Origin of the sequence: Achromobacter sp. SIMBA_011 (assembly GCF_046535435.1) — a bacterium.
GTDB classification, from domain to species: domain Bacteria; phylum Pseudomonadota; class Gammaproteobacteria; order Burkholderiales; family Burkholderiaceae_B; genus Achromobacter; species Achromobacter dolens.
The window spans coordinates 456,009-510,486 of record NZ_JAWRWN010000001.1 but is presented as its reverse complement, the minus strand read 5'-3'; the positions used below and the strand labels follow the sequence as shown (position 1 = coordinate 510,486).

60 protein-coding genes (2 of these 60 only partly in view) are annotated in these 54,478 nt (G+C 65.7%); 19 read left to right on the top strand and 41 right to left on the bottom strand.

Annotated features, from left to right (window positions below; all coding sequences use genetic code 11):
- From SB816_RS02395 to SB816_RS02375, 5 genes are all read right to left on the bottom strand, one after another.
- Positions 1-1,300: the 5' portion of a StlD/DarB family beta-ketosynthase gene (locus SB816_RS02395; protein WP_054500269.1), read on the bottom strand. It extends 632 nt beyond the left edge of the window; 1,300 of the gene's 1,932 nt are visible here — the first part of the coding sequence; it begins with the start codon at positions 1,298-1,300; its stop codon lies off the left edge, out of view.
- A gap of 35 nt (positions 1,301-1,335) precedes the next feature.
- Positions 1,336-2,244, bottom strand: coding sequence for a fatty acid desaturase (locus SB816_RS02390; RefSeq protein WP_054419900.1), 909 nt, complete (start codon positions 2,242-2,244; stop codon positions 1,336-1,338).
- A complete protein-coding gene (locus SB816_RS02385; RefSeq protein WP_054500268.1) occupies positions 2,228-3,004 on the bottom strand; it encodes a sterol desaturase family protein in 777 nt (258 codons plus the stop codon). The genes SB816_RS02390 and SB816_RS02385 overlap by 17 nt, the downstream gene beginning before the upstream one ends.
- 124 nt (positions 3,005-3,128) lie before the next feature.
- Positions 3,129-4,022, bottom strand: coding sequence for a 4-hydroxy-tetrahydrodipicolinate synthase (gene dapA, locus SB816_RS02380; RefSeq protein ID WP_049077167.1), 894 nt, complete (start codon positions 4,020-4,022; stop codon positions 3,129-3,131).
- Between the two features lie 308 nt (positions 4,023-4,330).
- A complete protein-coding gene (locus tag SB816_RS02375) occupies positions 4,331-4,816 on the bottom strand; it encodes a GAF domain-containing protein (protein ID WP_049077169.1) in 486 nt (161 codons plus the stop codon).
- A 168-nt stretch (positions 4,817-4,984) separates the two neighbouring features.
- Between SB816_RS02375 and SB816_RS02370 the strand changes: the two genes are divergently transcribed.
- The 5 genes from SB816_RS02370 (at position 4,985) to SB816_RS02350 (ending at position 9,811) form a co-directional block, all read left to right on the top strand.
- Positions 4,985-6,187, top strand: coding sequence for a PLP-dependent aminotransferase family protein (locus tag SB816_RS02370; RefSeq protein WP_054500265.1), 1,203 nt, complete (start codon positions 4,985-4,987; stop codon positions 6,185-6,187).
- Positions 6,188-6,287: 100 nt separating this feature from the next.
- The gene (ubiA, locus tag SB816_RS02365; protein ID WP_054500264.1) at positions 6,288-7,214 is read left to right on the top strand and encodes a 4-hydroxybenzoate octaprenyltransferase; all 927 of its coding nucleotides are present in this window, start codon (positions 6,288-6,290) and stop codon (positions 7,212-7,214) included.
- A 71-nt stretch (positions 7,215-7,285) separates the two neighbouring features.
- Complete coding sequence (locus SB816_RS02360) at positions 7,286-7,696, top strand: DUF1090 domain-containing protein (RefSeq protein WP_410546463.1); 411 nt, start codon at positions 7,286-7,288, stop codon at positions 7,694-7,696.
- Positions 7,697-8,090: 394 nt separating this feature from the next.
- Positions 8,091-8,486 (top strand): DUF4148 domain-containing protein, encoded by a 396-nt coding sequence (locus SB816_RS02355; RefSeq protein ID WP_080977534.1) that lies wholly within the window; start codon positions 8,091-8,093, stop codon positions 8,484-8,486.
- A 206-nt stretch (positions 8,487-8,692) separates the two neighbouring features.
- Positions 8,693-9,811 carry a saccharopine dehydrogenase family protein gene (locus SB816_RS02350; protein WP_064523983.1) on the top strand — a complete coding sequence of 373 codons (1,119 nt, stop codon included), beginning with the start codon at positions 8,693-8,695 and terminating at the stop codon, positions 9,809-9,811.
- A gap of 81 nt (positions 9,812-9,892) precedes the next feature.
- Here SB816_RS02350 and glcC read toward each other — a convergent pair whose 3' ends face one another.
- A complete protein-coding gene (gene glcC, locus SB816_RS02345) occupies positions 9,893-10,651 on the bottom strand; it encodes a transcriptional regulator GlcC (protein ID WP_054430861.1) in 759 nt (252 codons plus the stop codon).
- A 237-nt stretch (positions 10,652-10,888) separates the two neighbouring features.
- On the opposite strand from glcC, the gene SB816_RS02340 reads away from it, so the two are divergent.
- From SB816_RS02340 to SB816_RS02330, 3 genes are all read left to right on the top strand, one after another.
- Positions 10,889-13,063, top strand: a complete 2,175-nt coding sequence (locus SB816_RS02340) for a malate synthase G (protein ID WP_064523982.1) — start codon at positions 10,889-10,891, stop codon at positions 13,061-13,063.
- Positions 13,064-13,188: 125 nt separating this feature from the next.
- Positions 13,189-13,806, top strand: a complete 618-nt coding sequence (locus SB816_RS02335; RefSeq protein ID WP_064523978.1) for a TetR/AcrR family transcriptional regulator — start codon at positions 13,189-13,191, stop codon at positions 13,804-13,806.
- Between the two features lie 309 nt (positions 13,807-14,115).
- Positions 14,116-14,970, top strand: a complete 855-nt coding sequence (locus SB816_RS02330) for an isochorismatase family protein (RefSeq protein ID WP_144656129.1) — start codon at positions 14,116-14,118, stop codon at positions 14,968-14,970.
- An 89-nt stretch (positions 14,971-15,059) separates the two neighbouring features.
- Here SB816_RS02330 and SB816_RS02325 read toward each other — a convergent pair whose 3' ends face one another.
- The 5 genes from SB816_RS02325 to SB816_RS02305 form a co-directional block, all read right to left on the bottom strand.
- A complete protein-coding gene (locus SB816_RS02325) occupies positions 15,060-15,650 on the bottom strand; it encodes a TetR/AcrR family transcriptional regulator (RefSeq protein ID WP_064523974.1) in 591 nt (196 codons plus the stop codon).
- 130 nt (positions 15,651-15,780) lie between these two features.
- Positions 15,781-16,086 carry a DUF4148 domain-containing protein gene (locus tag SB816_RS02320; RefSeq protein ID WP_054500257.1) on the bottom strand — a complete coding sequence of 102 codons (306 nt, stop codon included), beginning with the start codon at positions 16,084-16,086 and terminating at the stop codon, positions 15,781-15,783.
- 80 nt (positions 16,087-16,166) lie between these two features.
- Positions 16,167-16,472 carry a DUF4148 domain-containing protein gene (locus SB816_RS02315; protein ID WP_054500256.1) on the bottom strand — a complete coding sequence of 102 codons (306 nt, stop codon included), beginning with the start codon at positions 16,470-16,472 and terminating at the stop codon, positions 16,167-16,169.
- Between the two features lie 772 nt (positions 16,473-17,244).
- Positions 17,245-17,766, bottom strand: coding sequence for a single-stranded DNA-binding protein (ssb, locus tag SB816_RS02310; RefSeq protein ID WP_026382027.1), 522 nt, complete (start codon positions 17,764-17,766; stop codon positions 17,245-17,247).
- 282 nt (positions 17,767-18,048) lie between these two features.
- Positions 18,049-19,233, bottom strand: a complete 1,185-nt coding sequence (locus tag SB816_RS02305) for an MFS transporter (RefSeq protein ID WP_054500255.1) — start codon at positions 19,231-19,233, stop codon at positions 18,049-18,051.
- 134 nt (positions 19,234-19,367) lie between these two features.
- Between SB816_RS02305 and uvrA the strand changes: the two genes are divergently transcribed.
- The gene (gene uvrA, locus SB816_RS02300) at positions 19,368-22,223 is read left to right on the top strand and encodes an excinuclease ABC subunit UvrA (protein ID WP_410546462.1); all 2,856 of its coding nucleotides are present in this window, start codon (positions 19,368-19,370) and stop codon (positions 22,221-22,223) included.
- A gap of 42 nt (positions 22,224-22,265) precedes the next feature.
- Complete coding sequence (locus SB816_RS02295) at positions 22,266-22,928, top strand: glutathione S-transferase family protein (protein ID WP_049077207.1); 663 nt, start codon at positions 22,266-22,268, stop codon at positions 22,926-22,928.
- A gap of 85 nt (positions 22,929-23,013) precedes the next feature.
- Here SB816_RS02295 and SB816_RS02290 read toward each other — a convergent pair whose 3' ends face one another.
- The 3 genes from SB816_RS02290 to SB816_RS02280 are packed head-to-tail and all read right to left on the bottom strand — an operon-like array spanning position 23,014 to position 25,882.
- Entirely contained in the window at positions 23,014-24,141 is a 1,128-nt protein-coding gene (locus SB816_RS02290; protein ID WP_175167940.1) for a deoxyguanosinetriphosphate triphosphohydrolase, read from the bottom strand.
- Between the two features lie 26 nt (positions 24,142-24,167).
- On the bottom strand, positions 24,168-25,244 hold the full coding sequence (gene aroB, locus SB816_RS02285; RefSeq protein WP_054500251.1) for a 3-dehydroquinate synthase: 1,077 nt from the start codon (positions 25,242-25,244) through the stop codon (positions 24,168-24,170).
- On the bottom strand, positions 25,241-25,882 hold the full coding sequence (locus SB816_RS02280; protein WP_054500250.1) for a shikimate kinase: 642 nt from the start codon (positions 25,880-25,882) through the stop codon (positions 25,241-25,243). Before SB816_RS02280 ends, aroB begins: the two co-directional genes overlap by 4 nt.
- A 115-nt stretch (positions 25,883-25,997) precedes the next feature.
- Here SB816_RS02280 and SB816_RS02275 point away from each other — a divergent pair, with 115 nt between their 5' ends.
- Positions 25,998-28,445 (top strand): penicillin-binding protein 1A, encoded by a 2,448-nt coding sequence (locus SB816_RS02275; protein ID WP_049077212.1) that lies wholly within the window; start codon positions 25,998-26,000, stop codon positions 28,443-28,445.
- A 47-nt stretch (positions 28,446-28,492) separates the two neighbouring features.
- Here SB816_RS02275 and cyaY read toward each other — a convergent pair whose 3' ends face one another.
- Positions 28,493-28,822, bottom strand: a complete 330-nt coding sequence (cyaY, locus tag SB816_RS02270; protein ID WP_049077214.1) for an iron donor protein CyaY — start codon at positions 28,820-28,822, stop codon at positions 28,493-28,495.
- On the opposite strand from cyaY, the gene lptM reads away from it, so the two are divergent.
- Complete coding sequence (gene lptM, locus SB816_RS02265) at positions 28,773-29,045, top strand: LPS translocon maturation chaperone LptM (RefSeq protein WP_367648733.1); 273 nt, start codon at positions 28,773-28,775, stop codon at positions 29,043-29,045. The two genes, cyaY and lptM, sit on opposite strands and share 50 nt — an antisense overlap.
- Positions 29,042-30,334 carry a diaminopimelate decarboxylase gene (gene lysA / locus SB816_RS02260; RefSeq protein WP_410546461.1) on the top strand — a complete coding sequence of 431 codons (1,293 nt, stop codon included), beginning with the start codon at positions 29,042-29,044 and terminating at the stop codon, positions 30,332-30,334. The genes lptM and lysA overlap by 4 nt, the downstream gene beginning before the upstream one ends.
- A 63-nt stretch (positions 30,335-30,397) precedes the next feature.
- Here lysA and ccsB read toward each other — a convergent pair whose 3' ends face one another.
- The 3 genes from ccsB to SB816_RS02245 form a co-directional block, all read right to left on the bottom strand.
- Entirely contained in the window at positions 30,398-31,744 is a 1,347-nt protein-coding gene (gene ccsB, locus SB816_RS02255) for a c-type cytochrome biogenesis protein CcsB (protein WP_006392019.1), read from the bottom strand.
- A gap of 8 nt (positions 31,745-31,752) precedes the next feature.
- Positions 31,753-33,831 (bottom strand): cytochrome c biogenesis protein ResB, encoded by a 2,079-nt coding sequence (locus tag SB816_RS02250; protein ID WP_054500248.1) that lies wholly within the window; start codon positions 33,829-33,831, stop codon positions 31,753-31,755.
- 117 nt (positions 33,832-33,948) lie between these two features.
- The gene (locus tag SB816_RS02245) at positions 33,949-34,650 is read right to left on the bottom strand and encodes a c-type cytochrome (RefSeq protein WP_100503279.1); all 702 of its coding nucleotides are present in this window, start codon (positions 34,648-34,650) and stop codon (positions 33,949-33,951) included.
- A gap of 255 nt (positions 34,651-34,905) precedes the next feature.
- On the opposite strand from SB816_RS02245, the gene yihA reads away from it, so the two are divergent.
- Both yihA and hemB read left to right on the top strand, forming a co-directional pair.
- Positions 34,906-35,529 carry a ribosome biogenesis GTP-binding protein YihA/YsxC gene (yihA, locus tag SB816_RS02240; protein ID WP_049077223.1) on the top strand — a complete coding sequence of 208 codons (624 nt, stop codon included), beginning with the start codon at positions 34,906-34,908 and terminating at the stop codon, positions 35,527-35,529.
- Entirely contained in the window at positions 35,526-36,542 is a 1,017-nt protein-coding gene (gene hemB / locus SB816_RS02235; protein ID WP_049077224.1) for a porphobilinogen synthase, read from the top strand. The genes yihA and hemB overlap by 4 nt, the downstream gene beginning before the upstream one ends.
- A 126-nt stretch (positions 36,543-36,668) precedes the next feature.
- Here hemB and SB816_RS02230 read toward each other — a convergent pair whose 3' ends face one another.
- From SB816_RS02230 to cutA, 3 genes are all read right to left on the bottom strand, one after another.
- Positions 36,669-37,532, bottom strand: a complete 864-nt coding sequence (locus tag SB816_RS02230; protein WP_054419633.1) for a DMT family transporter — start codon at positions 37,530-37,532, stop codon at positions 36,669-36,671.
- Positions 37,533-37,663: 131 nt separating this feature from the next.
- Positions 37,664-39,505: a protein-disulfide reductase DsbD gene (gene dsbD / locus SB816_RS02225; RefSeq protein ID WP_410546460.1), complete on the bottom strand. Its 1,842-nt coding sequence runs from the start codon at positions 39,503-39,505 to the stop codon at positions 37,664-37,666.
- 32 nt (positions 39,506-39,537) lie between these two features.
- Positions 39,538-39,885: a divalent-cation tolerance protein CutA gene (gene cutA, locus SB816_RS02220; protein ID WP_054500245.1), complete on the bottom strand. Its 348-nt coding sequence runs from the start codon at positions 39,883-39,885 to the stop codon at positions 39,538-39,540.
- Positions 39,886-40,004: 119 nt separating this feature from the next.
- Here cutA and SB816_RS02215 point away from each other — a divergent pair, with 119 nt between their 5' ends.
- Complete coding sequence (locus SB816_RS02215; RefSeq protein ID WP_049077232.1) at positions 40,005-40,442, top strand: HIT family protein; 438 nt, start codon at positions 40,005-40,007, stop codon at positions 40,440-40,442.
- 101 nt (positions 40,443-40,543) lie between these two features.
- On the opposite strand, the gene rplQ is transcribed toward SB816_RS02215, so the two are convergent.
- From rplQ to SB816_RS02120, 19 genes are all read right to left on the bottom strand, one after another.
- A complete protein-coding gene (rplQ, locus tag SB816_RS02210) occupies positions 40,544-40,936 on the bottom strand; it encodes a 50S ribosomal protein L17 (protein ID WP_006389635.1) in 393 nt (130 codons plus the stop codon).
- 188 nt (positions 40,937-41,124) lie between these two features.
- On the bottom strand, positions 41,125-42,111 hold the full coding sequence (locus tag SB816_RS02205) for a DNA-directed RNA polymerase subunit alpha (RefSeq protein ID WP_006216514.1): 987 nt from the start codon (positions 42,109-42,111) through the stop codon (positions 41,125-41,127).
- A gap of 213 nt (positions 42,112-42,324) precedes the next feature.
- A complete protein-coding gene (gene rpsD / locus SB816_RS02200) occupies positions 42,325-42,948 on the bottom strand; it encodes a 30S ribosomal protein S4 (RefSeq protein WP_006389633.1) in 624 nt (207 codons plus the stop codon).
- A gap of 11 nt (positions 42,949-42,959) precedes the next feature.
- Complete coding sequence (gene rpsK, locus SB816_RS02195; protein ID WP_006216516.1) at positions 42,960-43,361, bottom strand: 30S ribosomal protein S11; 402 nt, start codon at positions 43,359-43,361, stop codon at positions 42,960-42,962.
- A gap of 15 nt (positions 43,362-43,376) precedes the next feature.
- Positions 43,377-43,742 (bottom strand): 30S ribosomal protein S13, encoded by a 366-nt coding sequence (gene rpsM / locus SB816_RS02190; RefSeq protein ID WP_006389632.1) that lies wholly within the window; start codon positions 43,740-43,742, stop codon positions 43,377-43,379.
- A 43-nt stretch (positions 43,743-43,785) separates the two neighbouring features.
- The gene (gene rpmJ, locus SB816_RS02185) at positions 43,786-43,899 is read right to left on the bottom strand and encodes a 50S ribosomal protein L36 (RefSeq protein WP_003806928.1); all 114 of its coding nucleotides are present in this window, start codon (positions 43,897-43,899) and stop codon (positions 43,786-43,788) included.
- Positions 43,900-43,933: 34 nt separating this feature from the next.
- Entirely contained in the window at positions 43,934-44,152 is a 219-nt protein-coding gene (gene infA, locus SB816_RS02180; RefSeq protein WP_003806927.1) for a translation initiation factor IF-1, read from the bottom strand.
- 7 nt (positions 44,153-44,159) lie between these two features.
- Entirely contained in the window at positions 44,160-45,485 is a 1,326-nt protein-coding gene (gene secY, locus SB816_RS02175; RefSeq protein ID WP_006389630.1) for a preprotein translocase subunit SecY, read from the bottom strand.
- Positions 45,486-45,499: 14 nt separating this feature from the next.
- Positions 45,500-45,940, bottom strand: a complete 441-nt coding sequence (gene rplO / locus SB816_RS02170) for a 50S ribosomal protein L15 (protein ID WP_020925824.1) — start codon at positions 45,938-45,940, stop codon at positions 45,500-45,502.
- A gap of 9 nt (positions 45,941-45,949) precedes the next feature.
- The gene (gene rpmD / locus SB816_RS02165; protein ID WP_006216520.1) at positions 45,950-46,135 is read right to left on the bottom strand and encodes a 50S ribosomal protein L30; all 186 of its coding nucleotides are present in this window, start codon (positions 46,133-46,135) and stop codon (positions 45,950-45,952) included.
- 3 nt (positions 46,136-46,138) lie between these two features.
- A complete protein-coding gene (gene rpsE, locus SB816_RS02160; RefSeq protein ID WP_006389628.1) occupies positions 46,139-46,660 on the bottom strand; it encodes a 30S ribosomal protein S5 in 522 nt (173 codons plus the stop codon).
- A gap of 15 nt (positions 46,661-46,675) precedes the next feature.
- Positions 46,676-47,041: a 50S ribosomal protein L18 gene (gene rplR / locus SB816_RS02155; RefSeq protein WP_006389627.1), complete on the bottom strand. Its 366-nt coding sequence runs from the start codon at positions 47,039-47,041 to the stop codon at positions 46,676-46,678.
- Between the two features lie 21 nt (positions 47,042-47,062).
- Entirely contained in the window at positions 47,063-47,596 is a 534-nt protein-coding gene (gene rplF / locus SB816_RS02150; protein WP_049077235.1) for a 50S ribosomal protein L6, read from the bottom strand.
- Positions 47,597-47,608: 12 nt separating this feature from the next.
- Positions 47,609-48,004: a 30S ribosomal protein S8 gene (rpsH, locus tag SB816_RS02145; RefSeq protein ID WP_006216525.1), complete on the bottom strand. Its 396-nt coding sequence runs from the start codon at positions 48,002-48,004 to the stop codon at positions 47,609-47,611.
- Positions 48,005-48,014: 10 nt separating this feature from the next.
- Positions 48,015-48,320, bottom strand: coding sequence for a 30S ribosomal protein S14 (rpsN, locus tag SB816_RS02140; protein WP_006227037.1), 306 nt, complete (start codon positions 48,318-48,320; stop codon positions 48,015-48,017).
- Positions 48,321-48,332: 12 nt separating this feature from the next.
- Positions 48,333-48,872 (bottom strand): 50S ribosomal protein L5, encoded by a 540-nt coding sequence (gene rplE / locus SB816_RS02135; protein WP_006389624.1) that lies wholly within the window; start codon positions 48,870-48,872, stop codon positions 48,333-48,335.
- A gap of 12 nt (positions 48,873-48,884) precedes the next feature.
- The gene (gene rplX, locus SB816_RS02130) at positions 48,885-49,205 is read right to left on the bottom strand and encodes a 50S ribosomal protein L24 (protein ID WP_410546459.1); all 321 of its coding nucleotides are present in this window, start codon (positions 49,203-49,205) and stop codon (positions 48,885-48,887) included.
- Between the two features lie 11 nt (positions 49,206-49,216).
- Positions 49,217-49,585, bottom strand: a complete 369-nt coding sequence (rplN, locus tag SB816_RS02125; RefSeq protein WP_006216531.1) for a 50S ribosomal protein L14 — start codon at positions 49,583-49,585, stop codon at positions 49,217-49,219.
- A gap of 353 nt (positions 49,586-49,938) precedes the next feature.
- A complete protein-coding gene (locus tag SB816_RS02120) occupies positions 49,939-50,703 on the bottom strand; it encodes an aspartyl/asparaginyl beta-hydroxylase domain-containing protein (RefSeq protein WP_054500244.1) in 765 nt (254 codons plus the stop codon).
- Between the two features lie 186 nt (positions 50,704-50,889).
- Here SB816_RS02120 and SB816_RS02115 point away from each other — a divergent pair, with 186 nt between their 5' ends.
- On the top strand, positions 50,890-52,317 hold the full coding sequence (locus SB816_RS02115) for an NAD-dependent succinate-semialdehyde dehydrogenase (RefSeq protein ID WP_006389621.1): 1,428 nt from the start codon (positions 50,890-50,892) through the stop codon (positions 52,315-52,317).
- A gap of 41 nt (positions 52,318-52,358) precedes the next feature.
- Here the strand turns inward: SB816_RS02115 and SB816_RS02110 are convergent, their stop codons facing one another.
- A complete protein-coding gene (locus SB816_RS02110; protein WP_054500243.1) occupies positions 52,359-53,321 on the bottom strand; it encodes a helix-turn-helix domain-containing protein in 963 nt (320 codons plus the stop codon).
- A 164-nt stretch (positions 53,322-53,485) separates the two neighbouring features.
- On the opposite strand from SB816_RS02110, the gene SB816_RS02105 reads away from it, so the two are divergent.
- Both SB816_RS02105 and SB816_RS02100 read left to right on the top strand, forming a co-directional pair.
- On the top strand, positions 53,486-54,382 hold the full coding sequence (locus tag SB816_RS02105; protein ID WP_144656140.1) for an alpha/beta fold hydrolase: 897 nt from the start codon (positions 53,486-53,488) through the stop codon (positions 54,380-54,382).
- A 16-nt stretch (positions 54,383-54,398) separates the two neighbouring features.
- On the top strand, positions 54,399-54,478 hold the 5' end (the start) of the coding sequence (locus SB816_RS02100; protein ID WP_049077246.1) for a substrate-binding domain-containing protein. 1,093 nt of this gene lie beyond the right edge of the window; 80 of the gene's 1,173 nt are visible here — the first part of the coding sequence; it begins with the start codon at positions 54,399-54,401; its stop codon lies beyond the right edge, outside the window.

Sequence of the window (54,478 nt, the reverse complement as noted above, 5' to 3'; positions counted from 1 at the left end):
AGTCGTGCCAGATCGCCGCCAGTTCGGTCAGCAACTGGCCCAGGCCCTGCGGCGCCATGTCCGGATCGTGCGGCGGCGCGATGGCGTCGGCATCGGCGCTGTGGGCGTCCTCGCGCCCGGCCGCGGCCGGCGTGGCGCCCACGGCCACCGACGGCGCGGCGTCATGCGCGGCCTCGGCCTCCAGCAGCATGTAGGCCGCCATGAACCGGCCCGACTCGGGGATGTAGCAGAAGATCTGCTCGCCCGGCTTGATCTCGCGCGTTTCCAGGAACTCGGCCAGCATGATCAGGATCGACGCCGCGCCGGTGTTGCCGCGCCAGGCCAGGTTGCTGAACCAGCGCTCGCGCGGGATCACCAGGCCGGCCTTCTCCATCAGGTCCTCGACCACCGGAATGAATTTCTCGGACGAGTAATGGCACAGGAAGTGGTCGACCTGGTCCGGATCAAGCCAGCCGTCGCGCACCAGCTTGGCGTACTCGTGGATGCCGATGTCGAACAGATGCGGCAGCAGGCGGATGTCCTGGCGCAGCGACAGCGCGCCATCGGCCTCGGCCTCGTTCCACGACGGATAGTCCAGGTGGCCCTTCTGCCGGTCGGCCGACAGGCCCAGTTGCATGCACACCGGATAGTCGCCCGAGAACGAGCGCTGGTGCACCCACTTCAGGCGCAGCCGCACGCCCTTGGACGCGCCCGGCAACGGCCGGCCGCCGCGTCCCAGCAGCAAGGCGCCGGCGCCATCGGACAGCATCCAGCGCAGGAAATGCGCGTCGAAGTCGGCGTCATAACCACGCGCGGCAAAGCGCGAGCGCTTGAACAGGCGCGACGGCAGCTCGGCCGCGACCGCCAGCGCGCTGGCATGGCCGCCCATCTCGACGCCCTGCGCCGCCACCTGGATCGCCGACACGCCCGCGGCGCAGATGCCGTGCACCGACAGCGTCTCCATCGGATGCGCGGCCAGCTCGCCCTGGATCATGTTGGCAAAGCCCGGCATCAGCGCGTCGCCCCCGGACGAGCCGCTGGTCAGCAGCGACACGTCCGCCAGGTCGCCGTCATTGCGCCGCAGGCAATCGCGGATGGCGTTGGCGGCCAGTTGCGCGTTGGTGAAGACGGTGGCGCCCTCGGCATCGATCGCGTAGTAGCGCTGCTTGATGCCGTTCTCGGCCAGGATGCGGCTCTTGATGCGGCTGGACATGCGGTTCAGCGGCGCGATGTAGCTGTCCATGGCCTCGTTGGACACGGGTTCGCCCGGCATGAAATAGCCGGCGCTTTCCAGGTAGACACGATTGAACGCGATAGGCATGGCGGGTCTCTTTTGGCAGGTATGGAGTGGCGGCGCTAGCGCACGTGCTCGGGCGCCATGCACGAGCGGCTGCGAAAGCGCGGCAGGAAGGTGCCCAGCACGAACACGCGGAACATGTACGGCGTCAGGCCGCCCTCGTTCAACGCGGGCGTCACGCGGGCCCGGTAATGGTCGCGATGCAAGCGGGTCAGCTCGGCCCAGTGCGCGCGCGGATTCTCGTGGTGCGCGGTGTGCAAGCCGATGTTGAACAGCAGCGGATTGACCAGCCCTTCGAAGTTGCGGGCGTAGTTCAACCCTGCCACCGCGCGCGGTCCGCCATCGGCGTGCGCGTGTTGCAGGTAGTTGGTGGCCAGCAGCCAGTGCAGGCCGTGCAGTTGCGGGATGATGACGAACACCAGCGCCTTGACCGGATTGATCGCCAGCAGGCCGCCCCACAGCCCCAGCCAGGCGCCGTACTGGCACATGCAGTAGCGCCACGCGCCCGGCCAGTGCCGGCGCAGCCGTCCCAGCCAGGCGAAGAACAGCGGATACAGCACCCACACCGCCTGCACCGGATGGATCAGATAGCCCCACAGGTGATTCGTATCGCCGCCAAAGCGATAGGTGCGCGCCACGTCGCGCGCGCCATGCTTGTAGCGGTGGTGGTTGGCCACGTGCGCCGGGTAGAACACGAAGGTGGGATGCCCCTGCAGCAGCGTGATCCAGAAATCGGTGGCGCGGTTGGCCCAGCGGCCATGCCACATGCGGATGTGCGTGTGGTTGTGGTGGATCACGCCGATGCCCAGCGTCAGGAACAGCATCAGCGCGTACAGCGGCCACCAGAAGCCATGCAGCCACTGCCACGCCGCCAGGGCGGGCAGCGCGGCCAGGTAGGCCAGGCTCTGCCAATCGCGCCTGTTGCGCAGCGCGGGCAGCCGGCGCGTCTTGCTAAGCCCGTCCGCCAAGCGATTCTCGCTGCCGGAAAGCTTCCAGCTGGGGCGCGGCCGCCTCGGCCTTCAGCCGGGTGCGGAACAGGCGGTCCATGAACGTGAACTGGAAACCAAAATTGCCGTTGTAGCAGGCGTGGTGCAGGTGATGCCGGCGGCTCGCCGCAAACCAGTGCGCATACGACACGTTGGGAAAGAAGTCGTAGTTGGCGTGGCCGATGCAGTTGAAGAACAGGCTGAACAGCGGCACCGACGCCAGCGACCAGAAGCTGAAATCATGCAGCACCATCGGCAGCATGATGACGTTGCCCAGCATCAGCGCTTCGATCGGATGGAAGCTGTAGGTCGAGAACGGGGTGGTCACCACCGAGCGGTGGTGCGGCAGGTGGAAACGGCGCAGCAGCTTGGTGTGCAGCAGCCGGTGGTTGATCCAGAAATGCACATCGTTCCAGGCCACCAGCGCCAGGATCTCCAGCGTGATCTTCTGCCAACTGGCGTCGGGGTCCAGGTGCGCCCAACCCAATTGCAGCAGGCCCCACGGGAAGATCATGCCGGTGCCGAACAGCAGGATCGACACGCCCGACTGCGTGAATTCACGGCGCAACTGGCCCGGCGCCAGCGGCCGCGGATCGAGCGGCCGGCCGATGCCCAGCGCCGGCAGGATGTGCTGGGTCAGCAGCCAGGTGGCCGCGCCGAACAGCAGGTAGATGCCGCCGAAGAACAGCAGGCCCGCCAGCATGACCTGCCAGGCGGACAACGCGACAAAAGCTTGGGCCATGAACGTTTTGTTTCACCCCGGAGAATGGCCGCATCATAAGCAATCCGTCAGCGGCGCGGTGAGACATTTATTACCAAATGAATCTGGACGCCACAAAGCTGCCGCTCCCGGGCCAAAGTTGCGCCTATTGGCAGGGAAACTGCCGGTTCAAGCCCGCTACCGCCGCGTCCATGCGCCGTGCCAGTGCCGCGCTCGCGGCCGGCATCGGCTCGCGCAGCTCCGCGCTCAACAGCCCCTGGCGCCCCAGTTGCGCCTTGACCGGCCCCGGATTGGGTTCGGCGAACGCCAGTTGGATCACCGGCGCCAGCGCCTGGAACAGCTTGCGGGCCAGATCCAGTTGCTGCGCCCGCACCGCCTGGTACATGGCCACGAACAGATCGGGCCGGATGTGCGCCGCCGCCGCGATCAGGCCGCTGCCGCCCAGGCACAGCAGCGACAGCGATTGCAGGTCCTCGCCCGCCAGCACGTTCATGTTGCCGTCGGCGATCAGCGCCAGGGTCTTGTCGAGCGAACCGCCGCAATCCTTGATCGCGGCGATGTTCGGATGCGCGGCCAGCGACAGCAATGTCGCGGTCTCCAGCGTTGTGCCTGTGCGATAGGGAATGTCGTACAGCACCAGGGGAAAGCGCGAGGCATCGGCCAGGCTGCGGAAATAAGCGGCCGCGCCGTCCTGGCCCGGGCGCACGTAGTACGGCGCCGGCGCCAGGATGCCGGCCAGCGGCCGGGTGCCGAACGCGGCCAGGCGCTGCAGCACGTGCCCCTGGTGATTGCCCGCCAGGCCCATCACCACCGGCATGGCGCCGGCCTCGTTCAGCACGGCGTCCAGCACAGCCAGTTGCTCGGCGTCGTCGAGCGCCGCGGCTTCGCCCGTGCTGCCGCAGACGACCAGGCCGTCGACGCCCGCGGCCTTGAAATGGCGCACCAGGCGGCGCAAGGCCCCGCCATCGACGGCGCCGCCGGAAAACGGCGTCACCAGGGGGATCCAGACGCCTTGGAACGGGGATTGATGAGTTTGCATGAACACTCCTTCGGTGTAAGCGGACCGTGGTTGGACCGTACAGAAGTGCTCGGGATACTAGGGGGTGCGCGCGAAGGCGCCGTGGCGCCGCCGTGAGGCCGCTGTTCCGTCGCCCATCTGACGGAACAGCATGCTCCGGTCAGATGAGCGGCTGTTTTTTGGATTTCAGGCCGGCGCAAACCGTATCCACGCCGAGGGCGCGGAACAGGAAAGCGGACAGGATGGCCTGAGGAATCATGAATGGAATAAAGGGTTGAAACCGGCCGCGAACGACCGATGCGCAAATCTACCGGGCAGCCGCGCCCCTGTCAACGCAGGCTGGCCAGGAAGATCGCGCACAGCGCTTCCATGCCCTGGCGATCGTCTTCGTCGAAACGGTCCGGCACCGGACTATCCACGTCCCACACGCCGATCAACTCACCCTGGTGCACCAGCGGCACCACGATCTCGGAACGCGAGGCCGCGTCGCAGGCGATGTGGCCGGGGAACGCGTGCACATCGGGCACCAATTGCGTCTGGCGCTGGCTGGCGGCCGCGCCGCACACGCCGCGATTGAGCGGAATGCGCACGCAGGCCGGCTTGCCCTGGAACGGGCCCAGCACCAGCTCGGTGCCGTCGAACAGGTAGAACCCGACCCAGTTCAGGTCGGGCAGCGCCTGGTAGGCCAGCGCGCTCAGGTTGGCGGCATTGGCGATGCGGTCGTGCTCGCCGTCAAGCAGGGCGCGGGCCTGCTTGGCCAGTTCGGCGTACAGCGCGGCCTTGGAGTCGGCGGTGATCGGGGCGGCTTCAAACATATATCTAAATGTAACTGTACAGGCGATTATCGATGCAAGTGATTTTAGGGGCTGCCCACGATAAAGGGGCCGCCTTGCCACGCTGTGGGACAATAGTTTACGCAGTAACGTCTTTACCGCCCCGTTGTCATCACCCCGTCACTCCCCTTCTTGATTAAGAAGCAAACCATGGACAAGCCTCTCGAACCGACGTTCGCCTTTTCCGAACGCGCCCAGCAACTCACCAGCTCCGCCATCCGCGAGATCCTCAAGGTCACCGAGCGGCCCGAAGTCATTTCGTTCGCAGGCGGCCTGCCGGCGCCCGGCGGCTTCCCGGTAGAAGTGGTGCGTGCGGCATTCGACAAGGTACTGTCCACCAACGGCCGCGCGGCCTTGCAATACGGCCCCACCGAAGGTTACGCGCCGCTGCGCCAATGGGTCGCCGACGACCTGAACCGCGCCGGCGCCAACGTCGCCGCCGACCAGGTCCTGATCGTGTCCGGCTCGCAGCAGGCGCTGGACCTGCTGGGCAAGGTGCTGGTCGACAAGGACAGCAAGGTGCTGGTCGAAGACCCCAGCTACCTGGGCGCCCTGCAGTCGTTCAGCCTGTACCAGCCCAAGTACGTGCCGGTGCCCACCGACGACGGCGGCCTGATTCCCGAGGCCATCACCCCCGAGCTGGCCGCCGGCGCCCGCTTCCTGTACGCGCTGCCCAACTTCCAGAACCCCACCGGCCGCACTCTCAGCCTGGAACGCCGCATCGCGCTGGTCAAGCGCGCCGCCGAGCTCGGCCTGACCATCATCGAGGACGATCCCTACGGTGAACTGCGCTACGCCGGCGAACCGCAGCCGGGCCTGATCGCGCTGGCCGCCGAGTACGGCGCCAACGTCGTGCGCCTGGGCACGTTCTCCAAGGTGCTGGCTCCCGGCCTGCGCCTGGGGTACATCGCCGCCGCCCGTCCGCTGATCCACAAGCTGGTGCAGGCCAAGCAGGCCACCGACCTGCACACGCCCACGCTGACCCAGATGGCCGTGTACGAGATCGTCAAGGACGGCTTCCTCGAAGAGCACCTGCCCAATGTGCGCGAGATCTACCGCGCCCAGGGCAGTTGCATGCTGGACGCCATCGCCCGCGAATTCCCCGCCACCGTCAGTTGGACCAAGCCCGAAGGCGGCATGTTCATCTGGGTGACGCTGCCCGAGCACATCGACAGCACCAAGCTGCTGGAAAAGGCGATCGCCCAGAACGTCGCGTTCGTGCCGGGCGCGCCGTTCTACAGCGGCGCCAGCCGCGCCAACACGCTGCGCCTGAGCTTCGCCACGGTGCCGGAAGACAAGATCCGCACCGGCATCGCCATCCTGGGCAAGCTGCTCAAGGAATACACGGCCTGAAAACCGGGTCCTGACCACGCTTGACGGTCCCACGGCCGGGCGCGATGCCCGGCCGTTGTTTTATGCTGTCGGCTTTCCTCCCTTTTCTTTCGCCGTGACAGTGAGCGCTCCGCAATCCTCTCCCGTCGACCTCAGCGACATCGTTTTCACCGACTGGGTCGAACGTTGGCTGCCCAAATCGTGGCGGCCCTACGCCCGGCTGTGCCGGCTCGATCGCCCCATCGGCACCTGGCTGACGCTGCTGCCCTGTATCGCCGCGCTGGTCCAGGCCGCTGGCGGCCTGCCCGACCTGCAACGCCTGGTGGTGTTCTCGCTGGGCGCGCTGCTGATGCGCGGCATCGGCTGCACCGTCAATGACATGTGCGATCGCAACTTCGACAAGCACGTCGAACGCACCCGCTTCCGTCCGCTGACCAGCGGGCAGCTCAGCATGCGTAATGCAGTCTGGTTTTTATTGGGCCAATTGGTGGTCTGCGGATCGCTTTTGTTCTTCCTGAATGGCATGAGCCGCTGGCTCGCCGTGGCCGTCCTGCCATTCGTTTTCATCTATCCCCTGTGCAAGCGCGTGACCTACTGGCCGCAGGTAGTGCTGGGCATCTGCTTCAACTGGGGCATGCTGATGGCGTGGTCGGATACGCAGAACCATGTGCCCCTGGCGGCCATCGCGATGTGGTTCGGCGCGGTGCTGTGGCAGGTGGGTTACGACAGCATCTATGCCTACGTCGATGTGCGCGATGACCGCAGCCTGGGCCTGCATTCCACGGCCATGCGCTTCGGCGACCAGGGCAAGTTATGGATCGGCGGCTTCTATCTTGGCACCGTGATTTTGTGGGCCTGGGGCGGCTATGCCATCGGCATGTCGTGGGCCTATTACGTCGGCATGGCGGCGATCGCCGTGCACCTGGCGTGGCAGTTGAAAGTGTTCGACATCCAGCGCCCCGACCGCAATTTCATGCTGTTCCGCGCCAACCTCTGGCTGGGCGCGATGCTGGTCGCGGCGGCGCTCGCGGGCACCCTGATCGGCTGATCCGGCGCATTGCGGATGCCCCACGCTTAAGGGATGATGCCCGCTCCGAGACGTGTTTTACGGAGACCCGCATGTCCGCTTTGACCAAAACCTTGCTGGCCGCCACCGCGGCCAGCGCGTTGTCCGGCCTGCTGCCGGCATACGCCTACGACCACGCCGAATGCTCGGCGCAACGCGGCTGCGCCGCCAAGATCTGCCACCTCGAACGCGAGCTCAGCTACGCACGCGCTCACAACAACTCGCATCGCGTCGCGGGCCTGCAGAGAGCGCTGGCAGAAACCAAAGCGCATTGCACCGACAGTCGCCTGGAGGCCGAGCGCGAGGCCGACGTACGCGACAAGCAGGCCAAGATGGCCGAGCGTGAGGACGAGCTGAAGGCCGCACGCGCCAAGGGCAAGGAGGAAAAGATCCTCAAGGCCCAGCGCAAGCTGGATGAGGCGCGCGCCGAATACGACGCCGCGCTGGCCGATTTGAACCGCTGATCCCTCGCCCCTCTGGCCCCCCTGGGCCTAGTCCCGGGGGCGCGCCCTCTTTCCCCCGGCTTGCGCCACGCGGGGGCTCTCGTTATTGCCTGTTCCAGGCACGCCTGACGCGCCCGCGAACGCCCCATTGGGCGGTCCAGGCGCGCGGCTCCACGCCGATCTCCCCCGTCGACCACTACCTATTGCGTCATCAAATGGAAATATCGCCACCTATGGTGCCATTTGGTAAGTTCCCGCCTGATTAGTATTCATTTTGGAAAGATGTTTTCAGGTAATAAGGGTTTATCCCAAGGTAATTTGAGCCGAGAATGCATCTCATCGGGACACAGCAAGCGACCCCCGGCAATCAGGCCAGAGGATCGGATCCCAAGCTCAAGACATATGGAGGTCTGCTATGAAAACCCTTGCTACCGCTTTGATGCTGTCCATGTCCGTTCTGGCCGCCGCTGGCGCCCAAGCCGCTGAAGCCGACCAAGGCCCGACGCGCGCCCAGGTCCAAGCCGAACTGCAACAAGCCAAGGTTTCCGGCCAATACACCTTCGGCGAAGAAGGCTACCCCGCCGCCATCGCCCAGAAGTCCAGCCTGACCTCGCAGCAAGTCCAGGAGCAACTGGCCCAGGCCAAGAACGCTGGTGAAGTCACCTTCGGCAACATGGACTACCCGCCCGTCGCCCACGCCGCCAGCACCACGTCGCTGAGCCGCAGCCAGGTCCAGACCGAACTGGCCCAAGCCAAGGCGGAAGGCCTGGTCACCTTCGGCAACATGGACTACCCCCCCATGGGCAGCTGATTGCACGGCCTGGCTTCCAGGCCCTGGCAATCGCCCCCCAAAAGCCCTCCGGCCTCACCCGGGGGGCTTTTCTTTTGACGTTTCGATCGGCTATTAAGTCATAACGACGTTACTGATAGCCGTTTCGACGCTTTGGCATCTACAAATCGACAGCGCCCGCGCATAGGATGAGGCCAACCCATCCCCCTCTATGCAGGAGCCGCACCATGTCCCCCTCCCCCAAGCCCATCCTCCTCCTGGGCGCCGGCAAGATCGGTTTCGCCATCGCCCTGATGCTCGAGCGCAGCGGCGACTATTCGGTCCTGGTGGCCGACCAGGATCCGGCGCGGCTGCGCGCTGTCGCGGAACTGGGTTGCGAGACGCGCCAGATCAGCGACGACGCCTCGCTGGCCCGCTGCCTCGAGGGCCGCTACGCGGTCGTCAACGCCCTGCCGTTCCATCGCGCCATCGCGGTCGCGCAACTGTGCAGTCAGGCCGGCGTGCACTATTTCGACCTGACCGAAGATGTCGCCAGCACCCATGCCATCCAGGCGCTGGCCGGCGACGCCCGCGCGGTGCTGATGCCGCAATGCGGCCTGGCGCCGGGCTTCATCGGCATCGTCGGCCATGCGCTGGCGCGGCGCTTCGACACCTTGCTGGACCTGCGCATGCGCGTGGGCGCGTTGCCGCGCTACCCGTCCAACAGTCTGCGCTACAACCTGACCTGGAGCACGGAAGGGTTGATCAATGAATACTGCAATCCGTGCGAGGCCATCGTCGACGGCCAACTCACCAGCGTGCCTGCGCTTGAAGGCTACGAGACCTTCGCGCTCGACGGGGTCGAGTACGAGGCCTTCAACACTTCGGGCGGCCTGGGCACGTTGCCCGCGACCCTGCTGGGACGCGCCCGCAACGTGGACTACAAGTCGGTGCGCTACCCCGGGCACTGCAACCTGATGAAGCTGCTGCTGAACGATCTGCGCCTGCGCGATCGCCGCGACCTGCTCAAGGATATCTTCGAGACCGCGATTCCCACCACCGAACAGGACGTCATCGTCATCCAGGCGCAGGCCTCGGGTCACCGCCACGGCCGGCTGGAAGAAGAGTCCTACCCCATACGCGTGTTCGGCGCCGACGTCGACGGCCACCGGCTCAGCGCCATCCAGTTATCGACGGCGGCAGGCATCTGCGCGGCGCTGGATCTCGTCGCCCAGGGGGTGCTGCCGCAGCGCGGCTTCGTGGGCCAGGAACAGATCTCGCTCGAGGCTCTGCTGGCCAACCGCTTTGGCCGCGTTTATGCCGGCAAGCCGCTGGCCCTGGCCGGCGCCGTGACCGAAGACCGCTGAGCCTGGCGGCACGCCGCGGCGCGCGCGGCTTCATCGCGCAGCGGGCCGGTCATAGGCCCGCGCGGGTCCGCGCCGCGGCGTTCAGGTCCACCCTTCCAGGCGCAGCGTCGCCCGCACCAGGCGTTGCTCTTCCTGTTCGATCTCGGCCAGGTTCTGCCGCACGCTGTCGACGTGATCGGCCGCGGCGCGGCGCGCCTGCTCCGGCTGGCGGCCGATCACGGCGTTGAAGAGCCGCGCGTGCTGCTTGTCGATCTGGCGCTTTTCGGGCTCGCGGTGGTAAAGGTTGTTCACACAGGCGAACACCGAACCGAGCATCAGGTCGTTGAGCGACTGCAGCGTGTGCACCAGTACCGGGTTGTGCGAGGCCTCGCAGATCGCCAGGTGAAAGGCGTGGTCCAGGTGCGCGTGCGTGGCGGTATCCGCGGCCTGCGTGTTGACCATGTCGTCGTAGCGACGGCGGATCATGATGAAGTCGGCCTCGGTGCCGCGCAACGCCGCCAGCCGCGCCGAATCCGCCTCCAGCAGCGAGCGCACTTCCAGCAGGTCATACAGGGTGCGCGGCTGCGAATTGAACAGATGCATCAGCGGCCCCGCGTCCACCTTGGAAATGCGGGCCACGAACGAGCCTTTGCCCTGCGAGGTATGGATGATCTCGCGCGCGCGCAGCAGCTTGAGCCCTTCGCGCAGCGCGGTGCGAGACACGCCCAGTTTTTCCGTCAGGCGCCGTTCCGATGGCAAGGCCTGGCCCGCTTTCAGGACGCCGTCCAGGATCAGGCGCTCGATGCGCTCGGCCACCTCGTCCGCCACCTGGCGGGGTTTCGCTTCAGTTTCCGCATGCATTGCGTTTTCCGGACCAGTGGTATGACCATGCCACAGCCATCATTGATCCGTCGCTCCCGGCTTTTGTAAGTTACTGATATAGAACCATAAAAAAACGATGTTTGCCGAACCGCCGCCAAATAAACTGGTATGACCAGCGGTTTTTGATATGGACTTTGGGTCAGGTGCGAACGATGATGTCAGGACCGATTCGCCCGGCGCCCGCGCCGCCCAGACCTACTACCGTCAGAGATCCGCATGACTCAACGCACCCAGCACCACGGCCTGCAAGTGGCGGCCAATCTCAGCCAGTTCATCGAAAAGGAAGCGTTGCCCGGCTCCGGGCTGGACGTCGACGCGTTCTGGAAGGGATTCTCGGCCCTGGTGCATGACCTGGCGCCCAAGAACCGCGCCCTGCTGGCCGAACGCGACCGCCTGCAGGCCGAACTCGACGCCTGGCATCGCGCCCATCCTGGCCCGATCGTCGATCCGGCCGCATACCGCCAGTTCCTGGAAGGCATCGGTTACCTGCTGCCGCAGCCGGCTTCCGTGCGCGCCACCACCGACAATGTCGATACCGAAATCTCGCAGCAAGCCGGCCCGCAATTGGTCGTGCCGATGTCCAATTCGCGCTACGCGCTGAACGCGGCCAACGCGCGCTGGGGCAGCCTGTACGACGCGCTCTACGGCACCGACGCGATTCCCGCCACGCCGGGCGACAACGGCGCCGGCTACAACCCCGAGCGCGGCCGCGCGGTCATCGCCCGCGCTCGCCAGTTCCTCGACACCGCCGCGCCATTGGCACAAGGCTCGCACGCGGAGGCCCGCGGCTACTCGGTCGAGAACGGCCAGTTGAAGATTGCGCTGTCGAACGGCGCCACCACGCTCAAGACGCCGAGCCAGTTCACCGGCTACCAGGGCGACGCCGGCGCGCCCACGGCCATCCTGCTCAAGAACCACGGCCTGCATTTCGAAATCCAGATCGATCGCGCCCACAGCATCGGCGCCACCGACGCCGCCGGCGTCAAGGATGTGTTGGTTGAGGCCGCGCTGACCACCATCATGGACTGCGAGGACTCGGTCGCCGCGGTCGACGCCGAAGACAAGGTCCACATCTATCGCAACTGGCTGGGCCTGATGAAGGGCGACCTGACCGAGGAGGTCACCAAAGGCGGCAAGACCTTCACCCGCAAGCTCAACGCCGATCGCCAGTACACGCGTCCTGACGGTTCGGCGCTGACGCTGCATGGCCGCTCGCTGATGTTCGTGCGCAACGTCGGCCACCTCATGACCAACCCGGCGGTGCTGGACCGCGACGGCCAGGAGATCCCCGAGGGCATCCTCGACGCCGTGGTCACCAGCCTGGCGGCGCTGCAGGATCGCGAGCGCAGGCTCAATTCGCGCACCGGCTCGGTCTACATCGTCAAGCCCAAGATGCACGGCCCGGTCGAGGCCGCGTTCGCCAGCGAGCTGTTCGATCGCGTCGAGGACCTGCTGGGCCTGCCGCGCAACACCCTGAAAATGGGCATCATGGATGAAGAGCGCCGCACCAGCATCAATCTGAAGGCCTGCATCCAGGCTGCGGCGTCGCGCGTGGCGTTCATCAACACCGGCTTCCTCGACCGCACCGGCGACGAGATGCATTCCAGCATGGAAGCCGGCCCCATGCTGCGCAAGGGCGACATGAAGTCCACCGCCTGGATCACCGCCTACGAGCGCAACAACGTGCTGGTCGGCCTGGACGCCGGCCTGCGCGGCCGCGCGCAGATCGGCAAGGGCATGTGGGCCATGCCCGACCTGATGGCCGCCATGCTCGAACAGAAGATCGCCCATCCCAAGGCCGGCGCCAATACCGCCTGGGTGCCGTCGCCCACGGCCGCCACGCTGCACGCGCTGCACTACCACCAGGTGGACGTGCAGGCGGTCCAGCAGGAACTGGAACGCACCAGGCTCGACAGCGTGCGCGACGAACTGCTGGCCGGCCTGCTGACGGTGCCGGTGGGCGACCGCGCCAAATGGTCCGCCGCCGACATCCAGCAGGAACTGGACAACAACGTGCAGGGCATCCTGGGCTACGTGGTCCGCTGGATCGACCAGGGCGTGGGCTGCTCCAAGGTGCCAGACATCCACAACGTCGGCCTGATGGAAGACCGCGCCACGCTGCGTATTTCGAGCCAGCACATCGCCAACTGGCTGCGCCACGGGGTGACCAACCGGGAGCAGGTCATGGAGACTTTCCAGCGCATGGCCAAGGTGGTGGACGGCCAGAACGCCGGCGATCCCCATTACCTGCCGATGGCCGGCAATTTCGATGGCTCGCTGGCGTTCAAGGCGGCGTGCGCGCTGGTCTTCGAAGGCCTGACCCAGCCCAACGGCTACACCGAGCCGTTGCTGCACAAGTTCCGCCTGGAATTCAAGGCCGCGCAGGCCTGAGTCGAGCGCCCCACCGGGCGCAACACCCGAACGGCGGGCAGCCCAGGCTGCCCGCTTTTTTTGGCGCCGCCCCGACCCGGCGCGATAAACGCGCATTTTTCGCACAGTCGTGCTAAATTCGCGCCATGACTGCCAAGACCGAAAAAAGCGAGCTGACCTTCGCGGCCATCGTGGACGCGGCCCTCGACATGGCCGCCGCCCAGGGGCTGGAGAGCCTGTCGCTCGGTCAGTTGGCCAAGCGCCTGGGCATCAGCAAGAGCGGCGTTTTCTCGCGGGTGGGATCGCGCGAGGCCCTGCAGCAGGCCGTGCTCGAGGAATACGACCGCCGTTTCGTGGCGGCCGTCTTCACGCCCGCCATGGCCCAACCCCGCGGCCTGCCGCGGCTGAACGCGCTCGTCACGCTATGGATCGATCGCGCCTGCAATGTCGAGTTGCTGACCGGCTGCATCTACGTGGCGGGCGCTTTCGAGTTCGACGACGTCGAGTCGCCCTTGCGGGCGGTGCTGGAAGAGCGCCTCAAGCGCTGGCGCGCCACCATGGTGCGCACGGTCGGCCAGGCGTTGGAAGAAGGCCACTTGCGGCCGGACACCGATCCGGAACAACTGGTGTTCGAGGTATACAGCCTGATGATCGGGCTGATGCATGACGCCCGTTTCCTGCGCGATCCACGCGCCCGTGAACGGGTGCGGGACGCCTACGAGCGGCTGATTTCCACATATCGCAGCTTCAAGTACATCGCGTAGCCGTTGCAACGGACGCCGGCATGGGCCGGCATTTTTTCGGCTAATTTCGCACGATCGTGCGATTTTTAAAAGGGGAACGAAGTCATGGTCTTATACATCGGTGGGGCCGTCTTCATTGCGGCGCTGGCGCGTCTCTGGCTGATGTGGCGCGCCCTCCTGCGTCAGTTACCGGACCAGCCGCAGCATCTGGTGCTGTTCTAGGCGCGCCCATCGGCGGGCTGGCCGGCTTGCGGGGCGGACCGGCGCGTGGCGCTCGCCCGCGGCGCGCATCCCGGTCTATATTTCACCTTCACTCCCCGTCACTGCCCCATGTCGCGCTCCGTTCACCTACTGATCATCGATCCGCAGAACGATTTCTGCGACCTCCCCGCGCAATACCTGCCCGTCGATCCGCTGACGGGCCAGGCAGTCGCGCCCGCACTGCCTGTGCCGGGCGCACATGCCGACATGCAACGGCTGGCGCGCTTCATCGATGCCACCGCGCCCGCGCTGTCGGCCATCACCGTCACGCTGGATTCGCACCATCGGCTCGACATCGCCCATCCGACCTTCTGGCGTAGCGGCGATGGCCGGCCGGTGGCGCCCTTCACCCCCATCACCGCCGGCCAGGTGCGCTCGGGCGCCTTCGAGCCCCGCCACGTCGACGACCTGCCGCGGACACTGTCGTATCTGGATGAATTGGAGGCGCGCGGCCGCTACACGCTGATGGTCTGGCCGGTGCACTGCGAGATCGGCACGTGGGGCCACAACATCCATCCGGACGTGCGCGCCGCCTATGGCCGCTGGGAGGACGAACGCCAATACATCGTGCGCAAGGTTCCCAAGGGCGCCAATCCGTGGACCGAGCACTACAGCGCACTGATGGCCGAGGTGCCGGATGCCGACGACCCGCGCAGCCAGCTCAACCGCAAGCTGCTCGATTCGCTGGACCGTTCCGACCTCATCATCGTCGCGGGCGTGGCCGGCAGCCATTGCGTCAAGGCCACGGTCGAACACATCGCCGAGCACCTGCCCGGCGGCAACCTGTCGCGCGTGGTGCTGCTGACCGACTGCATCAGCCCGGTCACGGGCTTCGCGGATGCGCAATCCGGGTTCCTGCAGCGCATGCGCGACCTCGGCATGCAGGCGCGCAGCAGCGTGGACATGGCGCGCGCTCTGGCTTGAGGCCGGCGACGCCGCAAGCCGCGGCGATCAAATGACAACGGCCGCACGCGTGCGCGTTGCGGCCGTGTGGCGATGGCAAAGCCGGTGAATCAGGCGGCGGGCTTGTCCTGGCACTCGACGTACAGGGCGCTGATCGCCTCGCACAGGGCCGGCGGCGCCTGGAACAGGCGTGCAACCAGCATGCAGCCCTGCACCGTGGCGAAGACCGCCCGGCCGGCCGCTTCAGCGGTGCCCGAGAATTTCAGGGTGCCTTCTTGGGCGCCTTGCGCCAATACCCGGGTCAACCAGGCTTCGTGCGCACGGAAGAATCCCTGCAGCGCGCCGCGTACGCGGTCGGGCAGGCTCATCATTTCGGCGGCCAGCATGCCGCCCAGGCACAGTTCGCCGTGGCCGCAGGCCTTCGACTCCATCATCGACAGATAGGCGTCGAGTTGGGCGTGGGCCGGCTGCGCGGTGTCGATGCTGCGCACCGACGCCAGGGCGCGGGCGCTGTAGGCTTCAACGGCCTCGTAGAGCAGGTCGTCCTTGCCAGGAAAGTAGTAGTGGATGCTGGACGTCTTCACGCCCACATGCTCGGCCAGATCGCGATAACTGAAGCCGTTGCAACCGCGGGTACGGATCAGCTTCTCGGCGTGGGCCAGGAGCTGGTCGCGGGTGGTGTTGGGGGTCGGAGTGTCCATGGCTGAATATTACCTACTAATAGGTCGGTTCGTCATCGGCGGTATCCCTAGGCGCAGATCCGATGCAACCGTGCGAACCCCGGCCGGGAATGATCCCGCCCCCCGAGGTTCGCAGTGGCCGTCATCGAACTCAGCCTTGCACGGGCGGGTAGTCCAGCTCGCCGCTTTCGGTCAGGCCTTGGGCGCGGGCGGCGGCCAGCTCCTGCTTCACCTGGGCGCGGCTCTTGTCGCCCGCGCTGGCGAAGGCGGTGGCGGCGTAGCCTTCTTCACCGCTGGCCAGTTCGCCGTTGGCACGGGCGGCGGCCAGTTCTTGCTGCACCTGGACTCGGGTCACCGTGCTTTGGGTGTCCGCGGCGGGCGGATAGTCCAGCTCACCGGCGTGGGCGGCGCCCAGGAACGAGGCGGTGAGAATCAGGGCGGACACGAGGGTCTTCATGGTGGATCTCCGGAAAAAGGATTGGGTACTACAGTTCGGAAAAGCTATCTATGTATAGATAGGCATGTGGTCGAAAAAGATCAGCCTTGAACGGGCGGGTAATCCAGTTCGCCGCTGTCGGTCAGGCCTTGAGCACGGGCGGCGGCCAGTTCCTGCTTCACCTGGGCACGGCTCTTGTCACCGGCGCTGGCGAACGTAGTCGCGGCATAGCCTTCTTCGGTCGTCGCCAGTTCACCGTTGGCGCGGGCGGCAGCCAGTTCTTGCTGCACCTGGGCGCGCGTCACCGTGCTTTGGGTGTTCAGGGCGGGCGGGTAGTCCAGTTCGCCGGCTTGGGCGGCGCCGATGAAGGAAGCGGACAGGATCAGGGCGGATACGAGGGTCTTCATGATGATCTCCAGATAACGATGATGAGGATGTTTCGTTTAAACTATCTACTTATAGGTAGACAACACGGCAAATAAAAAAGGGGTGCTACTGTATTTCTGGTTTGGGGCGGCGCGGCGGTGTTGCTGGGTGCTGCGTCGATGGATGAATCTTACCTACTACTAGATAGATAGCGCAAGAGGCTTTTATGAAACTAAATATTTCATTCTGCCTAGCTGCGCTTTTTCTCCTCATGCCCTCCTAGGCCCTCTCTTCCCCTTCGGCCGCTCCGTCACCGTGGCATGCCTCGCGGGTGCCCCAGCCCCAGATGGGGAACATCAAGCCGCTGCAGCGAGGTCGGAATGCGCCCTTTCGCCCCCTTGTTGAAAAGCTGTGGAAAAGCCCCGAATCACGGTGCACAAGCTGTGTTATATGCTGTGTGCAGCCTGGAGCCGGCAAGCCCCCTCTGTTGCCTGCAGATCGAGTCTACGCGCGGCTTGCATGCCGGTGGCGAAGTCCGGATCCGAAATCCTGCGGGTTGATCTGCCGTCACGCCGGCCCGGGCAGGCAAGGGACCTGTCTGGCAGACCCTGTGAACAAACGGTGGACAAGGCCCGAAAACCAGTGGGCAAGCTGTTGAAATGCTGTGTACAGCCTGTGGATAGATAGCGAGATTTCCCTGGAAAAACAGCGGTTTCCCACAGCAGCGCGGCCGTGGCGGCGCCCAAACGGCACAAAGCCCGGCAAGCGCAAGGCTTGCCGGGCTTTGTTCGTGAACCGCCGCGGAAGACGCGATCAGAACGGAATATCGTCGTCCATGTCGGCCAGGTTGGCGCCGCCGCCGGCGGGCGCTGCCTGGGGCGCGGGACGCTGCTGCGGCGCCGGGCGCTGTGCCGGGGCGCGCTGCTGCGGCTGGCGCGCGGGCGCGTCGTCGTAGCCGCCGCCACCGCCGTAGCTGCCGCCACCGCCGCCGCCGTCTTCGCGGCCGCCCAGCATCTGCATCTGGTCGGCCACGATTTCGGTGCTGTAGCGGTCAGCGCCAGTGTCCTTGTCCTGCCACTTGCGAGTCTTCAGGCGGCCCTCGATGTAGACCGAGCGGCCCTTCTTCAGGTATTCGCCGGCGATTTCGGCCAGGCGGTTGTACATGACCACGCGGTGCCATTCGGTTTCTTCGCGGCGCTCGCCCGATGCCTTGTCCTTCCAGGTGGAGGTGGTGGCGATGGACATGTTGCAGATTGCGGCCCCGTCGGGGCTGTAGCGGACTTCCGGGTCGCGACCCAGGTTGCCCACGAGAATGACTTTGTTAACCGATGCCATGCCGTTGTCCCTCTGTTGTTGACAGCCTGTGCCACGCGTTGCCGCGAGCGCGCCGGCAACAACATAAATAGCGATGTTGAAGACCGGCTTCATGAAACTCGCCGGTCATCGCAGCGATGACCGGCGACGCCGGTGAAGCCCTAATTTGCCTTCTATTATCGACGAAAAGCGTCTGGCGCGCCAAACCCGATTGGTGACAAAGCCATCCGTCCAGGGAAACGATTTCACCGCTGTTGGACACCGTTGGCGGCGCGATCCGCGACTTTCGCCGACCGCGGTCTTCTAGGCCAGCGGCTTGAGCGCCCACGTCACGGCCAGCCAGACGGCGGCCAGCACCGCGGCGCCGACGAACACCGCACCGGGGCCGGAATGCGAGGCGATCCAGCCGCCCAATGCGCCGCCGGTGAACAGGCCTGCGGCCTGGGCAGTGTTGTAGAAGCCCAGCGCCAGGCCCTTGTAGGCCTGCGGCGCCACCCGAGACACCAGCGAAGGCTGCAGCGCCTCCAGTACGTTGAAGGCCACGAAGAAGCCGGTCAGCGCCGCCGCCAGGGTGTAAAAGCCGTGGCTGGCCGCCGGCAGCAGCGCGCACACCAACACCAGGCCGGCCACGGCGGCGCGCAAGGCGCCCCGGTGGGCGCGGCGCTTTTCCGCCACGAACACCACCGGCACCATCAGCACGAACGACACCAGGATCACAGGCAGATACACCTTCCAGAGCTCACGCGCATCCAGGCCGCCAACTTTGGCCAGCAACGCCGGCACCACGACGAACAGCGACACCTGGATCAGGTGCAGCACGAACACGCCGAAATTCAGCCGCAGCAGGTCGGCATGGGTCAGCACCTGGCGCGGACTGGCGGCCTGCATGCTGCGGGCCTGCGTACGCGGCACCACCGGCACCACCCAGCGCGCCACCGCCAGGCACACCACGCCCAGACAGGCGATGGTCCAGAACAGGCCCGACAACCCCCACCAGCCCACCAGCAGCGGCGACAGCACCAGCGACGCGGCGAACGACAGGCCGATCGAGCCGCCCACCATGGCCATTGCGCGGGTGCGCACCTCGTCACGGGTGGCGTCGGCCAGCCAGGCGGTCACGGCGGCCGAAATGGCCCCGGCCCCCTGGATGGCGCGACCGATGGTGATCCAGAACACGTCGTCGGCCTGCGCGCAGACCACGCTGCCCGCCACGAACAGCAGCAGGCCGAACAGCACCACCGGCCGGCGGCCCCAGCGGTCCGACGCCAGCCCGAAGGGAATTTGCATGAACGCCTGGGTCAGGCCGTACATACCCAGCGCCAGGCCGACGCGGGCGGGGTCATCCCCCCCGGGCAGGCCGCGGGCGGCCACGGCGAACACCGGCAGCAACAGGAACAACCCCAGCATCCGCGCGGCGAACAAACCGGCCAGCGCCACGCTGGCACGGCGCTCGGAAGGGGTCAATTTCAGTTTCGTGTCTGCCGGCATGCGGAATTTTCAACGATGACGAGGGCCGTTCGCGCGTGAATGTCATGCGCTGGCGGTCTGATCTATGGCCTGGGGACTCGGCGCGCTATAGTACCAAGTTGGCCTTTGCAACCGCTTAAAAGAGCCCGATAGACGTGACCATACGCATTCGGGGTGCCCGCACCCACAATCTCAAGAACGTCTCGCTGGATCTGCCGCGCCACAAACTGGTGGTGGTTACCGGCCTGTCCGGCTCGGGCAAGTCCTCGCTGGCATTCGATACGCTCTACGCGGAGGGGCAGCGGCGCTACGTCGAAAGCCTGTCCGCCTACGCGCGCCAGTTCCTGCAGTTGATGGACAAGCCCGACGTCGACCTGATCGAGGGCCTGTCGCCGGCCATCTCGATCGAGCAGAAGGCGGCGGGCCACAACCCCCGCTCCACGGTCGGCACCATCACCGAGATCCACGACTACCTGCGCCTCTTGTACGCGCGGGTCGGCACGCCCTATTGTCCGGACCACGGCCTGCCGCTGCAGGCGCAGAGCGTCAGCCAGATGGTGGACGCGGTGCTGTCCTGGCCGGCCGACACCCGGCTGGCGGTGCTGGCCCCGATCGCGCGCGGCAAGAAAGGCAGCTTCGAGGACGAATGCGCCAGCCTGCAGGCACAGGGCTACGTGCGCCTGCGCGTGGACGGCCAGATGGTCGAAATCGACGGCATGGCGCCGCTGAAGAAAACCGAGAAGCACGACATCGACGTGGTCATCGACCGCCTGCGCATCAAGCCCGAAAGCAAGCAGCGCCTGGCCGAGAGCTTCGAGACCGCGCTGCAACTGGCCGACGGCCGCGCGCTGGCGCTGGACATGGACGGCGCCCGTGAACAGGTCTTCTCCAGCCGCTACGCCTGCCCGGTGTGCAGCCACAGCCTGCCGGAACTGGAACCGCGCCTGTTCAGCTTCAACAACCCGATGGGCGCCTGCCCCAGTTGCGACGGCATCGGCCAGGTGGGGTTTTTCGATCCCAAGCGCGTGGTCGCCTTCCCCGAGCTGAGCCTGGCGGCCGGCGCCATCCGCGGCTGGGACCGCCGCAACGCCTTCACCCATTCGCTGCTGACCAGCCTGGCGGCGCACTACGAATTCGACATCGAGGCGCCCTTCGAGGACCTGCCCGAGGCGCTGCGCGACAAAGTGCTTTACGGCTCGGGCGACGAGGAAATCTCGTTCCTGTACCTGAATGAAAAAGGCCGCAGCACCGTCAAGCGCCACACCTTCGAAGGCGTGATTCCGAACCTGGAACGCCGCTGGCGCGAGACCGATTCGGCCACCGTGCGCGAGGAATTGGGCAAGTACCGCAACATCAAGACCTGCCCCGACTGCTGCGGATCGCGCCTGCGGCCGGAAGCGCGCAATGTGCTGATCGGCCAGGATCCGCGCGGCGGCGAGCGCCACGGCCAGGCCATCTATGAAGTCGAAGCGATGCCGCTTTCGACCTGCCTGGCGTGGTTCCGCGACCTCACCCTGACCGGATCCAAGCAGGAGATCGCGCAGCGCATCGTGCGCGAGATCGAGGCGCGCCTGAGCTTCCTGAACAACGTCGGCCTGAACTACCTGTCGCTGGACCGCAGCGCCGACACCATCTCCGGCGGCGAGGCCCAGCGCATCCGCCTGGCCAGCCAGATCGGCTCGGGCCTGACCGGCGTGATGTACGTGCTGGACGAGCCCTCCATCGGCCTGCACCAGCGCGACAACGATCGCCTCATCGGCACGCTGCAGCACCTGCGCGACCTGGGCAACAGCGTCATCGTGGTCGAGCACGACGAGGACATGATCCGCATGGCCGACTGGGTCGTGGACATGGGCCCGGGCGCGGGCGAGCACGGCGGCGAAGTGGTGGCGCAGGGCGATCCCGAGACCGTGCAGCGCGACCCGAATTCGCTCACCGGCCAGTACCTGAGCGGCCAACGCGCCATCGCCATCCCGCAGCGCCGCCCCGTCACGGACGATCTGCCCTGGCTGACCCTCACCGGCGCCACCGGCAACAACCTCAAGAACGTCGACCTGCGCCTGCCTGCCGGCCGCCTGATCTGCGTCACCGGCGTGTCCGGTTCGGGCAAGTCGACCCTGGTCAACGACACGCTGGCGGTGGCGGTGTCGCGCCAACTGCATCACGCCCAGAGCGAACCCGCCCCCTACACCGCGATGCAGGGCCTGGAGAACTTCGACAAGATCATCAGCGTCGACCAGAGCCCGATCGGCCGTACGCCGCGCAGCAACCCGGCCACCTACACCGGCCTGTTCACCCCGATCCGCGAACTGTTCGCGGGCGTGCCCGAGGCCCGCACCCGCGGCTACGATCCCGGCCGCTTCAGCTTCAACGTCAAGGGCGGCCGCTGCGAGGCCTGCCAGGGCGACGGCGTGGTCAAGGTCGAGATGCACTTCCTGCCCGACATGTACGTGCCCTGCGACGTCTGCCACGGCAAGCGCTACAACCGCGAAACGCTCGAGATCCGCTACCGCGGCCGCAACATCAGCGAAGTGCTGGACCTGACCGTCGAGCAGGCGCTGGAGTATTTCGAATCGGTGCCGGCGATCGCGCGCAAGCTGCACACGCTGATCGATGTCGGCCTGTCGTACATCCGGCTGGGCCAGAGCGCCACCACGCTGTCGGGCGGCGAAGCGCAGCGCGTGAAGCTGTCGCAGGAACTGTCGCGCCGCAGCACCGGCCGCACGCTGTACATTCTGGACGAGCCCACCACCGGCCTGCATTTCCGCGACATCGAACTGCTGCTGCAGGTGCTCAACCAGTTGGTGGACAGCGGCAACACCGTGCTCATCATCGAGCACAACCTGGACGTCATCAAGACCGCGGACTGGCTCGTCGACATGGGCCCCGAAGGCGGCGACGGCGGCGGCCGGGTCGTGGCGCAAGGCACGCCGGAAGACGTGGCGGCGGCGCCGGAAAGCCACACCGGACACTATCTCGGCAAACTGCTGCGCCGCACGCCCGGCGGCTGAACGGCGCGGCGCAATCAGGGCCTGTCACTAAGGGGAATCGGCATGTACACCTTGATCATCGGCAACAAGAACTACTCGTCGTGGTCGCTGCGGCCATGGCTCGCGCTGCGCGCCACCGGCGTCGCTTTCACCGAACAGAAGCTTGGCCTGTTCACCGAGGCGTTCGCCCGCCACCTGGAAACGCTCACGCCCGCCGGACTGGTGCCGGTGCTGCTGGATGGCGACCTGGCGGTCTGGGACTCGCTGGCGATCTGCGAATACGTGGCTGAACAGCATCCCGAGGCCCGCCTGTGGCCGCAGGACGCCCGCGCCCGGGCCCGCGCCCGTTCGCTGGCGGCGCAGATGCACAGCGGCTTCGGCGCGCTGCGCCAGGCGCTGCCGATGAACATCGAGGCGCACCTGCCTGGCATCGACATCCCCGAGGCCGCGCGCCAGGAGATTTCGCGCATGCACGCCATCTGGCAGGACACGCGCGCGGAATTCGGCCAGGGCGGCCCGTTCCTGTTCGGCGCCTTCTCGATCGCCGATGCGTTCTTTGCCCCCGTGGTGTCGCGCTTCGTCACCTACGGCATCGCCGCGGCCGGCCCGGTGCGCGACTACATGGACGCGGTGCTGGCGCTGCCGGCGATGCAGGAATGGATGCGCGACGCGCGCGCCGAAGCCACCTTCGTCGAGGCCGACGAGCCCTACCGCAAGCATCGTTGATGCCGCAGGGCCGCGTCTCGCCACCTGAACCCGGCGCGGGTACCGCCCAGGACACATCAGCCTGAACGCCGCCTGGCGTCGGCGCCTAGCTCATGTCGAACAGGCGCCGGTGCTCGCGGATGGCGTAGCGGTCGGTCATGCCGGCGATGTAGTCGGCGATGGCGCGGGCCTGGTCGTTGAAGGCGGCGCGCCGATAGTCCGGCGGCAACAGGCGCGGATCGTCCAGGAACGCCGCGAACAGTTCGCGCACGATGCGCCGCGCCTTGGTGGTCATGCGCAACACGCGGTAGTGTCGGTAGAGATTGTCGAACAGGAACTTCTTGAGTTCGTCGGCTTCGCGCCGAATGTCGTCCGAAAATCCAGCCAGCGGCGGCGCGCGGCGCACGTCGTCGGCGCAGGCTGGCGCCACCTCGCGGATGCGCGCCAGCGACGTGCGCGTCAGGTCGCCGATCAGCGTATTTATCATGCGGCGGATGGTCTCGGCCACCGCGCGGCGCGACGCCAGTTCGGGATAACGCGCCAGCACCTCGGCATGATGACGCTGGAAGATGGACACGCCCTGCAATTGCTCCAGTGTGATCAGTCCCGAGCGCAGGCCGTCGTCGATGTCGTGGTTGTTGTAGGCCACTTCGTCGGCCAGGTTGGCGATCTGCGCCTCCAGCGACGGCTGGGTGCGCGCCAGGAAACGTTCGCCCACGGCGCCCAGTTGCCGCGCATGGGCCGCCGAGCAATGCTTGAGGATGCCCTCGCGGGTCTCGAAGCACAGGTTCAGGCCGTTGAAATCGGCATAGCGCTCTTCGAGCTCGTCGACCACCCGCAGGCTCTGCAGGTTGTGCTCGAAGCCGCCGGCCTCGGGCGCCAGCTCACGCATGCAGGCATTGAGTTCGTCCTGGCCGGCGTGACCGAACGGCGTGTGGCCCAGATCGTGCGCGAGCGAAATGGCTTCGGTCAGGTCTTCCGACAGCCCGAGGCTGCGCGCCAGGGTTCGCGCGATCTGCGCCACTTCCAGGCTGTGCGTCAGGCGCGTGCGGAACAGATCGCCTTCGTGGTTCACGAAGACCTGGGTCTTGTACTCCAGCCGCCGGAACGCGCCGGAATGGATGATGCGGTCGCGATCGCGCTGGAATTCCGTACGGTTTTCCGGTGCGGGTTCGGCATAGGCCCGGCCGCGCGATCGGGACGGGTCGGATGCATAGGAAGCCAGTTCTTTCATCTGCGACACCGTCTCTCCAGCATTCTTTATTGAGTGGTTCGGGCCAGTACGGCGCGCACGGCATCGGCCGGCGCCGCCCGCATCATCGCTTCGCCGATGCGGGTCATGAGCACGTAGCGGATCTCGCCGCCCTCGGTCTTCTTGTCGACCTGCATCAGGTCGAGCCAGCGATCGGCTCCCAGGTCGGGCGCAACCGCGGGACAGCCGATGGCCTCGACCAAGGCGCGCACGCGGGCCACGTCGGCGCGGGGGAAGCCTGCCACGTCCGCGGACAGTTCCGCCGCCTGCACCATGCCGCAGCCGACCGCCTCGCCGTGCAACCAGGCGCCATAGCCCAGGCCCGCCTCGATGGCGTGGCCGAAGGTGTGGCCCAGGTTCAGGATGGCGCGCAGGCCGGATTCGCGTTCGTCCTTGCCCACCACCTGCGCCTTCAGTTCGCACGAGCGGCGGATGGCGTAGGCGATGGCCTGCGGGTCCAGGCTGCGCAATTTCTGCGCATTCTGTTCGCACCAGGTCCAGAATTCCGGATCCAGGATCAGGCCGTACTTGATGACTTCGGCCAGGCCGGCCGACACTTCGCGCGCCGGCAGCGTGGCCAGCACGGCGGTGTCGATCTCGACCGCCAGCGGCTGGTAGAACGCGCCGATCATGTTCTTGCCGAGCGGATGGTTCACGGCCGTCTTGCCGCCGACCGACGAATCGACCTGGGCCAGCAGGGTCGTGGGCACCTGCACGAAACGCACACCGCGCATGTACACCGCGGCGGCGAAGCCGGTCATGTCGCCGATCACGCCGCCGCCCAGCGCCACCAGCACGCAGCGGCGGTCCAGGCGATTGCCCAGCAGCGCGTCGAAGATCAGGTTCAGGGACTGCCAGTCCTTGTACGACTCGCCGTCGGGCAGCTCGATGCGCAGCACCCGCTTGCCGGTGCGCGCCAGGGCGGCTTCGGCGCGTTCGCCATACAGCGCCGCCACGGTCGGGTTGGTCACCACCGCGATGGCGGTGGCGTCGGCGGGGATGCTTTCGTCCAGGGCATCCAGGCGCCCCGGCGCGATGCGGATAGGGTACTGTCCGCCCGGGGTGTCGACCTCAACAACGTTCATATCTGCTTCTCGAAGGCTTGTAATTGCGGCAGGAGCGCCTTGACCAGGGTGTGGATGGGCATGGAGCCGGTTTCCACCACCAGGTCGGCGACTTCCTTGTAGAGGGGCTCGCGCAGGGTCATCAGGTCGCGCAGCGTGCCGCGCGGATCGGCGGTGGCCAGCAGCGGCCGGTTGCGATCGCGGCAGGTGCGGCGGAACAATTCGTCCACACTGGCCCTCAAATAGACCACGATACCCCGCTCGCGCAGGCGCGCCCGGTTTTCGGCGGCCAGGATGGCGCCGCCACCGGTGGCGAGAATTATGTTGCGCCGTTGGGTACACTCTTCCAGGGCGGCGGATTCCCGGCGACGGAAACCGGCCTCACCCTCGATTTCGAAGATTACCGGCACCCGTACGCCGCAACGCGCCTCGAGCTCATGGTCCAGATCGATAAAATCGCGCCCCAGGGCACGCGCCAGGCCACGGCCGATGGTCGTCTTGCCCGCTCCCATCATCCCCACCAGGAAGATGGGCAGGTCGTGCGGCAACGACACGGCCTTGCCCAGGCACTCCGAGGCGCAGGGCTGGTTTTCGGGCGCCTCGCCGGAGGGCGCCAGGTCCGGGGCAGCCTCCGGACATGAGTGAGCGGAAAAGTTCATGACGGCATTATCACATCTGCCGCCAAGTTGCCCGCGCGCCACACTGAACTATCTTGTTACAGAAACCGATCCGCCACACTGAGGCGGGACCGGAGATACCCGTAAAATCGCCGCGATGAGCAAGCCGCAGAATTCCTCCAAAAAAGACAAGCCCGCCAATAACGGTTCCCCGATATTGCGTTTTTTCGTCAAGACCGGCATTTTCTTCGCCGGCCTGTTCCTGTGCGGCGTGCTGCTGGCGGGCATGGCGCTGGCGCTGGCCTGGCCCAACCTGCCGGACCTGAACGCCATGACGGACTACCGCCCGCGGGTGCCGCTGCGCGTCTACACGGCGGACAAGGTGCTCATCGGCGAATTCGGCGAAGAACGCCGCAACGTGCTGCGCTTCAATGAAATCCCGGACGTGATGAAGTCCGCGGTGCTGGCGGCCGAAGACGACCGCTTCTACCAGCACGGCGGGATCGACTGGACCGGCGTGGTGCGCGCCGGCCTGACCAACCTGATCAACATGTCCAAGACGCAGGGGGCCAGCACCATCACCATGCAGGTGGCGCGCAACTTCTACCTGTCGTCGGAAAAGACGTACTCGCGCAAGTTCTACGAACTGCTGCTGACGTTCAAGATCGAATCGGAGCTCACCAAGGACCAGATCCTCGAGCTCTACATGAACCAGATCTACCTGGGTCACCGCGCCTACGGCTTTGCGGCCGCCTCGCGCACCTACTTCGGCAAGCCGCTGTCGGAAGTGACCCCGGCCGAAGCCGCCATGCTGGCGGGCATCCCCAAGGCCCCGTCGCGCTTCAACCCGATCTCCAACCGCCCCCGCGCCGAGCTGCGCCAGCGCTACGTGCTGGGCCGCATGCTGTCGCTCGGCTACCTGACCGAGCCTGAATACAAGACGGCGATGGCGCAGCAGATCGTCATGAAGTCGGCCGAAGGCACGCCGGCCGGCGGCTACAGCATCCATGGCGAATACGTGGCCGAACTGGCGCGCCAACTGCTGTTCAACGTGTACCAGGACAACGTCTATTCGCGCGGCATCAACATCTACACCACGGTCCAGTCCAAGGACCAGGAAGCGGCCTACCGCGCCGTGCGCGAAGGCGTGCTGGAATACACCCGCCGCGCGCCCTACCCCGGCCCCGAGGAACAGCTCGACCTGCCCCCGGGCACCGAAAACAACCCGCAGGCCCTGGACGAATTCCTGGACGGCGTGTTCGACAAGTTCAGCGACAGCGGCGACCTGCTGACCGCGCTGGTGCTGTCGGCCAGCCCCACCGAAGTGAAGCTGGCGCGCAGCTCGCGCGAGATCATCACCGTCACCGACAAGAAGGTGCTGGGCGTGGTGGCGCGCGCGCTCAACGACAAGGCCAAGCCCGAGCAGCGCATCAAGCGCGGCTCGGTGGTCTACATCCGCAAGCTGGGCGACAACTGGGAAATCATCAACCTGCCGTCGGTGCAGGCGGCGTTCGTGGCGCTGTCGCCGCAGGACGGCGCGATCCGCGCCATGGTCGGCGGCTTCGACTTCTACCGCGGCAACTTCAACCGCGTGACGCAGGCCTGGCGCCAGCCCGGCTCGAACATCAAGCCGTTCATCTACGCCGCCTCGCTCGAGCGCGGCCTGACGCCGGCCACGCAGATCTCCGACCAGCCGTTCGAGCTGACCGCGGCGCAGACCGGCTCCAAGGCCTGGAACCCGAAGAACTACGGCAACCAGTACGAGCCCATGCTGACGCTGCGCCAGGGCCTGTACAAGTCCAAGAACATGGTCTCGATCCGCATCCTGCAGGCCATCGGTCCGCAGTACGCGCAGGACTACCTGACCCGCTTCGGTTTCGACAAGGCGCGCCAGCCCGCGGTGCTGCCGCTGGCGCTGGGCGCCGGCTCGGTGACCCCGCTGCAACTGGCCGGCGCGTTCTCGGTGTTCGCCAACGGCGGCTATCGCGTCACGCCCTACCTGATCGACCGCGTCACCGACAGCAGCGGCAAGATCGTGATGCAGGCCAAGCCCACCGTGGCCGGCGACGCCGCGGCCCGCGCCATCGACCCGCGCACCGCCTGGATCATGGACGACGTGCTGCGCGGCGTGGCCACCTACGGCACCGCTGCCCGCGCCCGCGTGCTGCTCAAGCGCAACGACATCGCTGGCAAGACCGGCACCACCAACGAATCCGTGGACGCCTGGTTCTCGGGCTACACGCCGTCGCTGGTGGCCACCGCCTGGCTCGGCTTCGACCAGCCCAAGTCGCTGGGTTCGCGCGAAACCGGCGGCGGCGTGGCCATGCCGATCTGGGTCGACTACATGCAGGACGTGCTCAAGGGCGTGCCGGAAGAAAAGCCGCGCCCCCGTCCCGACGGCATCATCGTCGAGAACGGCGAGTACTACTTCTCGGAATTCCCGCCCGGACAGGCGGTGGCCCGCCTGGGCCTACCGCAGGCGGATACGCTGGGCGAGTTCCTGAACGGCCTGAACAGCGACAGCGGCGAGGACAACCGCATCAAGGTGGCGCCTGGCGTGGGCACGCAAAGCGCCCAGCCGTGGTCGCAGAAGATCCCGTTCTGAATGGAATGAAAAAGGCCGGCGAATCGCCGGCCTTTTTTTGCGGGACGCTACAAGCGGATCGTGACGGGCACGCCCGCCGCGGCGGAACAGATCTGCGATAGCGCGTCGGGCAGATTCGGGCCGCCTCGGGTATCGTTCCAGTGCTGGCCGTCGTAGCGGTAGTGGAAGCCGCCGCTGCGTGCGGCCACCCACAGTTCCTGCATGGCGGCCTGGCTGTTCACCACCACGTGGGTATTGTCTTCGAACACCATCGTCAGCACATTGCCGCTGCGGCTGGTTTCGACGTCGACGTCGAGCGAAGCCGCCCAGTCATCGGCCTGGCTTTCGATGCTGTTCAGCACCTGGTCGATCAACGCAAGAAATTCGGATTCGGTCATAATCGAGCCTGCAAGAATTACGGAGTTCCCAGTGTTCCAATTGGCATTCAGCCGCATGTCTCTTCGCATTGTAGCCACGCTGTTGGCGACCGGCATGGTTGCGGCCTGTGGCTACAAGGGTCCGTTGTACATGCCCACGCCTGACGGCAAGCCGCCGCCCCCCGGACAGCGACAAACCACGCCCCAGGTGCCGCAGATACCATCCGCGCCCTCCCTGCCATGACCGCCGCGTTCCCGGTTCCGCCCGAACTGGCCGGGCATCCGTACTTCCAGTACCGCAATAACGTGCTGTACGCCGAAGACGTGCCGCTGGACCATCTGGCCGAAAGACTGGGAACGCCGCTCTATGTCTACTCCCGCGCGGCGCTCAAGGCCGCCTGGGAAACCTACCGCAGCGCCGTTGGGCAGCGCCCCGTGCAGGTCTGCTACGGCATGAAGGCCAATTCCAACCTGGCCGTCCTCAAGGAATTCGCCCGTCTCGGCGCGGGCTTCGACATCGTCTCCGGCGGTGAATTGAAACGGGCCCTGGCCGTGGGCGCCGATCCCGCCCGCATCGTCTTTTCCGGCGTTGGCAAGCAGGCCTGGGAAATGCGCGCGGCGCTGGCCGCCGGCGTCATGTGCTTCAACGTCGAATCCGAAGCCGAATTGCAGCGGCTGTCCGACGTTGCCCAGGAAACCGGGCAACGCGCTCGGGTGGCGCTGCGCGTCAACCCGGATGTCGACGCGCAGACCCATCCCTATATTTCCACCGGCCTCAAGGAAAACAAGTTCGGCATCCCCATCGGGGCGGCGCTGGACGCCTACCGCAGCGCCCGCCTGCTGCCTGGTCTCGAGATCACCGGCCTGGACTGCCACATCGGCTCGCAACTGACCGACATCAGTCCCTACTTCGACGCGCTGGAAAAGCTGCTCGACCTGGTCGCCGACCTGGACGGCATCGGCATCCGCCTGTCACACCTGGACCTGGGCGGCGGCCTGGGCATCCGCTACCGCGACGAAGTGCCGCCCTCGCCCAAGGCCCTGCTGGATCATGTGTTTCAGCGCCTGCAGGCGCGGGGCCACGGCCATTTGCGGCTGGTGCTCGAACCCGGCCGGTCGCTGGTCGGCAACGCCGGCGTGCTGCTGACCGCCGTCCAGTACCTGAAGCACGGCGAGGCGCGCAACTTCGCCATCGTCGACGCCGCCATGAACGACCTGATGCGTCCGGCGCTGTACGACGCCTGGCACGGCCTGCGGCCGCTGCGACCGCGCGCGGGCGACACGCTCGAATACGACATCGTCGGCCCGGTCTGCGAAAGCGCCGACTGGCTGGCCCGGCAGCGCGCGCTGGCGCTGGAACAAGGCGACGTGCTGGCGCTGGAATCGGCGGGCGCCTACGGCATGACCATGGCCGGCAACTACAACACCCGCCCACGCGCGGCCGAGGTCATGGTCGACGGCGACCGCTATCACGTGGTGCGCCAGCGCGAAATGCTGGACGACCTGCTGCGCGGCGAGTCGACGCTGCCCTGAACGCGCCCTGGCTTTCCAATGAAAAAGGCCCCGTCGAAGCGGGGCCTTTTGCCGTGCGCCAGATCAGAGCTGGCCGTAGGAATGCAGGCCCGACAGGAACATGTTCACGCCCAGGAAGGCGAAGCCGGTGATCAGCAGGCCCGTCAGCGCCCAATAGGCCGCCATCGTGCCGCGCAGGCCCTTGATCAACCGCATGTGCAGCCAGGCCGCGTAGTTCAGCCAGACGATCAGCGCCCAGGTTTCCTTGGGGTCCCACTGCCAGTAGGCGCCCCAGGCGTCCGCGGCCCACAGCGCGCCCAGGATGGTCGCCACGGTGAAGAAGGCGAAGCCGATGGCGATGGCGCGGTACATGATGTCGTCCAGCACCTCCAGCGGCGGCAGCGCGGCGGCGATGCGGCGCCGGCCCAGCAGGATGGCGCCGACGATCACGGCGCCGATGCCGAAATACAGCATCCAGGTGGCCGACAGGCCGTCGGTGCGGAACACCATCGGCTCGGCGCACAGCAGCACGCCCAGCACGAACAGCGGCGCCAGCTTGAGCCACGACGAGGTCTGGCCGTGCTGCTTGACCAGGTAGGCGAAGCCGACCATCGCCGCCAGCGAGAAGGTGCCGTAGCCGATGAAGTTGGCCGGCACGTGCAGCTTCATCCACCAGCTCTTGAGCGCCGGCACCAGCGGCTGGATCTGCCCGGCATCGCGCGTGAACGAATACCACAGCAGGAACACCACCGCCGAGGTCACCACCAGCAGCACGAAGCCGCCCAGCGCACGCGTGGCGTACTTGCGTTCGTAGTACAGATAGAACAACGCCGTGATCAGCGCGAACAGCACGAACACTTCGTACAGGTTGCTGACCGGGATGTGGCCCAGGTCGGGGCCCATCAGGTGGCCCTCGCGCCAGCGCACCAGCAGGCCGGTGACGCCCGCGAACACCGCGCCCCAGGTCAGGGCCGTGCCCAGCCAGGCCGCGGTCGGGCTGAAGAAACCGATCCAGTAGCAGACCATGGCCAGCGCGAACAACGCGCTCATCCACAGGATGGCCGACTGCGACGAGAACAGGTATTTCAGGAAGAACACCTGTTCGGCCCGCGCCAGATCGTTGCCGTAGAGCATCAGCGCCAGGCCGGCCGCGATCGCACAGGCCACCATCAGGCGGCGCAGGGGCCGCCACAGCCAGCCCATCCAGGCCAGCACCGGCACGGTGCCGCACAGGATGATCTTCTCGTAGTAGTCCATGGCGCCGCTGAAACGCGTCAGCGCGAAACCGGCGCCCGCCGCCAGCAGCAGGAAGAACACGATGTCCGTCCAGTCCGGCCGGCCGCGCTGCGCGCGGCTGTCACCGGTCTCGGACAGGCTGTCCTGCCAGAGGTTGTCGGGCGTGGGGGAATGCGTGGTGGTGGTCGTGGACATAGGAAACCTTAAGACCCTTTCTGGCGCAGCAGCGCCTGCTTGAAGCGATCGAACTCCTGGTTGAAGTCGAGTGTACGCTTCTGCGACGTCATCGCCGCCAGGATGCCGCTGCCGCCTTCCTGCGGCTTGATCCAGATCCAGACGCGACGATCCCGAATATAGAACATCGAAAACACCCCCAGGACCAGCAACAGGCTGCCCAGGTAGACCGTATTCTTGCCCGGCGTGCGGCTGACCTGGAACACGCTGGCCTGCACGTGGTTGAAATCGGCCAGGGAGAAGAAGACCGGCGCCGGATAAACCGTCAGGTCGGACAGGGCCGCCACCGCCAGGCGCGACCAGAGCGCGGCACGCTCGGCCTCGGGGCCTTCTGTGGGCACGGGCGGCAAGCCGGCGCGTTCGCGTTCGACCGCCCGCAGTTCGTTCATGCTGGCGCCGATCAGGCGGATCACCACGTCCGCGGCGCGCTCCAGGTCGGCGGCCGGCGTGTTGGCCTGCAGGAACGCGGCCACGGCCTGCAGGCCGCCGGAGGCATAGGTTTCCAGGGCGCGCTCGGCCGCCGTCTGCAGCGGCTGGCGGTCGGCGCCGCTGGGGCTGTTGCGCTCGGCGAAGCGACGGGCCGCCTCCTGTCGCGCGGCGGGATCGGCCAGCGTCGCGCGCAGCCGCATGAACTCGGCCACGGAACTGTCGTCATCGGCCGGGATGCGCAGATAGCGGAACGGTTCGGAGGCATTGTTGCGCACGCCGGCCAGGAACACGCTGGCGCCATCCAGTTGCACCGGCAGCATGTAGTTCTGGAACTCGTGGGCCTGGCCCGCATCGTCGATCAGCTTGTATTCGACGCTGGGACCCACGTTGCGCAGGTTTTCGTTCTTCTTGCCGGCGGCGCTGCCGGACACGGAGGCCACATGCTCGGCGAAGCTCTGGTTGCCGCCCTTGGGATCGCCGCGGGTCAGGTCCTCGACGTTGATCGGACGCAGCGCCGTGATTTCCACGCCCATGCTGCGCGGGCCACGCGCAGTGTTAGCGCTTACTTCGGAAGTCTTGCCCACGGTGCCGTCAACATTGAACGTGGCGCTGTCGGCGCCCACCAGCGGGTAGCCTTTGAGCACCACCGTGCTGCCGCCATCATCGAAGCTGGACTGGTACACCGTCATGCCCTTGAAGCGCAGCGGCTCGTTCACCTCGATGGTCGAATCGAAACGCTTGCCGGTATCCGGATCGGTCACTTCGACTTCGCTGGCGAAGCGGCTGGGCATGCCGGTCGAGTAGTAATCGACGATGAATTTCTTGAGCTTCAGCGTGAACGGCATCGGCTGCACCAGCGCGCCGTCGCCCACCATCACGACCGCGGTGCTGGCCTGGCCGTTCTCCGGCACCAGCACGCTGGCGCGGAAACTGGGGTTGTTGACCGACAGGCGGCCGCTCTCCGGCACCTCGGAAATCAGCATGTTCTCGACAATGGGTTTCTTGCCGCCAAACATGACCTGCAGGCGCACCGGCAGCTCGCTGTCGAGCAGGCCGCCGATACAGATGATGACCATGGCGGCGTGGGCGAACACGTAACCCAGCCGGTTGGCGCTGCCCTTCTTGGCCGCCAGCAGCACGCCCGTGCTGTCCTGGCGCTCGCGCACCGCATAGCCCATGCGCTTGAGCAGCGCCGTCAGGCCGGCCGCGGTCCGCGGCACGTCGGTGGGCGCCTCGGTCTCGACCCGGTGCGGAAAGGCCCGCAGGCTGCCGCCGCGCACGTGCTCGCGGAACGAACGCGCGTCGCGCAGCATCTTGGGCGCGTTGCGGATCAGGCAGACGGACGTCGAAATGACCAGGAACGCCATGATCAGCAGGAACCACCAGCTGTTGTAGACGTGCCAGATCGAGAACTTGTCGAACACCTCGAACCAGAACGGCCCGAACTGGTCGATGTAGTTGTTGGACGAGCGGTTTTGCTGCAGGACCGTCCCCACCAGGCTCGCCACGCAGATGAACATCAGCAGGCTGACGGCGAAACGCATCGAGCCCAGCAATTCAAACAGATCGCGGGGCAGGCTGCGCAGGGAGGGACGGGAGTGTGTCTGAGTCGAATTCATGAAAAAAGGGGGGCCGCGCGATCGGCTACCCCCCTCGTAGACAGCGCATGACGGAATCAGGTTCCGCCATGCCAGGTTGCGTGAACGCGGACCAGCCGCGCGCGTGCCGGCGTACGGCTACCGCAGGCCAGCCGCGTAGTCCGCCACGGCCTTGATGTCGGCATCCGACATCCGGTCGGCCACGGCGTGCATCACGTCGTTGGCGCGATCGCCGCTGCGGAACAGCTTGAGCTGCTCTTCGATGTACAAGGGGAACTGGCCCGACAGGCGGGGGTACTGGCCCGGAATGCCCGCGCCATTGGCAGAATGGCATGCGGCACAAGCCGGAACATTGCGCTCGGGCAAACCGCCGCGCCAGATCTTTTGACCCAGGTCAACCAACTTCTCCTGGCCGGCCGTGGCGGGTTCTTTCAGCGGCTGCTGCGCCAGGTACAGCGCAATGTTCTGCATGTCGGCCGGCGTCAGGTTCTGCGCCATGGCGGTCATGGGGGTCGGATTGCCGCCGGGGCCATTGCGCACAGGCAGCTTGGCGCCCTGCTTGACCTGGAAGTCGGTCAACTGCTTGACCAGGTATTCGTGGGGTTGCGCGGCCAGGTTGGGATTCACCGGGATGGTGCTGTTACCCGCCGCGCCATGACAGGACGCACAGGCGATGATGCCGCGCGAGGCATCGCCCTGGTCAAACAACTGCCCGCCCTTGGCGGCATCCGGCTTGGCCGGGCCCGCGGCGCCGTCAGCGGCGAAGCTCGTAGTAGAAAAGGCGGAGGCGCCGAGCAACAGCCCGCTCGCAACCAACATCCGGGACAGCACACGCTTCATGAAGACCTCGACGATCACATCGATCAAGGCGCAAAAAGGCGCCCACGCCTGCCCGCACATCTGGAAAACCGTATCGAACCTGATTTGCCCGTTTGCCTGCGCGTCAAAGGCGGCAGTACCTTCGAAGCCGGATGACCGGCGGGTACGAAATGCCCTCAACGGTAAGCAAAAGAGACGGCTCCGCGCACGGGGACCACTGTTGCAAACGCCGGATTATACAATAGGGCTCGAAACCAACTGTAGCCAAAGCCATCCGTGTCCCTCCTACATCGCGCCTCTTTCCTTACGTCGGCCGCTCGCCTCGACCAGTTGCCGCCTCCTGACGCGCCCGAGGTTTGCTTCGTCGGCCGCTCCAACGCCGGCAAGTCCACGGCCATCAACGTGCTGTGCAACCAGCGCCGCCTTGCCTTCTCCAGCAAGACGCCGGGCCGCACGCGCCTGATCAACATGTTCGGCCTGCCCGACCCGTTGAACCCCGAAGGCCACATCGGCTACCTCGTCGACCTGCCCGGCTACGGCTATGCCTCCGTGGCCCGCGACGAAAAGGAAAAATGGGCCGACATCCTGGGCGGCTACCTGCGCGACCGCGAATCGCTGGCCGGCATCGTGCTGCTCATCGACATCCGCCGCGGCGTCACCGAACTGGACCGCCGCCTGGCCAATTTCATCGCCCCCACCGGACGCCCGGTGCTGGCGCTGCTCACCAAAGCCGACAAGCTGCCCTACGGCCAGCGCGTGCGCACCGTGTTCTCGGTGCGCAAAGACCTGGCGGACATCGGCGCCCTGCACACCATCCCCTTCTCGGCGCCGGAGCGCATCGGCCTGGAAGAAGCTGGCGCGCACATAGAAAACTGGATTTCTCCCAAGGTCGTACCATGAACCCGCAGATCATCACCCCCGACTTCCCGGTTTCCCGCCCCCGCCGCCTGCGCCGCGACGACTACACCCGCCGCCTGGTGCGCGAGAACGCCCTCACCGTCAACGACCTGATCTATCCGGTCTTCGTGGCCGAGGGCAGCGGGCTGAAACAGGCCGTGCCGTCGCTGCCGGGCGTGGTGCGCTATTCGCTGGATACGTTGCTGCCGGTGGCCGAGGAATGCGTGGCGCTGGGCATCCCGGTGCTATCGCTGTTTCCCGCCATCGACCCGGCGCTCAAGACGCCCGACGGCATCGAAGCCACCAACCCCGACGGCCTGATCCCGCGCGTGGTGCGCGAACTGAAAAAACAATTCCCCGACCTGGGCGTGCTGTGCGACGTGGCGCTGGACCCGTACACCAGCCACGGCCAGGACGGCGTCATCGATGAAAACGGCTACGTCGTGAACGAGCCCACCGTCGAGATCCTCGTCAAGCAGGCCCTGACACAGGCCGCGGCCGGCGTCGACATGGTCGCCCCCAGCGACATGATGGACGGCCGCATCGGCGCCGTGCGCCGCGCGCTGGAGGCCAACGGCTACATCCACACCCAGATCATGGCCTACTCGGCCAAGTACGCCAGCGCCTTCTACGGCCCGTTCCGCGACGCCGTGGGCTCGGCCACCAACCTGGGCAAGTCCAACAAGATGGCCTACCAGATGGACCCGGGCAACCTGGACGAAGCGCTGCGCGAAGTCGCGGCCGACCTGCAGGAAGGCGCCGACATGGTCATGGTCAAGCCCGGCATGCCGTACCTCGACGTGCTGCGCCGCGTCAAGGACACCTTCCGCGTGCCGACCTTCGCCTACCAGGTGAGCGGTGAATACGCGATGATCAAGGCGGCCTCGGCCAACGGCTGGCTGGACCACGACAAGGTCATGATGGAAGCGCTGCTGGCGTTCAAGCGCGCTGGCGCCGACGGCATCCTGACGTACTTCGCGATCGAAGCGGCGCGGCTGCTCAAGCAGCAGCGCTGATCCCGGCTGGCGGGGCCTGCTCGGCCCTGCCCCGCTCGTCATCCGCGCGCCTCGGCATGAAACGCGCACACGAAACGCGCCCATGCAACGCCAACTACCGGCGGGCCCTTGCGGCCCGCCGCGGTTTCAACGCGACGCCGGCGCGCCGCGGCGCAGGCCCAGCCAGGTGCCACTGAGAATGCAGGCCAGCCCCGCCACGTGCACCAGCGTGACGTGCTCGTCCAGGAACAGCGCGGCGAACAGCAGGCCGAAGATCGGCAGCCAGTTCACGAACAGCGCCGCGCGGCTGATCCCCAGCCTGGCAATGCCCGCGTTCCACAGGATGTTGCTGACGCCCGAGGCGATCACCGCCGAGAACAGCAGCACCAGCCACGGCCACCACGTCATGCTCCAGTTGTCCGCGTCATACGACGAGGGCGTCATGGCCGCATGCGCCATCAGCATCAGGCCGCCGGCCAGGTACATGTACCAGAGCATCGCCAGCGGATCGAGCGTGCGCGAGATGCGCTGGATCACCAGCCCGCCGAACACGAACACCGCCACCGCCAGGAACACGATGGCGTCGCCCCAGCCGGTCAGCCCCAACCGCGCGCCGCTGCCCACCACCACCATCGCCACGCCGGCCAGGCCCAGCAACGCGCCGGCGATCCGCAGCCACGTCAGCCGCTCGCGATAGAACAGGGCCGCCAGCAACGCCGACAGCAAGGGGCTGGTGGCCATCAGCAGCGTGCCATTGGCGGCCGACGAGAACTGCAGCCCGTACACCAGCGCGGTCTGGTGCGCATACACCACCAGGAAGCCCGCCAGCGCCACCCAGGCCAGTTCCACGCGTCCCAGCTTCGGAATGCGGCCGCGCCGCGCCTTGACGATAAGGGTGACGGCGACGAACGCCACGGCGATCCGCAAGGCCGCCAGGGCGCGGATATCCATGTGCTGCGTCAGATACTTGATGGAGACGATGTTCAGGCCCCAGGTGGCCATCACGAACATCAATTGCAGATAGATCAGACCGGTGCGGTCCTGGCTTGCATCGACTGTCGGAGACGTCACGGGCGCCGGCCTGAGGGGTTGGATGCGCCGCCCACGCGGCGCGAACCCTCATGGTAGCGGCCGGCCACCGCTCAACGCAATAGCACGCGGTCCAGTGACTCGGTGAAGCGCTTGGCGTCCTGGAAGCCCACCACGCGCGCGTCCGGCAATTCCTTGCCGCCGGGTTCGAAGAACATGATGCCCGGCGGGCCGAACAGGCGGAAACGCTTGAGCAACGCCCGATCGTCGGCATTGTTGGCGGTCACGTCGGCCTGCACCAGCAGCATGCCGGCCATGCGTTGCGCCACGCCCGGATCGGTGAAGGTGAAGCGCTCCATCTCGCGGCACGATACGCACCAGTCGGCGTAGAAGTCCAGCATCACCGGCTGCGTGCTCGCGGCCAGCAGCGCGTCCAGCTCGGCGTTATTGCGCACGCGCTTGAACTGCACCTCGCCAGCATGCGCGGCGGCGCCCGAGGCCGCCGGGCCGCCGGAGGCAAAATGCGACAGCGGCTGCAGCACGTCGCGGCCGCCGCTGGCCGCGCCAATCAGCCACGCGGCGGCGGCCAGGGCCAGCAGCAGGCCGATGCCCTTGCCGAACATCCGCGCCGAGCCGGCGCCCGCCGGCAACGCGTCGAACGCGCGCAGCATCACCGCGCCGACGATCGCCAGGAGGGCCCAGCCCGTCATCTGCACCCAGGTCGGCACCACCGGAATCAGCATCCACCAAGCCGTCGCCAGCAGCAGCATGCCGAACAGCCGCTTGACGCCATCCATCCACGGCCCGGCCTTGGGCAGCAGCGCGCCCGACGAGGCGCCGACAATCAGCAGCGGCACGCCCATGCCCCACGCCATCGCGAACAGGGCCGCGCCGCCCAGCACCACGTCGCCGGTCTGCGAGATGTACAGCAACGCGCCGGCCAGCGGCGCGGCCACGCACGGCCCGACGATCAGCGCCGACAACGCGCCCATCAGCAACGCGCCGGTGTAACGGCCGCCTGGAATGCGCGACGAGCGCTCGGCCAGCCGCGCCTGGATGCCGGACGGCATCTGGAAGGTGAAGGCATCGAACATCGCCAGCGCCAGCACCGCCAGCAGGATCGCGAACAGGGTCAGGATCCACGGCGTCTGCAGCCACGCGGCCAGGCCCGCGCCGCTCAGGCCGGCGGCCACGCCCAGCGCGGTGTAGACCACCGACATGCCCAGCACGTAGGTTGCCGCCAGCGCCAGGCCTCGGCCGCGCGTCGGGCGTTCCTGACTGGCGCCGCCCAGCACGATCGAGGACAGGATGGGAATCATGGGCAGCACGCAGGGCGTGAACGCCAGCAGCAGGCCCAGCACCAGGAACACGCCGGCCGTCTTGATCCAGCCCAGCCCGCCCAGGGCATCGGCCAGGCCGGTGTCGCCCGCATTCACCAGCGCGCTCAGGCCACCGCCCGAGGCCACTGGCGCGGCCGAGGCGCCGCCGCTGCCCGCCAGCGCGTAGCCGCCCGCCACCGGCGTCAGCTTCACGCTGCTGTCCATCGGCGGATAGCACAGGCCGGCATCGGCGCAGCCCTGGCCGGTCAGCGTCAGCGTGAACGGCTGGCCGCCTGGCGTCACCGGCACGCGGATCAGCACGTCCTGGTGATAGACCTCCATGTCCTTCTCGAAGGTCGGGTCGTATTTGACGTCGCCCTTGGGGTAGACCGGCTCGCCCAGCGTGGCCGCGCCCAGCGGACTGATGCTGATGCCGAAGCGCTCGCGGTACATGTAGTAGCCTGGCGCCACGCGGAAACGCAGCTCGACGGTATCTGGCGTGGCCATCGCCGCGCTGAAGACGAAGGCCTTTTCGGGTTCGAGGAATTCGGCCTCGGCGCGCGCCGGCGCGTTCCAGGCCAGCCACAGCATGGCCATGGCCAGCAGCGCCAGCAACTTGGGGAAAAAGGCACGCATCGGTGCGCCGGTTCGGACCGCGGGTTGCAACATCAGTCTCTCTTGTTCTGCACGATGGCCGTCTGCTGGCGCACCCAGTCGAGATAGGGCGCGGCGCCGCCGATGACCGGCAGCACGATGATTTCGGGCACGTCGTAGGGATGCATCTGCGCCAGGGCCTGGACCACGGCCTTGTGGCGCGCGTAGGTGGTCTTGATGTGGATGGGGATTTCCTCGGCCCCCTCCACCTCGCCTTGCCACTGGTAGATGGACAGGCCCGGCGCCCCAAGGTTCACGCAGGCGGCCAGGCCATCCTCGACCAGCACGTGAGCGATGCGCTTGGCCAGCAACAGGTCCGGCGCATTGCTGATGACCAGCACGACGTCGTCATCGCGCAACATGGAGCCTCCTGGGAATACCCGTGTGGGATGTAACTCGGGGTATTTTATCGGTATCGCCGCCCGCGTCCGCCGACAATCAGACCCGCGGCCACCGCGCACCCATCCCCTCCGAGGCAAGCATGTCCGATAACTGCCTGTTCTGCCGCATCGCCCGCCACGAGATCCCGGCCCACATCATCCACGAAGACGACCGCCTGATGGCCTTCCTGGACATCCAGCCGGTGCGCCCCGGCCACACGCTCATCATTCCCAAGCAGCACTATCCCTACTACGAGGACATGCCCGCCGACCTGGCCGGCCACATCGTCAACCTGGGGCAGAAGCTCGGCCGCCACATGAAGCGGCTATACGGGGTGGACCGCGTCGGCTTCGCCTTCACCGGCATCCACGTCGCGCATACCCATGCGCACGTGATCCCGATGCATCATCCACAGGACGTCACCTCGACCCAGTACATCGAGCAGCAGGACCTGACGTTCCGCATGCCGCCGCAGGCGCCCCAGGAGGCCCTGGCGGCCACCGCCGCGCAATTGCGGGGGGAGCTGTACGCCTCATAACGATCGGCGCGCCTGCGCTGCCTGGACGGCCCGCAAGCGCCGCGCAAAAAACAAGGGCGGGTCCGAAGACCCGCCCTTGTCGCTTATCTAGACACCGAAACTTATTCGGCGCTGTCCTCAGCGGCCTCATCGACTTCCGGACGGTCGACCAGCTCCATGAAAGCCATGGGCGCGTTGTCGCCTTGACGGAAACCCATCTTCAGCACGCGGGTGTAGCCGCCGTTGCGGGCCGCGTAGCGCGGGCCGATTTCGGCGAACAGCTTCACCACGGCATCGCGATCGCGCAGACGGGCAAAAGCCAGACGCTTGTTCGCGAGGGTGGGTTCTTTACCCAGCGTGATCAGGGGTTCGATGACGCGGCGCAGTTCTTTCGCCTTGGGCAGCGTGGTCTTGATGGCTTCGTGGGTGATCAACGAAACGGCCATGTTGCGGAACATGGCAAGACGGTGACTGCTGGTGCGGTTGAGCTTACGCAAGCCATTACCGTGACGCATGATAAGTATCCTTTGAATCTAATGAAGGCGTTTCCGCCATCGGGTTATCCGGCTCTTCTATCGACCTGCAACCAGGCCGCGGTCCGGTGGAAAACGGTGCATTTTACGACGGTTTCGCAAACCGCCCGGCGGTGAAGCCGGGCGCCGCGGGAAACGCCCCTGCGAGAGGGGCGCCACCCTTGCAAGACTTACGGACGCTCCAGGCCCAGCGGGGGCCAGTTTTCGAGCTTCATGCCCAGCGTCAGGCCGCGTGCAGCCAGGACTTCCTTGATCTCGTTGAGCGACTTGCGACCCAGGTTCGGGGTCTTGAGCAGTTCGTTCTCGGTACGCTGGATCAGGTCGCCGATGTAGTAGATGTTTTCGGCCTTCAGGCAGTTGGCCGAACGCACGGTCAGTTCCAGGTCGTCGACCGGACGCAGCAGCACCGGGTCGATCTGCGGCGTGCCGCGGACCGGGGCTTCGTACGAATCGCCGGCGCCTTCCAGGGCGGCGAAGACCGAGATCTGGTCCATCAGGATGCGAGCCGACTGGCGCACCGCTTCCTCGGGCGAGATGACGCCGTTGGTTTCGATGTCCAGGACCAGCTTGTCCAGGTCGGTGCGCTGTTCCACACGGGCGCTTTCAACCGCGTAGCTGACGCGGCGGACCGGGCTGAACGAGGCGTCCAGAACGATGCGGCCGATGGTGTGGGTGCGGTCTTCCGACAGCGCGCGCACGTTGCCCGGCACGTAGCCGCGGCCCTTCTCGACCTTGATCTGCATTTCCAGCTTGCCCGCGTCCGTCAGGTTGCAGATGGCGTGGCCGGGGTTGATGATCTCGACGTCGTGCGGCAGCTCGATGTCGCTGGCCAGCACGGTGCCGGCGCCGGTCTTGCGCAGGACCAGGGTGACTTCGTCACGGTTGTGCAGCTTGAAGACCACGCCCTTCAGGTTCAGCAGGATGTCGACGACATCTTCGCGAACGCCCGGGATGGTCGAGTATTCGTGCACCACGCCCGTCATCTGGACTTCGGTCGGCGCGTAGCCGGTCATCGAAGACAGCAGGATGCGGCGCAGGGCGTTGCCCAGCGTATGGCCGTAGCCGCGCTCGAACGGCTCCATCACGATCTTGGCATGGTGGGTGCCGACCGGTTCGACTTCAATGGAGCGCGGCTTCAGGAAACCTTGAGTGGACATGTACTGTGTTCCTTTTCAATACCCTCGGCTCGTTACACCGATAAGGCTGATGGACAGGTTGAAACGTGAAACGCGGGCAGCGCAAAAAGCCGCCCGATACTTACCGCAAAGCCCGCCCCGCCAAAAGGCGGAAAGCGGGCTGCTGCGAGACTTGCAAACCGGTCGCGAAACCAGCGTGCCAGCACCTTGCGAAGGAGGCGCCGGCAGGCGTGATTAACGCGAGTACAGTTCGACGACCATCGATTCGTTGATGTCGCGAGCGACGTCAGCGCGATCGGGAGCCGACTTGAACGTGCCGGTCAGCTTGGTCGTGTCGACTTCCACCCACTGGGGGATGCCGATGCTGGTGGCCAGGTCGAGCGATTCCTTGATACGGCCTTGCTTCTTGGCCTTTTCGCGGATCGAGATGACGTCGCCAGCCTTGACCAGCATCGAAGCGATGTCGGCGGTGTGGCCGTTCAGTTCGATGGCGCGGTGGCTCACCAGCTGGCGAGCTTCGGCGCGGGTCGAGCCGAAGCCCATGCGGTAGACGACGTTGTCCAGGCGCGATTCCAGCAGCTGGATCAGCGTTTCGCCGGTGTTGCCACGGCGACGCTCGGCTTCAGCGAAGTACTTGCGGAATTGCTTTTCCAGCACGCCGTACATGCGCTTGAGCTTTTGCTTTTCGCGCAGCTGCAGGCCGTAGTCGGAAGTGCGGGCACCCGAAGTGCGGCCGTGTTGGCCAGGCTTGGAATCCAGCTTGCACTTGGAATCCAGCGAGCGGCGGGCGCTCTTCAGGAACAGGTCAGTACCCTCGCGGCGCGAGAGCTTGCATTTGGGTCCAATATAACGTGCCATGTGGATTCCCTTTAGATACGACGACGCTTCGGCGGACGGCAGCCGTTGTGCGGAACGGGCGTGATGTCGGCGATGGACGAGATCTTGATGCCCAGCGCGTTCAGGGCGCGGACCGACGATTCACGGCCGGGGCCGGGGCCCTTGATACGCACTTCCAGCGTCTTGATGCCGTATTCCAGCGCGACACGGCCGGCCGTTTCAGCGGCGACCTGCGCGGCGAACGGGGTCGACTTACGCGAACCCTTGAAGCCAGCACCGCCCGACGTGGCCCACGACAAAGCGTTGCCCTGACGGTCGGTGATGGTGATGATGGTGTTGTTGAACGAAGCGTGAACGTGCGCGATGCCGTCCGAGACGTTCTTCTTGACCTTTTTGCGCACGCGCGAAGCGCCGCTGGTGGAAGCTTTCGCCATAATCCAGTTCCTCGATTATTTCTTCAGGGACGCAGCAGCACGACGCGGGCCCTTGCGGGTGCGGGCGTTGGTGCGAGTGCGCTGGCCGCGCACGGGCAGGCCGCGCTTGTGGCGCATGCCGCGGTAGGTTCCCAGGTCGATCAAACGCTTGATCGAGAGCTGCACTTCACGACGCAGGTCACCTTCGACCGTGAACACACCAACGTGTTCGCGGACGCGTTCCAGTTCAGCGTCGCTCAGATCCTTGACCTTTTTGTCAAACGGGACGTTAGCCGCTTCGCAGATCTTGCGAGCGCGCGTACGACCGATGCCAAAAATGGCGGTCAGGCCGATCTCGGCGTGCTGATGCGGCGGAATGTTAATGCCAGCAATACGGGCCATGACTGTTCCTTGAATAAATCCGTTGCGTAGTCGCTAACCCGAGTTAGCCTTGACGCTGCTTGTGACGCGGGTCGGTGCAGATAACGCGCACCACGCCGTGACGTTTGATAACTTTGCAGTTGCGGCAGATCCGCTTAACCGATGCCATTACTTTCATGGTTGACTCCTAATTTTCCGTAATCCGGTTTCGCTCACTTGGAGCGGAAAACAATCCTGGCTCGCGTCAGATCATAGGGCGTGAGCTCCACTGTGACCTTGTCACCCGGCAGGATCCGGATGTAATGCATACGCATCTTGCCGGAAATATGGCCCAACACCACGTGGCCGTTTTCGAGCTTGACGCGAAATGTCGCGTTCGGGAGGTTCTCAAGAACCTCGCCTTGCATCTGAATGACGTCGTCCTTGGACATCTTTTGCTTACCGCATCGGCAAACCCGCGCCCTTGAAGTTAGCCTTCTTGAGCAACGAGTCGTACTGGTGAGACATCATGTAGGCCTGGACCTGCGCCATGAAATCCATCGTCACCACCACAATAATCAACAGAGACGTACCACCGAAGTAGAAGGGGACGTTCCACCGCATCACCAGGAATTCCGGCAACAGGCACACCAACGTGATGTAGATGGCACCTGCGAGCGTCAGACGCATCAGGATCTTGTCGATGTAGCGGGCCGTCTGTTCGCCCGGACGGATGCCCGGAACAAACGCACCACTCTTCTTCAGGTTGTCCGCCGTTTCGCGGCTGTTGAACACCAGAGCCGTGTAGAAAAAGCAGAAGAAAATAATCGCGACCGAATACAGCGTGATGTAGAGCGGTTGACGAGGCGACAGGGCCGCAGCCAGGTCGCTAAGCCAGCGCATGTTCTCACTGCTGGAGAACCAGCTCGTGATCGTGGCCGGGAACAGGATGATCGACGACGCGAAGATCGGCGGAATCACCCCGGCCATGTTCAGCTTCAGCGGCAGGTGCGAGCTTTGACCACCGTAGACCTTGTTGCCGACCTGACGCTTGGCGTAGTTCACCGTGATCTTGCGCTGTCCGCGTTCCACGAACACCACAAAAGCGGTAACCAGCACCACCAGGGCCACGATGAACAGTGCCGACAGCACGGACATCGCGTTGGTGCGGACCAGGTCCAACAGTGCAGCCAGCGCCGCGGGCAGGCCCGCAACGATACCTGCGAAGATCAGGATGGAAATCCCGTTGCCGAGACCGCGTTCCGTGATCTGCTCACCCAGCCACATGACGAACATGGTGCCGGTGACCAGGGTCACGACGGTCGTGAAGCGAAACAGCATGCCCGGATCGATCACAAGTCCCTGCTGGGACTCAAGCGCAACCGAAATGCCCACTGCCTGCACCAGCGCCAGCACGACCGTGCCGTAGCGGGTGTATTGGGTAATCTTCCGACGGCCGGCCTCGCCCTCTTTCTTGAGCGCTTCCAGCGACGGCACCACCACCGACATCAACTGCATGATGATGGATGCCGAAATGTACGGCATGATCCCCAGGGCAAAAATCGAGAAGCGCGAGAGCGCCCCGCCCGAGAACATGTTGAACAGGCCCAGGATCCCGCCCTGGTTCTGGCGGAACAAGTCCGCCAGCGCGTCCGGGTTGATACCCGGAACGGGGATGTGTGTACCCAAACGGTAAACCACCAGGGCGAGCACCAGGAACACGAGGCGGCGCTTGAGGTCGCCGTACCGCGTTCCGGTTTTACCCAATGCCTGCGCGTTAGCCACTCGTCACCTCGTGATCAAGCAAGCGAGCCGCCCGCGGCTTCGATGGCGGCGCGAGCGCCAGCCGTCGCGGTAATGCCCTTGAGCACGACCTTGCGCGAGAGTTCACCCGACTTGATGACCTTGGCGTAACGAACCGCCTGGCCAATCACGCCAGCCGCCTTCAGCACTTGCACGTCGATTTCGTCGACGGGCACGGCTTGCAGGTCCGACAGACGGACTTCGGCGTACAGGTGCTGACCCAGCGGGGTGAAACCACGCTTGGGCAGGCGACGCTGCAGCGGCATTTGACCGCCTTCGAAGCCAACCTTATGGAAACCGCCCGAACGCGACTTCTGACCCTTGTGACCACGGCCGGCGGTCTTACCCAGACCCGAACCGATGCCACGGCCGACGCGGCGCTTGGCGTGCTTGCTGCCCTCGGCGGGCTTCAGCGTATTAAGTTGCATATCCGACATGGTGATTCCTTAGGCTTCCGAGACGGAAACGAGATAATCCACCTTACGGATCATCCCACGCACCTCGGGCGTATCGACCAGCACGCGGCTGCTGTTGATACGGCCCAAGCCCAGACCGCGAACCGTGTCACGGTGCGATTGCTTGGTACCGATCACGGAGCGCACGAGGGTCACTTTGATCTGCTTCTGAGCCATGATTTACCCCAGGATCTCTTCGACGGTCTTGCCGCGCTTGGCAGCAACATCCGCCGGGGTCAGGGAGGCGCGCAGGCCATTCAACGTGGCGCGAACCATGTTGTAGGGGTTGCTCGAGCCCAGGCTCTTGGCAACCACGTTACGCACACCCATCACTTCGAAAATAGCGCGCATCGGGCCGCCGGCGATGACGCCGGTACCTTCAGCAGCGGGCGAAATCAGCACGGTGGCGGCGCCATGCTTGCCGACCACGGTGTGGTGCAGCGTGCCGTTCTTCAGGGCCACCTTGAACATGCCGCGACGGGCCTGTTCCATAGCCTTCTGAACCGACACCGGCACTTCACGCGCCTTGCCCTTGCCCATGCCGACGCGGCCATCGCCATCGCCAACCACGGTCAGCGCGGCAAAGCTCATGGTGCGACCACCCTTGACCACTTTGCTCACGCGGTTGACCGCGATCATCTTTTCGCGGAGGCCGTCATCGTTCTCTTTTTCCGCGGCGTTCTTGCCTTGTACTTTAGCCATTTGACAGATCCTCGCTTAGAACTTCAGGCCGGCTTCACGCGCGGCATCGGCCAGCGCTTTCACGCGGCCATGGTAACGAAAGCCCGAGCGATCGAAAGCGACCAGTTCGATACCGGCAGCCTTGGCCTTTTCAGCCACGCGCTTGCCAACCAGCGAAGCGGCGGCCTTGTTGCCACCTTGGCCGGTCTGGCCAGCCAACTGGGCGCGCACTTCGGCTTCCACCGTCGAGGCGCTGACCAGAACGCGATCGCCTTCCGGCGAAATGATATTGGCGTAGATGTGCTGGTTCGAGCGGAAAACCGAGAGGCGATGAACGCGCAGCTCGTTGATCTTCCGGCGGGTCGGAACCGCACGACGCAAACGGGAAACTTTTTTGTCCATGATTCGTCCTTGCGTGCGCCGTTATTTCTTCTTGGTTTCTTTGATGACGACGCGTTCGTCCGAGTAACGCACGCCCTTGCCCTTGTAGGGTTCGGGTTCGCGGTACGCGCGGATTTCAGCGGCCACCTGACCGACGACTTGCTTGTTGGAGCCCTTGATGACGATTTCCGTCTGGGTGGGGCATTCGGCCTTGATACCGGCCGGCAACTTGTGCAAAACGTCGTGCGAGAAACCGAGCTGCAGCTTAACGGCGTCGCCTTGAATCGAGGCGCGGTAACCCACGCCAACCAGATTCAGCTTGCGCTCGAATCCCTTGCTCACGCCGTTGACCATGTTGGCCACCAGCGCGCGCACGGTACCCGACATGGCGTTGGCGTGACGGGTTTCGTTGGCGGCGACAAACGTCAGCTTGCCGTTGTCCAACTGAACCGTAACGTCGCCAGTCAGGGCTTGGGTCAGGGAACCCAGCGGGCCCTTGACGGTGATCTGATCCTGCTTGATGTCGGCTTCGACACCCTTGGGCAGGTCGACCGGATACTTAGCGATACGTGACATTCGAATTTCTCCTTAGGCCACGTAGCACAGCACTTCGCCGCCGACGCCGTTGGCGCGAGCCTTACGGTCGGTCATGACGCCGCGCGAGGTCGACACGATAGCCACGCCCAGGCCGTTCATGACCTGAGGAATGCTGGTACGGCCCTTGTAGATACGCAGACCGGGGCGCGAAACGCGTTCGATGCGCTCGATGACCGGACGGCCAGCGTAGTACTTCAGGGTGATCTCGAGCTCAGGCTTGGCCTGGGTGCCCTTGATTTCAAAGCTGTCGATGTAGCCTTCGTCCTTCAGCACGGCGGCAATGGCCGCCTTCAGCTTCGAGGAGGGCATGCTCACCGTAACTTTGTCCACTTGCTGCGCATTGCGAATGCGGGTCAGCATATCGGCGATGGGATCGCTCATGCTCATATTCTTTCTCCTACCAGCTGGCCTTGGTGATGCCGGGGATTTCACCCTTCATCGCCATTTCACGCAGTTTGTGGCGCGTCAGGCCGAACTTGCGGAACACACCGCGCGGACGACCGGTGACCACGCAACGGTTACGTTGACGCGTCGGGTTGGCATTGCGCGGCAGCTGTTGCAGCTTGAGCCGAGCTTGGTAACGTTCTTCGTCGGTCTTCGACTGGTCGTCGATGATCGACTTCAACTCAGCGCGCTTGGCGGCGAACTTGTCAGCCAGCTTGGCGCGCTTGATGTCGCGATTGATGAGGGAAAGTTTAGCCACGTCATCAGCCCCTTAGTTACGGAACGGGAAGCTGAAGGCCGTCAACAGCGCCTTGGCTTCTTCGTCGGTCTTCGCGGTGGTGGTGATGCTGATGTTCAGCCCACGCAGCGCGTCGATCTTGTCGTACTCGATTTCGGGGAAAATGATCTGCTCTTTCACCCCGATGTTGTAGTTGCCACGGCCGTCGAAAGCACGACCCGAGATGCCGCGGAAGTCGCGCACGCGAGGCAGCGCAACCGCCACCAGGCGATCCAGGAATTCGTACATGCGTTGACCACGCAGCGTGACCATGCAACCGATCGGGTAGTTTTCGCGGATCTTGAAACCGGCGATAGCCTTCTTGGTCTTGGTCACGACAGGCTTTTGGCCAGCGATCTTGGTCAGGTCCGAGACAGCGTGCTCGATGACCTTCTTGTCGGCGACGGCTTCCGAGACACCCATGTTCAGGGTGATCTTGGTGATGCGCGGCACTTCCATGGCGCTCTTGTAGCCGAACTTGGCCTGCAGGTCGCCAGCGACCTTGCTCTTGTAGAAATCTTGCAAACGAGACATGTCTATCGCCCCTTACGCCTTGGCGCCGACAAGGGCACCATTGGAACGGAACACGCGAACCTTGCGGCCTTCGACTTCTTGCACGCCGACGCGGTCGCCACGACCGGTGGCGGGGTTGAAGAGCGCCACATTCGAGATGTGGATCGGCATGGTCTTTTCGACGATGCCACCCGGGTTGTTGGCCATCGGGTTGGCTTTCACGTGCTTCTTGACGACGTTGACGCCTTCGACCAGGACGTGGTCGGCATCGACGCGCGCCAGCACGGTACCGCGACGCTTCTTGTCGCGGCCGGTCAGGACGATGACTTCGTCGCCTTTACGAATGTTGTTCATCGTAGGGCTCCTTACAGCACTTCCGGGGCCAGCGACACGATCTTCATGAACTTCTCGGTACGCAGTTCACGCGTAACGGGTCCGAAGATGCGGGTGCCGATGGGCTCCAGCTTGGCATTGAGCAACACGGCGGCATTGCCACCGAAACGAATCAGCGAACCGTCCTTACGGCGCACGCCCTTGGCGGTACGAACCACCACGGCATTGTAAATTTCGCCTTTCTTGACGCGTCCGCGCGGAGCCGCATCTTTGACGCTCACCTTGATGATGTCGCCGATACCGGCATAACGGCGCTTGGAGCCACCGAGCACCTTAATGCACATGACATGACGCGCACCAGTGTTATCGGCCACGTCCAGCGTGGTCTGCATTTGGATCATGATTTTTCCTGTTCCAACTTAACTGGAAATACGGTTTTCCCCAAAAAAGGGAACACTGCAATTCCTGCCAGTTTTGGTCCCGTCAGGTCAGCCGCCCTGCTTTGTTGCTGGCTGGTCTTGAGCTTTCGCCCTGAAACCATCAGCTGGTGGCAACGCAACGACCCTGGGTTGAAATCCTGCGGGTATTCCCCCAACACGTTGGCCCGGCTAGTTCCAGGCCAATCGACAATCTGGGAAAGCTGACCATTCTAGCCTGGTTAGATTTTGAGCGCAAGGCCTTTGTTGAGATAGTGAGCAAATACGCGACAGCGCCTGTGGACAACCGTCGCGTTTCCCCCCGGTCAGGGGCCGAATTAATCCGCCCCCGTTTTATCCCGGTAGTAATTGCGTTCCCAGGCGTCGTGGTTCGCCTTGCCGCGCCGGATCTCGTCGGTGAACGGCGCCGCCATCAACACCAGCCGGTTCAGCCAGCGGATCGGCGCCCGGCAGGGACGTTCGAAGTCGACGAACAACACCGCGCGGGTGCCGTCCGTGTCATTGTGCACCTGGTGCGGATAGAGGTCGTCGAACACCACGGCCTCGCCTTCCTTCCAGTGGTAGCGCTCGCCGCCCACCTCGATCCAACAGCGTTCGGCCGGCTGCGGCACCAGCAGCCCCAGGTGCAGGCGCAGGACGCCGTTGTAGGGGCCGGTGTGCAGCGGAATGCGCTTGCCCGGCTCGAGGATGGAATAGAACGCGGTGCGCAGGCCGGGAATCTCGCGCAGCGCCTGGGCGGTGGCCGGACAGCGCGCCAGGTTGCGGTCCGAGCGCAGGCCGTAGCCCATGAAGACGAAGGTCTTCCACTGGTCGTCGGAGGTAATCATGCCGACATCCGGGGACAGTTCATGGAAGGACGGCAACTGCTCGCGCTCGGCCAGCAGGGCCATCAGCTCGGCGCGGATCGCGGGCGCCTGCGCCTCGAGGCGGGCGATCCAGGGGAACTGGCGGTTCTGGAAGATCGGGTGGTCCCCCACCAGGGAGGCTCGCGCGATGCGGTGGCGCAACCAGTCGATGAAACGGAAGAAGACGCGGGAATAGACACTGGGCTGGCTGGGCGGACGCGTATCGGCAGGTTGCACAATAGGTATCTATATAGACTTCCAAAGATGCATCATTTTGTCCATGGCGCACCCGGGGCGCAAGTGCCGGCCATTGGCTCCTAGCCGGCGACGGAGATTGGCCCTCCCCGCGGCGGACAAGCTGGTTTAGACTGGCATGGGCGATTGCGATCGCTACCCACTCCTATTTCGCAAGGAAAGACAGGCATGTATGAACAGTTGGCGCTGTATATCGACGGCGAATTCGTCGCCGGCGAGGGCAGGCGCACCCAGGACGTCATCAACCCGGCCACGCTGGAAGTGCTCGGCCAGCTGCCTCACGCCACCGAAGCGGATCTGGACCGTGCGCTAGCCGCCGCCCAGCGCGCGTTCGAATCCTGGAAGAAGTCTTCTCCCATGGATCGTTCGGCCATCCTGCGCAAGGTCGCCACCCTGTCGCGCGAGCGCGCCAAGGAAATCGGCCGCAACATGACGCTGGACCAGGGCAAGCCGCTGGCCGAGGCCATCGGCGAAGTCACCTCCTGCGCCGAACACGCCGACTGGCACGCCGAGGAATGCCGCCGCATCTACGGCCGCGTGATCCCGCCGCGCAACCCGGACGTGCGCCAGATCGTGGTGCGCGAGCCGATCGGCGTCTGCGCCGCCTTCACGCCCTGGAACTTCCCCTACAACCAGGCCATCCGCAAGATCGCCGCCGCTCTCGGCGCCGGCTGCACGGTGGTGCTGAAGGGTCCGGAAGACTCGCCCAGCGCCGTCATGGCGATCGCCCGCATGTTCCACGACGCCGGCCTGCCCAAGGGCTGCCTGAACATCGTCTGGGGCGAACCGGCCAAGATTTCCGACTACCTGATTCGTTCGCCGATCGTGCGCAAGGTGTCGTTCACCGGTTCCGTGCCGGTGGGCAAGCAGTTGGCGGCGCTGGCCGGCGCGCACATGAAGCGCGTCACCATGGAACTGGGCGGCCACTCGCCGGTGCTGGTGTTCGACGACGCCGACATCGACCGCGCCGCCACCATGCTGGCCAAGTTCAAGGTGCGCAACGCCGGCCAGGTGTGCGTCTCGCCGACCCGTTTCTACGTCCAGAACGGCGCCTACGAGCAATTCCTGGCGCGTTTCTCCGACGTGCTCAAGAACATCAAGGTCGGCGACGGCCTGGAAGCCGGGACCGACATGGGCCCGCTGGCGCACGAGCGCCGCGTGCCCGCCATGAGCGCCTTCATCGACGACGCCAAGAAGCATGGCGGCAAGGTGGTCGTCGGCGGCGGCCCGCTGGACCGCAAGGGCTTCTTCTTCGCCCCCACCGTGGTGACCGACCTGCCCGACAACTCCATGCTGATGACCGAGGAACCCTTCGGCCCGGTGGCGCCGGTGGTCCGCTTCACCGACACCGATGAAGTGCTGGCGCGCGCCAACAGCCTGCCGTTCGGCCTGTCTTCCTACGTCTTCACCAATTCGCTGCAGACCGCCACCAAGGTCTCCAACGGCCTGGAAGCCGGCATGGTCAACATCAACCATTTCGGCAGCGCGCTGGCCGAGACGCCGTTCGGCGGCATCAAGGACAGCGGCATCGGCAGCGAAGGCGGACTGGAAACGTTCGACGGCTACCTGGTCACCAAGTTCATCACGCACATCTGATCGCTATTGTTCGCGACAAGGCCCGCGCAAGCGGGCCTTTTTCATTGCTGCGCCGCACGCCACTCGCGCGGCGACACGCCGAAGCGGCGCCTGAACAGGCGGCTGAAATGCGAGGGGTGGGCAAAGCCGGCCTGGTACGCCAGTTCGGCGATGCCGCGGTGACGCTGGGCCGGGTTCAGCAGCAGTTCGCGGCAGCGCTCCAGGCGCTGATCGAAGACGAAACTTTCCACCGAGAGGTCGCCCGCCTGGAAGATGCGGTGCAGGTAGGCCACCGACAGGCCGCAGCCCTGCGCCACCCGCTGCGGCGACAGCGCCGGGTCGGCCAGGTGCTGGCGGATGTAGGCCATGGCGCGCTGGCGATGCGCCATGGTCACGCTGCTGTCGGCTTGCGACGCATGCCCCTGCCCCGGCTGCACCAGGAACAGCACGATCAGGTCGATCAGCCGTTCGCCCAGTTCGGCCGCTTCCGCCGGCGACCAACCGTCCAGCCCCTTGAAAAGGTGGTCCATGTAGCTGGCCAGCATCGCGCCGCGTGGCGACCCGTCGTCGACGCGCAGCTTGTAGAAGGGACCGATGCGCGAATCGCGCTGAGACAGCGCGCTGCGCGGGAACGACACGCTCAGGCTGCGGTAGCCGTCGGCGCCAAGCGCGGTGGCCTGGTACGGCAGGCTCTGGTTCATCAGGTAGACGCAGCCGGGCTCGACCTGGAATTCGCGGCCCTGCTGCACCACGGCCAGCGGCCCGGCCAGAGGCAGACCGAAGGTGTAGAACTCCTGGTCCAGCCGCGAGGCATTGCCGGGCGTGCGCTCGATCCTCTGTCCCTGATAGTGCAGGTCGTTGAACTGCAGGCTGGCGCGCCGCACATAGCGCACGTGGCCGGCGAATTGGCCGGCCTGGCCATGGTGCACCTCGAACGGCCCGAAGGCATCCGACAGGGCCGCGCGCCATTGCTCGTACCGCTCGGCGCCAGCAACGGCCGAAGTGGCGAATTCCGTGTCGGGCATGGCGCGGTCTCCTGGTTCGCGGGGTCGCCGGGGGCTCGTGACCCTGCGTCTACATATTCTTGACTCACCCTGCCGCGGGCGGTCCGGCGCATTGTGGCCGCGCCTGGCGCAAGTCTATAGTCAGCGCCACAAGCATACAACCTGGACAACCCGGGAGGAGACGCATGGCCAACGCGCCCGCACAGGCCGCTCGCCACACGCCGGCTTCGCGCTATCTGCGCTGCGAAGGCCGCGAGCTGCATTACACCGAATGGGGCCGTCCGGACGCCCCCGCGCTCATCATGTGGCACGGCCTGGCCCGGACCGGCCGCGACTTCGACGAACTGGCGCAGGCGCTGGCCGGCGACTACCGCATCCTCTGCCCCGACACGATCGGCCGTGGGCTGTCGCAATGGAGCCCCGATCCGGTGGCCGAGTACCGGCTGGATTTCTACGCCCGGCTGGCGCGCGCCCTGCTCGACGGCCTGGGGCTGGGCCGGGTGCGCTGGGTCGGCACCTCGATGGGCGGCGCCACCGGCATGTACGCCGCCGCCAGCACGCTCAAGGACCGCATCACACACCTGGTGGTCAACGACATCGGGCCGTCGCTGCCGCAGCCGGCCATCGACCGCATCATGGCCTATGCCGGCAACCCGCCGGCCTTCGACACCGTCACCGAACTGGAATCCTGGCTGCGCGCCGCCTACAAGCCGTATGGCTGGCAGAGCGACGAGCAATGGCGCCGCATGGCCGAGACCTCGGTGCGCCGCCTGCCCGACGGCCGGGTCACGGCGCACTACGATCCGGCCATCGTCGGGCAGTTCCAGCATCATCCGGCGGACTACGAGCGCTGGACCGAATACGACACGCTGCGCATGCCGCTGCTGCTGCTGCGCGGCGCCGATTCCGACCTGCTGCTGCCCGAGGTGGCCGAGGCCATGACCCGCCGCGGCCCGCGCGCGCGGCGCATCGATTTTCCGGATTGCGGCCACGCGCCAGCGCTGAACGTCGCGCCGCAGATCGAGGCCGTCCGCCAATTTCTCGCCACGCCGGCCGCCGACGCAGCCGCCGGCGCCTACTAGGACCAAGGAGACTCCCATGAAACGCATCCTGCTCGCCGCGCTGGCCGGCCTGTGCCTGAGTTCGGCCGCCATGGCAAAGGACTTCGTCGTGGCGCA

Coding starts and splice junctions, on each gene's coding strand:
- SB816_RS02205 (WP_006216514.1), bottom strand. CDS start 42,111: ATGTCCACTCAAGGTTTCCTGAAGCCGCGCTCCATTGAAGTCGAACCG.
- SB816_RS02215 (WP_049077232.1), top strand. CDS start 40,005: ATGTCCGATAACTGCCTGTTCTGCCGCATCGCCCGCCACGAGATCCCG.
- rplF (WP_049077235.1), bottom strand. CDS start 47,596: ATGTCACGTATCGCTAAGTATCCGGTCGACCTGCCCAAGGGTGTCGAA.
- SB816_RS02375 (WP_049077169.1), bottom strand. CDS start 4,816: ATGTTTGAAGCCGCCCCGATCACCGCCGACTCCAAGGCCGCGCTGTAC.
- SB816_RS02290 (WP_175167940.1), bottom strand. CDS start 24,141: ATGAAAGAACTGGCTTCCTATGCATCCGACCCGTCCCGATCGCGCGGC.
- SB816_RS02360 (WP_410546463.1), top strand. CDS start 7,286: ATGTCCGCTTTGACCAAAACCTTGCTGGCCGCCACCGCGGCCAGCGCG.
- SB816_RS02295 (WP_049077207.1), top strand. CDS start 22,266: ATGTACACCTTGATCATCGGCAACAAGAACTACTCGTCGTGGTCGCTG.
- rpsH (WP_006216525.1), bottom strand. CDS start 48,004: ATGAGCATGAGCGATCCCATCGCCGATATGCTGACCCGCATTCGCAAT.
- SB816_RS02320 (WP_054500257.1), bottom strand. CDS start 16,086: ATGAAGACCCTCGTGTCCGCCCTGATTCTCACCGCCTCGTTCCTGGGC.
- SB816_RS02275 (WP_049077212.1), top strand. CDS start 25,998: ATGAGCAAGCCGCAGAATTCCTCCAAAAAAGACAAGCCCGCCAATAAC.
- rpsM (WP_006389632.1), bottom strand. CDS start 43,742: ATGGCCCGTATTGCTGGCATTAACATTCCGCCGCATCAGCACGCCGAG.
- SB816_RS02230 (WP_054419633.1), bottom strand. CDS start 37,532: ATGTTCGTGATGGCCACCTGGGGCCTGAACATCGTCTCCATCAAGTAT.
- dsbD (WP_410546460.1), bottom strand. CDS start 39,505: ATGCGTGCCTTTTTCCCCAAGTTGCTGGCGCTGCTGGCCATGGCCATG.
- ccsB (WP_006392019.1), bottom strand. CDS start 31,744: ATGTCCACGACCACCACCACGCATTCCCCCACGCCCGACAACCTCTGG.
- SB816_RS02340 (WP_064523982.1), top strand. CDS start 10,889: ATGACTCAACGCACCCAGCACCACGGCCTGCAAGTGGCGGCCAATCTC.
- SB816_RS02315 (WP_054500256.1), bottom strand. CDS start 16,472: ATGAAGACCCTCGTATCCGCCCTGATCCTGTCCGCTTCCTTCATCGGC.
- glcC (WP_054430861.1), bottom strand. CDS start 10,651: ATGCATGCGGAAACTGAAGCGAAACCCCGCCAGGTGGCGGACGAGGTG.
- rplN (WP_006216531.1), bottom strand. CDS start 49,585: ATGATCCAAATGCAGACCACGCTGGACGTGGCCGATAACACTGGTGCG.
- aroB (WP_054500251.1), bottom strand. CDS start 25,244: ATGAACGTTGTTGAGGTCGACACCCCGGGCGGACAGTACCCTATCCGC.
- rpsK (WP_006216516.1), bottom strand. CDS start 43,361: ATGGCGAAAGCTTCCACCAGCGGCGCTTCGCGCGTGCGCAAAAAGGTC.
- SB816_RS02370 (WP_054500265.1), top strand. CDS start 4,985: ATGGACAAGCCTCTCGAACCGACGTTCGCCTTTTCCGAACGCGCCCAG.
- cyaY (WP_049077214.1), bottom strand. CDS start 28,822: ATGACCGAATCCGAATTTCTTGCGTTGATCGACCAGGTGCTGAACAGC.
- SB816_RS02330 (WP_144656129.1), top strand. CDS start 14,116: ATGTCGCGCTCCGTTCACCTACTGATCATCGATCCGCAGAACGATTTC.
- rplX (WP_410546459.1), bottom strand. CDS start 49,205: ATGAACAACATTCGTAAAGGCGACGAAGTCATCGTCCTGACCGGCCGC.
- SB816_RS02305 (WP_054500255.1), bottom strand. CDS start 19,233: ATGCCGGCAGACACGAAACTGAAATTGACCCCTTCCGAGCGCCGTGCC.
- rplQ (WP_006389635.1), bottom strand. CDS start 40,936: ATGCGTCACGGTAATGGCTTGCGTAAGCTCAACCGCACCAGCAGTCAC.
- rpmD (WP_006216520.1), bottom strand. CDS start 46,135: ATGGCTCAGAAGCAGATCAAAGTGACCCTCGTGCGCTCCGTGATCGGT.
- SB816_RS02280 (WP_054500250.1), bottom strand. CDS start 25,882: ATGAACTTTTCCGCTCACTCATGTCCGGAGGCTGCCCCGGACCTGGCG.
- lysA (WP_410546461.1), top strand. CDS start 29,042: ATGACCGCCGCGTTCCCGGTTCCGCCCGAACTGGCCGGGCATCCGTAC.
- SB816_RS02355 (WP_080977534.1), top strand. CDS start 8,091: ATGAAAACCCTTGCTACCGCTTTGATGCTGTCCATGTCCGTTCTGGCC.
- SB816_RS02335 (WP_064523978.1), top strand. CDS start 13,189: ATGACTGCCAAGACCGAAAAAAGCGAGCTGACCTTCGCGGCCATCGTG.
- cutA (WP_054500245.1), bottom strand. CDS start 39,885: ATGTTGCGCGATGACGACGTCGTGCTGGTCATCAGCAATGCGCCGGAC.
- rplR (WP_006389627.1), bottom strand. CDS start 47,041: ATGGACAAAAAAGTTTCCCGTTTGCGTCGTGCGGTTCCGACCCGCCGG.
- SB816_RS02105 (WP_144656140.1), top strand. CDS start 53,486: ATGGCCAACGCGCCCGCACAGGCCGCTCGCCACACGCCGGCTTCGCGC.
- hemB (WP_049077224.1), top strand. CDS start 35,526: ATGAACCCGCAGATCATCACCCCCGACTTCCCGGTTTCCCGCCCCCGC.
- rplE (WP_006389624.1), bottom strand. CDS start 48,872: ATGTCTCGTTTGCAAGATTTCTACAAGAGCAAGGTCGCTGGCGACCTG.
- SB816_RS02245 (WP_100503279.1), bottom strand. CDS start 34,650: ATGAAGCGTGTGCTGTCCCGGATGTTGGTTGCGAGCGGGCTGTTGCTC.
- SB816_RS02385 (WP_054500268.1), bottom strand. CDS start 3,004: ATGGCCCAAGCTTTTGTCGCGTTGTCCGCCTGGCAGGTCATGCTGGCG.
- dapA (WP_049077167.1), bottom strand. CDS start 4,022: ATGCAAACTCATCAATCCCCGTTCCAAGGCGTCTGGATCCCCCTGGTG.
- SB816_RS02350 (WP_064523983.1), top strand. CDS start 8,693: ATGTCCCCCTCCCCCAAGCCCATCCTCCTCCTGGGCGCCGGCAAGATC.
- rpsD (WP_006389633.1), bottom strand. CDS start 42,948: ATGGCACGTTATATTGGACCCAAATGCAAGCTCTCGCGCCGCGAGGGT.
- rpmJ (WP_003806928.1), bottom strand. CDS start 43,899: ATGAAAGTAATGGCATCGGTTAAGCGGATCTGCCGCAACTGCAAAGTT.
- SB816_RS02325 (WP_064523974.1), bottom strand. CDS start 15,650: ATGGACACTCCGACCCCCAACACCACCCGCGACCAGCTCCTGGCCCAC.
- SB816_RS02115 (WP_006389621.1), top strand. CDS start 50,890: ATGTATGAACAGTTGGCGCTGTATATCGACGGCGAATTCGTCGCCGGC.
- infA (WP_003806927.1), bottom strand. CDS start 44,152: ATGTCCAAGGACGACGTCATTCAGATGCAAGGCGAGGTTCTTGAGAAC.
- rplO (WP_020925824.1), bottom strand. CDS start 45,940: ATGTCGGATATGCAACTTAATACGCTGAAGCCCGCCGAGGGCAGCAAG.
- SB816_RS02110 (WP_054500243.1), bottom strand. CDS start 53,321: ATGCCCGACACGGAATTCGCCACTTCGGCCGTTGCTGGCGCCGAGCGG.
- lptM (WP_367648733.1), top strand. CDS start 28,773: ATGCTGTTCAGCACCTGGTCGATCAACGCAAGAAATTCGGATTCGGTC.
- rpsE (WP_006389628.1), bottom strand. CDS start 46,660: ATGGCTAAAGTACAAGGCAAGAACGCCGCGGAAAAAGAGAACGATGAC.
- SB816_RS02250 (WP_054500248.1), bottom strand. CDS start 33,831: ATGAATTCGACTCAGACACACTCCCGTCCCTCCCTGCGCAGCCTGCCC.
- ssb (WP_026382027.1), bottom strand. CDS start 17,766: ATGGCATCGGTTAACAAAGTCATTCTCGTGGGCAACCTGGGTCGCGAC.